Source organism: Pseudomonas sp. UW4, from assembly GCF_000316175.1.
GTDB lineage: Bacteria > Pseudomonadota > Gammaproteobacteria > Pseudomonadales > Pseudomonadaceae > Aquipseudomonas > Aquipseudomonas laurylsulfatiphila.
Genome location: NC_019670.1, coordinates 1710342 through 1768012, shown reverse-complemented (window position 1 = coordinate 1768012; position 57671 = coordinate 1710342). Strand labels below are relative to the sequence as shown.

Annotated in this window: 46 protein-coding genes and 2 pseudogenes (2 of these 48 cut by a window edge); 24 read left to right on the top strand and 24 right to left on the bottom strand. The window is 60.0% G+C overall.

Annotated elements, in window-relative coordinates:
* Window positions 1-838, top strand: the 3' portion of a protein-coding gene (rhtA, locus tag PPUTUW4_RS07760) for a threonine/homoserine exporter RhtA (RefSeq protein ID WP_015094118.1). It extends 50 nt beyond the left edge of the window; the window shows 838 of its 888 coding nt (coding positions 51-888); the start codon falls outside the window, past its left edge; it ends in the stop codon at window positions 836-838.
* Window positions 839-1013: 175 nt separating this feature from the next.
* Window positions 1014-1295 carry a hypothetical protein gene (locus tag PPUTUW4_RS07755; protein WP_015094117.1) on the top strand — a complete coding sequence of 94 codons (282 nt, stop codon included), beginning with the start codon at window positions 1014-1016 and terminating at the stop codon, window positions 1293-1295.
* A gap of 14 nt (window positions 1296-1309) precedes the next feature.
* On the opposite strand, the gene PPUTUW4_RS07750 is transcribed toward PPUTUW4_RS07755, so the two are convergent.
* The gene (locus tag PPUTUW4_RS07750; RefSeq protein WP_015094116.1) at window positions 1310-1870 is read right to left on the bottom strand and encodes a TetR/AcrR family transcriptional regulator; all 561 of its coding nucleotides are present in this window, start codon (window positions 1868-1870) and stop codon (window positions 1310-1312) included.
* A gap of 92 nt (window positions 1871-1962) precedes the next feature.
* Here PPUTUW4_RS07750 and PPUTUW4_RS07745 point away from each other — a divergent pair, with 92 nt between their 5' ends.
* Window positions 1963-2691: an SDR family oxidoreductase gene (locus tag PPUTUW4_RS07745; protein WP_015094115.1), complete on the top strand. Its 729-nt coding sequence runs from the start codon at window positions 1963-1965 to the stop codon at window positions 2689-2691.
* A 36-nt stretch (window positions 2692-2727) separates the two neighbouring features.
* Window positions 2728-3318 (top strand): 2-hydroxychromene-2-carboxylate isomerase, encoded by a 591-nt coding sequence (locus tag PPUTUW4_RS07740; protein ID WP_015094114.1) that lies wholly within the window; start codon window positions 2728-2730, stop codon window positions 3316-3318.
* Here PPUTUW4_RS07740 and PPUTUW4_RS07735 read toward each other — a convergent pair.
* Window positions 3315-4313: a zinc-dependent alcohol dehydrogenase family protein gene (locus tag PPUTUW4_RS07735; protein ID WP_015094113.1), complete on the bottom strand. Its 999-nt coding sequence runs from the start codon at window positions 4311-4313 to the stop codon at window positions 3315-3317. The two genes, PPUTUW4_RS07740 and PPUTUW4_RS07735, sit on opposite strands and share 4 nt — an antisense overlap.
* 104 nt (window positions 4314-4417) lie before the next feature.
* Here PPUTUW4_RS07735 and PPUTUW4_RS07730 point away from each other — a divergent pair, with 104 nt between their 5' ends.
* Window positions 4418-5338 (top strand): LysR family transcriptional regulator, encoded by a 921-nt coding sequence (locus PPUTUW4_RS07730; protein ID WP_177325096.1) that lies wholly within the window; start codon window positions 4418-4420, stop codon window positions 5336-5338.
* Here the strand turns inward: PPUTUW4_RS07730 and PPUTUW4_RS07725 are convergent.
* The 4 genes from PPUTUW4_RS07725 to PPUTUW4_RS07710 all read right to left on the bottom strand — a co-directional run bounded on the left by PPUTUW4_RS07725 (window position 5331) and on the right by PPUTUW4_RS07710 (window position 9554).
* Window positions 5331-7139, bottom strand: a complete 1809-nt coding sequence (locus PPUTUW4_RS07725) for an aminopeptidase P family protein (protein ID WP_015094111.1) — start codon at window positions 7137-7139, stop codon at window positions 5331-5333. The genes PPUTUW4_RS07730 and PPUTUW4_RS07725 overlap by 8 nt on opposite strands.
* A 65-nt stretch (window positions 7140-7204) precedes the next feature.
* Window positions 7205-8362, bottom strand: coding sequence for an aminotransferase class V-fold PLP-dependent enzyme (locus PPUTUW4_RS07720; protein WP_015094110.1), 1158 nt, complete (start codon window positions 8360-8362; stop codon window positions 7205-7207).
* A 206-nt stretch (window positions 8363-8568) separates the two neighbouring features.
* Window positions 8569-9183, bottom strand: a complete 615-nt coding sequence (locus tag PPUTUW4_RS07715; RefSeq protein ID WP_015094109.1) for a LysE family translocator — start codon at window positions 9181-9183, stop codon at window positions 8569-8571.
* A gap of 101 nt (window positions 9184-9284) precedes the next feature.
* Entirely contained in the window at window positions 9285-9554 is a 270-nt protein-coding gene (locus tag PPUTUW4_RS07710; protein WP_015094108.1) for a lipoprotein, read from the bottom strand.
* A gap of 263 nt (window positions 9555-9817) precedes the next feature.
* Here PPUTUW4_RS07710 and PPUTUW4_RS07705 point away from each other — a divergent pair, with 263 nt between their 5' ends.
* The 9 genes from PPUTUW4_RS07705 (at window position 9818) to PPUTUW4_RS07665 (ending at window position 16743) form a co-directional block, all read left to right on the top strand.
* The gene (locus PPUTUW4_RS07705) at window positions 9818-10276 is read left to right on the top strand and encodes a VOC family protein (RefSeq protein ID WP_015094107.1); all 459 of its coding nucleotides are present in this window, start codon (window positions 9818-9820) and stop codon (window positions 10274-10276) included.
* A 239-nt stretch (window positions 10277-10515) separates the two neighbouring features.
* On the top strand, window positions 10516-11718 hold the full coding sequence (locus PPUTUW4_RS07700) for a PepSY domain-containing protein (protein ID WP_015094106.1): 1203 nt from the start codon (window positions 10516-10518) through the stop codon (window positions 11716-11718).
* Window positions 11715-12257, top strand: a complete 543-nt coding sequence (locus PPUTUW4_RS07695; RefSeq protein ID WP_015094105.1) for a hypothetical protein — start codon at window positions 11715-11717, stop codon at window positions 12255-12257. Before PPUTUW4_RS07700 ends, PPUTUW4_RS07695 begins: the two co-directional genes overlap by 4 nt.
* The gene (locus PPUTUW4_RS07690) at window positions 12254-12568 is read left to right on the top strand and encodes a hypothetical protein (RefSeq protein WP_015094104.1); all 315 of its coding nucleotides are present in this window, start codon (window positions 12254-12256) and stop codon (window positions 12566-12568) included. Before PPUTUW4_RS07695 ends, PPUTUW4_RS07690 begins: the two co-directional genes overlap by 4 nt.
* Window positions 12565-13137, top strand: a complete 573-nt coding sequence (locus PPUTUW4_RS07685) for a DUF6162 family protein (protein WP_015094103.1) — start codon at window positions 12565-12567, stop codon at window positions 13135-13137. Before PPUTUW4_RS07690 ends, PPUTUW4_RS07685 begins: the two co-directional genes overlap by 4 nt.
* Window positions 13138-13172: 35 nt before the next feature.
* Window positions 13173-14099, top strand: coding sequence for a metal ABC transporter substrate-binding protein (locus tag PPUTUW4_RS07680; RefSeq protein ID WP_015094102.1), 927 nt, complete (start codon window positions 13173-13175; stop codon window positions 14097-14099).
* Window positions 14096-14941: a metal ABC transporter ATP-binding protein gene (locus tag PPUTUW4_RS07675; protein WP_015094101.1), complete on the top strand. Its 846-nt coding sequence runs from the start codon at window positions 14096-14098 to the stop codon at window positions 14939-14941. The genes PPUTUW4_RS07680 and PPUTUW4_RS07675 overlap by 4 nt, the downstream gene beginning before the upstream one ends.
* Window positions 14941-15840, top strand: a complete 900-nt coding sequence (locus tag PPUTUW4_RS07670; protein WP_015094100.1) for a metal ABC transporter permease — start codon at window positions 14941-14943, stop codon at window positions 15838-15840. Before PPUTUW4_RS07675 ends, PPUTUW4_RS07670 begins: the two co-directional genes overlap by 1 nt.
* On the top strand, window positions 15841-16743 hold the full coding sequence (locus PPUTUW4_RS07665; RefSeq protein WP_015094099.1) for a zinc ABC transporter substrate-binding protein: 903 nt from the start codon (window positions 15841-15843) through the stop codon (window positions 16741-16743). It abuts the gene before it with no gap.
* Between the two features lie 176 nt (window positions 16744-16919).
* Here PPUTUW4_RS07665 and PPUTUW4_RS07660 read toward each other — a convergent pair whose 3' ends face one another.
* The 5 genes from PPUTUW4_RS07660 to PPUTUW4_RS07640 all read right to left on the bottom strand — a co-directional run bounded on the left by PPUTUW4_RS07660 (window position 16920) and on the right by PPUTUW4_RS07640 (window position 22078).
* Complete coding sequence (locus PPUTUW4_RS07660; protein WP_015094098.1) at window positions 16920-17147, bottom strand: MbtH family protein; 228 nt, start codon at window positions 17145-17147, stop codon at window positions 16920-16922.
* Between the two features lie 81 nt (window positions 17148-17228).
* Complete coding sequence (locus PPUTUW4_RS07655; RefSeq protein WP_015094097.1) at window positions 17229-18629, bottom strand: aspartate aminotransferase family protein; 1401 nt, start codon at window positions 18627-18629, stop codon at window positions 17229-17231.
* 142 nt (window positions 18630-18771) lie between these two features.
* Window positions 18772-19908: an IS3 family transposase gene (locus PPUTUW4_RS07650; RefSeq protein ID WP_015094096.1), complete on the bottom strand. Its 1137-nt coding sequence runs from the start codon at window positions 19906-19908 to the stop codon at window positions 18772-18774.
* 167 nt (window positions 19909-20075) lie between these two features.
* Entirely contained in the window at window positions 20076-21401 is a 1326-nt protein-coding gene (locus tag PPUTUW4_RS07645; protein WP_015094095.1) for an ATP-binding protein, read from the bottom strand.
* Complete coding sequence (locus tag PPUTUW4_RS07640; RefSeq protein ID WP_015094094.1) at window positions 21398-22078, bottom strand: response regulator; 681 nt, start codon at window positions 22076-22078, stop codon at window positions 21398-21400. Before PPUTUW4_RS07640 ends, PPUTUW4_RS07645 begins: the two co-directional genes overlap by 4 nt.
* A gap of 251 nt (window positions 22079-22329) precedes the next feature.
* Between PPUTUW4_RS07640 and PPUTUW4_RS07635 the strand changes: the two genes are divergently transcribed.
* From PPUTUW4_RS07635 to dsbG, 4 genes are all read left to right on the top strand, one after another.
* The gene (locus PPUTUW4_RS07635; protein ID WP_227698113.1) at window positions 22330-23103 is read left to right on the top strand and encodes a hypothetical protein; all 774 of its coding nucleotides are present in this window, start codon (window positions 22330-22332) and stop codon (window positions 23101-23103) included.
* A 95-nt stretch (window positions 23104-23198) separates the two neighbouring features.
* Entirely contained in the window at window positions 23199-24935 is a 1737-nt protein-coding gene (dsbD, locus tag PPUTUW4_RS07630) for a protein-disulfide reductase DsbD (RefSeq protein WP_015094092.1), read from the top strand.
* The gene (locus PPUTUW4_RS07625) at window positions 24935-25789 is read left to right on the top strand and encodes a TlpA disulfide reductase family protein (RefSeq protein WP_015094091.1); all 855 of its coding nucleotides are present in this window, start codon (window positions 24935-24937) and stop codon (window positions 25787-25789) included. Before dsbD ends, PPUTUW4_RS07625 begins: the two co-directional genes overlap by 1 nt.
* Window positions 25765-26532: a thiol:disulfide interchange protein DsbG gene (dsbG, locus tag PPUTUW4_RS07620; RefSeq protein WP_015094090.1), complete on the top strand. Its 768-nt coding sequence runs from the start codon at window positions 25765-25767 to the stop codon at window positions 26530-26532. Before PPUTUW4_RS07625 ends, dsbG begins: the two co-directional genes overlap by 25 nt.
* A gap of 62 nt (window positions 26533-26594) precedes the next feature.
* Here the strand turns inward: dsbG and PPUTUW4_RS07615 are convergent, their stop codons facing one another.
* From PPUTUW4_RS07615 to PPUTUW4_RS27875, 7 genes and pseudogenes are all read right to left on the bottom strand, one after another.
* Entirely contained in the window at window positions 26595-27413 is an 819-nt protein-coding gene (locus PPUTUW4_RS07615) for an alpha/beta fold hydrolase (protein ID WP_015094089.1), read from the bottom strand.
* Between the two features lie 270 nt (window positions 27414-27683).
* Entirely contained in the window at window positions 27684-28421 is a 738-nt protein-coding gene (locus tag PPUTUW4_RS07610; RefSeq protein ID WP_015094088.1) for a hypothetical protein, read from the bottom strand.
* A gap of 59 nt (window positions 28422-28480) precedes the next feature.
* Window positions 28481-29701 (bottom strand): hypothetical protein, encoded by a 1221-nt coding sequence (locus PPUTUW4_RS07605; RefSeq protein WP_041474803.1) that lies wholly within the window; start codon window positions 29699-29701, stop codon window positions 28481-28483.
* Window positions 29702-29751: 50 nt separating this feature from the next.
* Entirely contained in the window at window positions 29752-32274 is a 2523-nt protein-coding gene (locus tag PPUTUW4_RS07600; RefSeq protein ID WP_015094086.1) for a TcfC E-set like domain-containing protein, read from the bottom strand.
* 104 nt (window positions 32275-32378) lie between these two features.
* Window positions 32379-32873, bottom strand: coding sequence for a CS1 type fimbrial major subunit (locus PPUTUW4_RS07595; protein WP_015094085.1), 495 nt, complete (start codon window positions 32871-32873; stop codon window positions 32379-32381).
* A 452-nt stretch (window positions 32874-33325) separates the two neighbouring features.
* Window positions 33326-33619, bottom strand: a pseudogene (locus PPUTUW4_RS27880) (hypothetical protein); the annotation flags it as partial.
* A gap of 47 nt (window positions 33620-33666) precedes the next feature.
* The gene (locus tag PPUTUW4_RS27875) at window positions 33667-34539 is read right to left on the bottom strand and encodes a fibronectin type III domain-containing protein (protein WP_015094083.1); all 873 of its coding nucleotides are present in this window, start codon (window positions 34537-34539) and stop codon (window positions 33667-33669) included.
* A 399-nt stretch (window positions 34540-34938) separates the two neighbouring features.
* Here PPUTUW4_RS27875 and PPUTUW4_RS30550 point away from each other — a divergent pair, with 399 nt between their 5' ends.
* Complete coding sequence (locus PPUTUW4_RS30550) at window positions 34939-35136, top strand: hypothetical protein (protein WP_275450458.1); 198 nt, start codon at window positions 34939-34941, stop codon at window positions 35134-35136.
* On the opposite strand, the gene PPUTUW4_RS07585 is transcribed toward PPUTUW4_RS30550, so the two are convergent.
* Window positions 35093-35932: a hypothetical protein gene (locus PPUTUW4_RS07585; protein ID WP_015094082.1), complete on the bottom strand. Its 840-nt coding sequence runs from the start codon at window positions 35930-35932 to the stop codon at window positions 35093-35095. The two genes, PPUTUW4_RS30550 and PPUTUW4_RS07585, sit on opposite strands and share 44 nt — an antisense overlap.
* Window positions 35933-36329: 397 nt before the next feature.
* On the opposite strand from PPUTUW4_RS07585, the gene PPUTUW4_RS30545 reads away from it, so the two are divergent.
* Complete coding sequence (locus PPUTUW4_RS30545) at window positions 36330-36674, top strand: LuxR family transcriptional regulator (protein ID WP_083884542.1); 345 nt, start codon at window positions 36330-36332, stop codon at window positions 36672-36674.
* Between the two features lie 422 nt (window positions 36675-37096).
* Here PPUTUW4_RS30545 and PPUTUW4_RS07575 read toward each other — a convergent pair whose 3' ends face one another.
* Window positions 37097-50095 (bottom strand): non-ribosomal peptide synthetase, encoded by a 12999-nt coding sequence (locus PPUTUW4_RS07575; RefSeq protein ID WP_015094081.1) that lies wholly within the window; start codon window positions 50093-50095, stop codon window positions 37097-37099.
* 25 nt (window positions 50096-50120) lie between these two features.
* A pseudogene (locus PPUTUW4_RS30130) lies at window positions 50121-50246 on the bottom strand (outer membrane lipoprotein carrier protein LolA); the annotation flags it as partial.
* 231 nt (window positions 50247-50477) lie between these two features.
* On the opposite strand from PPUTUW4_RS30130, the gene PPUTUW4_RS07570 reads away from it, so the two are divergent.
* On the top strand, window positions 50478-51026 hold the full coding sequence (locus tag PPUTUW4_RS07570) for an RNA polymerase factor sigma-70 (protein ID WP_015094080.1): 549 nt from the start codon (window positions 50478-50480) through the stop codon (window positions 51024-51026).
* A 126-nt stretch (window positions 51027-51152) separates the two neighbouring features.
* Here PPUTUW4_RS07570 and PPUTUW4_RS07565 read toward each other — a convergent pair whose 3' ends face one another.
* The 3 genes from PPUTUW4_RS07565 to PPUTUW4_RS07555 form a co-directional block, all read right to left on the bottom strand.
* The gene (locus PPUTUW4_RS07565) at window positions 51153-52166 is read right to left on the bottom strand and encodes a GNAT family N-acetyltransferase (RefSeq protein ID WP_015094079.1); all 1014 of its coding nucleotides are present in this window, start codon (window positions 52164-52166) and stop codon (window positions 51153-51155) included.
* A 76-nt stretch (window positions 52167-52242) separates the two neighbouring features.
* Window positions 52243-53001 carry an amino acid ABC transporter substrate-binding protein gene (locus PPUTUW4_RS07560; RefSeq protein WP_049810786.1) on the bottom strand — a complete coding sequence of 253 codons (759 nt, stop codon included), beginning with the start codon at window positions 52999-53001 and terminating at the stop codon, window positions 52243-52245.
* A gap of 156 nt (window positions 53002-53157) precedes the next feature.
* Complete coding sequence (locus tag PPUTUW4_RS07555) at window positions 53158-53781, bottom strand: TetR/AcrR family transcriptional regulator (RefSeq protein ID WP_015094077.1); 624 nt, start codon at window positions 53779-53781, stop codon at window positions 53158-53160.
* A gap of 177 nt (window positions 53782-53958) precedes the next feature.
* Between PPUTUW4_RS07555 and PPUTUW4_RS07550 the strand changes: the two genes are divergently transcribed.
* The 3 genes in view from PPUTUW4_RS07550 to atuC are tightly spaced (at most 12 nt apart) and all read left to right on the top strand, a layout consistent with a single transcriptional unit that may run on beyond the window.
* Window positions 53959-55761, top strand: coding sequence for an acyclic terpene utilization AtuA family protein (locus tag PPUTUW4_RS07550; RefSeq protein WP_015094076.1), 1803 nt, complete (start codon window positions 53959-53961; stop codon window positions 55759-55761).
* Window positions 55762-55773: 12 nt separating this feature from the next.
* Window positions 55774-56643: an SDR family oxidoreductase gene (locus PPUTUW4_RS07545; RefSeq protein WP_015094075.1), complete on the top strand. Its 870-nt coding sequence runs from the start codon at window positions 55774-55776 to the stop codon at window positions 56641-56643.
* 3 nt (window positions 56644-56646) lie between these two features.
* On the top strand, window positions 56647-57671 hold the 5' portion of the coding sequence (atuC, locus tag PPUTUW4_RS07540; protein WP_015094074.1) for a geranyl-CoA carboxylase subunit beta. The gene runs 592 nt beyond the window's last position; 1025 of the gene's 1617 nt are visible here — the first part of the coding sequence; the start codon lies at window positions 56647-56649; the stop codon falls past the right edge of the window.

The following is a 57671-nucleotide window of genomic DNA, read 5'->3' as shown; positions in this document are numbered from 1 at the left end:
GCTGCTCATCGCCATGGCGTCGATCCAGTCCGGAGCCTCCCTGGCCAAAAGCATGTTCTCCGTTGTCGGCCCCCAAGGGACGACAACATTACGGCTGATTTTTGCCAGTGTGATCATGATGCTGATACTGCGTCCATGGCGGGCAAAACTCACCGCAAAGTCCCTGCGCACCGTCATCGTCTACGGGATGGCACTGGGCGGCATGAACTTCCTCTTCTATATGTCATTGCAAACCGTACCGCTGGGCATCGCGGTGGCGCTTGAGTTCACCGGCCCATTGGCTGTGGCGATCTACGCCTCGCGCCGCGCGATCGACTTTTTGTGGATCGCCCTGGCCGCCGTTGGCTTGCTGTTACTGATACCGACTGGAGAAGCGAGCGCAGGAATCGATCTGGTAGGCGCCGGTTATGCCCTGGGGGCGGGGGTCTGCTGGGCACTGTACATTCTGTTCGGGCAAAAAGCGGGGGCCGATAATGGCGTGCAAACCGCCGCGTTGGGGGTAATGATCGCTGCGCTCTTCGTAGCCCCTATCGGTATTGTCCATGCTGGCTCCGCTTTGCTGACCCCTTCATTGATCCCCATAGCCCTTGGCGTCGCCGTCTTGTCCACCGCCCTCCCCTACACCTTGGAGATGGTCGCCCTGACCCGTATGCCTGCCAGAACCTTCGGTACGCTGATGAGCATCGAGCCTGCCTTTGGCGCGTTATCAGGCTTGCTGTTCCTTCATGAATACCTCTCGCTGTCGCAGTGGATGGCAATCATGTGCATCATTCTGGCGTCCGTCGGTGCAACCATGACCATGGGCAATGCCACCAGGCCGGCAGTCGCGGCAGATTGATAGCAGATATGACACAGGTCTGGTATTTACCGCTCAATTAGGCCATGTTTAGCCCCGCCCCCCAGAGTCATGCCATGGACAATTTCTGATAGGGATATCGGTACGCTTCAAGCGAAAGCGAACGCGAACGCCGCCAGACCCGGGCACAAGATCCGGGGACGCTTTAAGGACAGTAATGAAACGATTTTTGATACTGATCGCCGTACTTGCAATTGCGGGCTGCGCAGCGACCTCCGAAACACAGATCAAGCACGGCAAGAAAGGGCTACACATCAACTGTTCCGGGCTGTCTTCGTCCTGGGACAAGTGCTACGCCAGCGCTGCCAACTCCTGTGCCCCCAAGGGATACAAGGTCATCGCCAAGTCGGGAGACTCCGTGGAGGAGCCCGGTGATTATCCGTTTGGCCTCAATCCCGCGGGTTATACCAGCCGCAGCATGATTGTCATCTGCAAATAGGCAGGGTCGTCGTGTCAGGCTCCCGAACTTGCGATCTGACGGCCGATTTCCTCGTAGCTGGACTTCAGCACCGTGCGCTGGACATCCGGGCTAGCCAGCATTCGCGCTACAACCAACGCACCAATACATTGCGACAGAATTGCCCACGCCAGGCTGTCGCTTTGCAGGACACCCGCCCAACTTTCCTGAAGGCGACAAATCCAGTGCTCTGCCTGTTGGCGGACACTCACATCGGAACGGGCAATTTCCGCCCCCAATGCCGGTAACGCGCAACCGGTTTCCGGATTCTCGACGTGAGACATGCTCAGGTACAGCTTCAGGCAGCGCTCAAGCTTGTCACGGCCCTGTCCTTCCCCCAGCCGCGCCAGACTTTGACCCAGTTCACGTTCGACAATGGTTGCGAACAACTCGTCTTTCGACGAAAAGTGACTGTAGAAGGCCCCACCACTCAAGCCAATGGCTTTCATCAGGCCGTCCACGCCCACCGTGGAAAAACCGGATTTCTTGGCCGAGAACGCACTGCTTTCCAGCAGCCTTTGCCTGGTTTCCAGCTTGTGACTGGCCGAATAACGCATTGCCCTTCCCCCTGAGTTGCTCACCTTGACGTCTGTCGAATCATAGCATAACGTTCGTTTAGTTAACGATCGTTTACCAAAGGGATCAACCCATGAATAACAAGAAGGTCGTATTGGTCGTCGGTGCAGGTGACTCCACGGGCGGCGCCATTGCCAAGCGGTTTGCCCAGGAAGGGTTTGTCGCCTGCGTCACCCGTCGCAGCGCGGACAAGCTCCAGCCACTGGTGGAGGCCATCAAGGCTGACGGCGGCGAAGCTCACGGGTTTGCCTGTGATGCACGTAAAGAAGAAGACGTGATAGCGCTGGTCGAGCAGATCGAAAGCCAGATCGGCCCCATCGAAGCATTTGTCTTCAACATCGGCGCCAACGTGCCGTGCAGCATTCTCGAAGAAACCGCCCGCAAGTATTTCAAGATCTGGGAAATGGCCTGTTTTTCCGGTTTTCTCAATGCCCGTGAAGTGGCCAAGCGCATGGCCAGGCGCCAGCGCGGCACCATTCTGTTCACCGGCGCCACCGCAGGCATGCGTGGTGCTGCCGGGTTCGCCGCATTTGCGGGTGCCAAGCATGGCATTCGGGCATTGGCGCAAAGCATGGCCCGGGAACTCGGACCGATGAATATTCACGTTGCACATGTCATCGTCGATGGCGCCATCGATACCGATTTCATCCGTGAAAGTTTCCCCGAGAAATACGCTACCAAGGATCAGGATGGCATCCTCAATCCCGAGCATATCGCCGAAAACTATTGGTACCTGCACAGCCAGCCCCGCGATGCCTGGACCTTCGAGCTGGACCTTCGCCCCTGGAGCGAACGCTGGTAATCGCCCACACACAACAATAAGACGAGCGCCTTGAACATGAGCAAAACCGTGGAGTTCTACTTCGACCTCGGCAGCCCCGCCACCTATCTGGCCTATACCCAGCTACCGAAGATTTGCGCACAGACCGATACCCGGCTGGTCTACATTCCGCTCTTGCTGGGCGGAGTATTCAAAGCCACCGGCAATGCTTCTCCGGCGACTATCCCGGCCAAGGGCCGCTACATGTTTCAGGACCTGGACCGCTATGCCAAACGCTACGGCGTGCCCCTGAAGTTCAATCCGCACTTCCCGATCAACACCTTGATGCTCATGCGCGCCGTAACAGGCATGCAGTTGCGCCATCCGGAACGCTTTGCCGCCTTCCTCGACTGCCTGTTCAAGGCCATCTGGGTAGAGGGTCGCAACCTGGACGAACCGGCAACTGTCGCGGCAGTACTCAGCGAAAACGGCTTCCACCCACAGGAAGTACTGGCCCTGACCGCCGATGAAGAAATCAAGACGGCGCTCAAGGACAATACCGAAAAAGCCGTAAAGCGAGGCGTATTCGGAGCCCCGAGCATGTTTGTCGACAACCAGCTGTACTTCGGCCAGGATCGACTGGACTTCGTGCTCGAAGCCCTGAGTTAGACCTCGATGACCAACCGCCCCTTTGCCGCTCCCGACAAGAGCAGTGCATGGGCGGCTTCTGCCGATTCCAGCGTGAACGAGTGCGGGTCAAGCAACGGCACGAGCTTGCCCGCCTCGATCAACCCCGCCGCCTCGCGCAGAATCTCGCCGTGATGCTCGCGCCCCAGGCCCGTCAACAGTGGCAGCAGGGTGAAGACACCGGAGTAAGTCGCCCCGCGAAAGGAAAGCGGTGCCAGGCTGTGCTGGCCCCACCCCAGGCAACTGAGTACATGACCGTGATACACCCGGGCAGCCTTGAATGACGCATCCAGCGTTTCGCCCCCCACTGTGTCATAGACAATGTCGAAGCCCTCACCGGCGGTATGTTCGGCCACATAGTCTTCGATCGAAGACTTGCGGTAATCGATAAAGGTCGCGCCGAACCCTTCGATGATCGATTGTTGCCCGGCCGAGCCCGTGGCAAAAACCTCAGCACCAAAAGCGCGGGCGATTTGTACCGCTACATGTCCGACGCCCCCGGCGCCACCCTGTATCAATACCTTCTGACCGGACCGAACGCGAGCCCGGTCCACCAGACCTTCCCAAGCGGTGATCAGCACCAGTGGCAATCCAGCCGCTTCGCGCATGCTCAGGTTGTGCGGTTTGCGAGCCAACAGGCGGGCATCGACCGCCGCGTACTCGGCCAATGAACCTTGAATACCACCAATACCCGTGGCCATGGCGTACACCTCATCCCCCGGCAGCCAGCCACTGACACCCTCGCCCAGCGACTCTACAATCCCGGCCAGATCCATTCCGACAATCGCCGGCAGTGGTTGCCTCGCATGGGCCGCTTGCCCGGAGCGGATTTTTCCATCCAGTGGATTCACACCGCTGGCCTTGATCCTGACCAATACCTGCCCTGCCTGTGGCACGGGCCGCGCGATGGAAACCAGGCGTAACGGCGCATTGGCCGAGTCGATCATCAGAGCGCGCATGTTCAGTGAGTCAGTCATTTCGCCATCTCCCATCAGAAGTGAATACAGGGTCAATCTTGCCCCGCCCTATTCATGCCGATAAGACGCCATATCGCTATAGTGATCATGCCTGCACAGCATCAATGAGAAATTCCGTGGACACACTCAATGCAATGGCAATATTCGTACGGGTGGTCGAGCGTGGCAGCTTTTCCGCCGTTGCCCGGGAGTTGCAGACCAGTCAGCCGACCATCAGCAAGGTGCTGCAAGCGCTGGAAACCCGATTGGGCGGAAAGCTGATTGCCCGCAGTACCCGCAAGCTATCGCTGACGGACGAAGGTCAGCGCTATTACAACGAATGCCGGATCATCCTCGCTGCCGTGGATGCGGCAGAACACAGCTTCCAGTCCGGCCGGGAAAAGGTGGCCGGTCCTCTGAAAATCGGTTCGTCGGTCAGTTTCGGCCGCTTGCAGATCGCTCCCCGATTGCCGGACTTTCTCAGACGCTACCCTGACGTACAGATAGACCTGCAACTGAACGATCAGAACCAGGATCTGGTCAGTGAAGGGCTGGACGTCACCTTCCGGATCGGCGCCCTGAACGACAGTGGCCTGATCGCTCGCCTTGTAGGTTCGACCCGTCGGGTGACCGTCGCATCACCTGACTACCTCAGGCAATACGGCCAACCGCAAACACCGCAGGAACTGGGCAGGCACAACTGCCTTATGTTCAACCTGCTGAGCAGTCAAAACCTGTGGGTTTACGCAAAAGATGCCCAGCGTCACGAGGTGCGGATCAAAGGCAATGCGCAGAGCAACAATTCCGAGGCGATCCGCGAACTGGTGCTGGGGGGATTGGGGATTGCGCTATCGCCGGTGTGGTTGTTCAGCGAGGATCTGAAAGCCGGAAGAGTGACGGCGATTCTTCAGGACTACACTGCAGAGTCGCTACCGATTCATGCCGTGTCCCCGGCGAATCGTCGCCAATCCGCCAGGGTCAAAGCCTTTGTTGACTACATGAGCCGGGCGCTGGAGACAGCGCCCGAACTGAAAGCAATCAAATAGCCGCGGTACGCGTGTTCAGCCACTCAAGGGCCGCACCCTCGACCAATGGGCTCAGGCGTTCGCGCACTTCGGCGTGGTAGGCATTGAACCACTGCTTTTCATCTTCGGTCAGCAGCGTGGTTTCCAGGCAACGGGTGTCGATCGGGCACAGGGTCAGCGTTTCGAACTTCAGGAATTCACCGAATTCGCTTTTGCCTGCCTCACGGTTCATCGCCAGGTTTTCGATCCGCACGCCCCAACGGCCCGGACGATAGGTGCCCGGTTCAATGGACGTGATCATGCCCGGTTGCATCGCCGTTTGCGGGGCAGGTGCAGCCTGATAGGCGATGACTTGCGGACCTTCGTGGACGTTGAGGAAGTAACCGACACCATGACCGGTGCCATGACCATAGTCGACACTTTCCGCCCAGATCGGCGCACGAGCGATGGCATCGAGCAGCGGCGACAGAATGCCTTTCGGGAACTGCGCGCGGGACAAGGCAATCACGCCCTTGAGCACGCGGGTGCAATCGCGTTTTTGCTCATCGGTCGGGGTGCCCACTGCAACCATCCGCGTGATGTCGGTGGTGCCGCCCAGGTACTGGCCTCCGGAGTCGATCAACAGCAGACCATCCCCTTCGATGACCGCGTGTTCCTCTTCGGTGGCGTGGTAGTGCGGCATCGCGCCATTGGCGTTGTAGGCGGCAATGGTATTGAAGCTCAGCGACACATAATCCGGACGGCGCTCACGGGCGGCGGTGAGTTTTTCGTCGATGGTCAGTTCGGTGATGCGCTCACGGCCCAGCGCCGAGTCCAGCCAGGCGAAGAATTCGCACAGTGCTGCGCCGTCCTGCTCCATGGCCTGACGGATGTGTTCGGCATCGGCCAGGCTTTTTTGCGATTTGGCCAGGGTGGTCGGGTTCAGGCCCTCGATCAGCTTCACCCCACTGTCGAGGTTGTCCAGCAACCCCGCCGTGACCCGCGCCGGGTCGACTTGCAGGCTCGCGCCGCTCGGCACGGCGCGCAGTGCGACAGCGACTTCGCTGTAGTCGCGCAAGGTCACGCCGTCCTGCTCAAGGATGGCGCGCAGTTCGGCACTGACCTTGCTCAGGGCGACAAACAGCGTGGCCTGTTGCTGATTGATCAAGGCGAAGGAAACGAATACCGGGTTGAACGACACGTCGCCGCCACGCAGGTTGAACAGCCAGGCGATGTCATCGAGGGTGGCGATGAAATGCCAGTCGGCGCCACGGGCCTGAAGGGTTTCACGCAGTTTTGCGAGTTTTTCGCCACGGCTGACGGTCGCTTGTGGAGGCAGGTGCTGATAAATCGGTTCGTTCGGCAGGCTTGGGCGGTCGCTCCAGACTCCGCCAAGCAGGTCGATGTCGGTGCGCAGGCGGGCGCCACGCTCTTCAAGTTTAGCGCCCAGGGTCCGCGCCGACGCCACGGCCATGACCGCGCCATCGACCGCGACAACGCCACCCTCGGGGGTTTGCTCGGCCAGCCACTCCAGTGGCCCGGGTTGGCCCGGTTGCAGCTTGACCAGGTCAATGCCGCTGCCCTTGAGTTCCTTGGTCGCCTGCTCCCAGTAACGGCTGTCAGCCCAGACGCCGGCAAAATCCGGGGTCACTATCAGGGTGCCGACCGAACCATGGAAACCCGACAACCACTGGCGCCCCTGCCAGTAACCCGGCAGGTACTCGGACAAGTGCGGGTCGGCCGACGGCACCAGCAAGGCGTGAATGCCCTCCCGGCTCATCAGTTCGCGAGTTTGCGCCAGGCGCTGGGGCACCGATCCATTGATCGAAAGCTGCGTATTCATCGTGTCTCCTGCTAACCACTTCATCATTATTGTTGAGTGCCGATCAGCGTCGGCGCTTCGTCGCCCTATTGCCAGAATGCCGGAGCACTGGCGCAGGCTGCCTTGATCAGTTGAACCGCCTGGTCGATATCCTGCTCGGTGGTGAAACGCCCGAGGCTCAAGCGGATGGTGCGGCCGGCCGAGCGGGCATCATGCCCCAGGGCCAGCAGCACATGGGATGGGGTATTGCTCGCGGAATTGCACGCCGAGGTCGCGGAAAAAGCGATCGAGGCCAGCAACGCCGCCGGGTTGAACTCGCCTTGCGCGAAGGTCAGGCTCAGGGTATGGGGAATGCGCCGGGTCGGGCTGCCATTGAGTCGCACGCCGGGAATGCCCTGCAATTGCTCGAGCAAGCGTTCACGCAAACGCACGATGGTGGCTTTCTCTTCATCGAACGCAGCGGCCGCCAGTGCAAAGGCCGAGCCCATGGCCACGATCTGATGAGTCGCCAGGGTGCCGGAACGCAGACCGCCCTCATGCCCGCCGCCATGGATCTGCGCCTGCAATCGTTGCTGGGCACGCGGACCGACATACAACGCACCGATGCCTTTGGGGCCGTACAGTTTATGCGCGGAAAACGACATCAGGTCCACCGGCCACTGCGCGAGGTCGATCGCCACTTTGCCCGCGCCCTGTGCGGCGTCGACATGGAACAACGCCCCGCTTTCACGCACCACCTGACCGATGGCGGGAATATCGTTGAGCGTCCCCAGTTCGTTGTTGACCAGCATCAGCGACACCAGGAAAGTGTCCTCGCGCATGGCTTCGCTGACCGCTTGCGCGGTGATCAGCCCATCGGCATCCGGCACCAGGTACGTCACGGCGACACCGACATCCTGCAGTTGCCTGGCGGTATCGAGAATGGCCTTGTGTTCGATCTGGCTGGTGAGGATATGGCCACCGCCAGTGCCGCGCCCCTGGGCTACGCCTTTGAGGGCAAGGTTGTTCGATTCGGTGGCGCCTGAGGTCCAGACGATCTGTTCAGGTGTCGCGCCGACCAGTTCGGCGACCTGGCGTCGCGCCTGCTCAACCGATTGCCGGGCCTGTTGGCCGAAGACGTGGGAGCTGGAGGCCGGGTTGCCGAAATTGCCGGTAAAGCCCAGACACTCGACCATCACCTTGATGACCCGCTCATCCACCGGCGTGGTGGCGGCGTAATCGAAATACAACGGACGTTTATTCATAAAAGACTCGCAGAGCGTGTTCCGGGATCAGGAAGCTCGTGACTGCAAACGGCAAAGCGCAGCCTTGTGAGCTGCGCGCTGTTTTCAGAACGCTACCAATACCTGATCGGATGCCGTTAAAGAAGGACTACTTCATTTAATAGTGCGTAGGAACGCTCCTGAAAAGTCAGCTTAACAGGCATCGGGCAACCGGTTGAAGCAATGCGTCAGCCAAAGCTTTCGAGTAGCAGCGGATAAAGCGAACCCACGAGCAGCGCGGCCATGCCCCAATTGAACAGGCGCAGCCAGCGGCGATCCTTCAGAACATTGCGCAACAGCGTGCCGCAAGCGGCCCAGACACCGACACTCGGCAGGTTGATAATGGCAAAAACCGCCGCAATCACGATCACATTGGTGAAGTAACCCTGCATCGGCGTGTAGGTGCTGATGGCGCCAATAGCCATGATCCAGGCCTTGGGGTTGACCCACTGGAACGCGGCGGCACCCAGATAGCTGATCGGTTTCGCCTCGCTCTGCTGACCCTCCGACACTGGCCCGGAATGAGCGATTTTCCACGCCAGATACAGCAGATACGCCGCCCCCACGTAACGCAGCACGTTATAGAGCAAAGGGTAAGCCTGGAACACCGCGCCAAGGCCGAAACCGACCGCCACCACCAGTACAAAGAAGCCACAAGTGATGCCGAGCATGTGCGGAATCGTGCGGTTGAAGCCGAAGTTCACCCCCGAAGCCAGCAACATGGTGTTGTTCGGACCGGGTGTGATCGAGGTGACGAGGGCGAACAGGGCAAAGCCCAGCAGCAGGTCGAGTGAGAGCGTCATGGGTGGCAGTCCGTCAGGGTCGGTCAGGTGTTGACCCTATCGCACACCTTGGGCGAAACCCATGGACAGTTACGCGAAACTTGGAGCAGTACAGTTTTGCCTCAGCTTGGACGACCGTGAAGCTGTACAGATCGGCTGGCGTTCATTTCCCCCTGGTTGTCGTAGCTCAACGACTTTTGCGGCTGGCCGAGCAGTTCGGCTTTTTTCGCGTGGTATTCATCGAAGGACAATCCGCGGCGGTTCAGCGCCTCCAGCGCCAGTTCCTTGCTTTCTTCAGCCGTGTAAGGGCGAAGCTCCGGGGAAACATGGCTGGCACATCCGGCGAGTACGGAGACAGCGAGCATCAGCAGAGTGGCGATCATCGGTTTCATTTCTGGCGTCCTGGCGACTGGTTCGAGGCAATGAACACAGGCTACCGGCGCCTCCCGGGTAGCAGAAATCAACGCTTTCAATAGTGGCTATCAGGAAATGGCGATCATTGTCCTTATCAGCGCTGGAGCCTACCTGATGGCACTTGTATGGCGTGGCTGCTCGTCGGGCGCTCGGTGAGGCGAAAGCGGCTGGCCTATATTTAATCGGCTGCACAACGAAGCAAGTACTTTCCATTCACATAACAAGAACAGGGAGATCCATCATGAGTGTCAAACCCATTCCGGAGGGGTATCACAGCATCACCCCCTATCTGGGCATCCACAAAGCTGCCGAAGCCATCGATTTCTACAAGAAAGCCTTCGGCGCCATTGAGGTCATGCGCCTGGCCATGCCCGATGGTGGCATCGGTCACGCCGAACTGCGCATCGGCGATTGCCCGATCATGCTGGGCACACCGTGCGATCAAGGACCGCTGAGCAACCCGGACAATTCGCCGTCCGTGGGTCTGCATTTGTATGTGACCGATGTCGACAAGTCCTACAAACAGGCCATCGATGCCGGTGCCACCGTTGTATCCGAGGTCAAGGATCAGTTTTACGGCGATCGCTCGGGCACCTTGAAGGATCCCTACGGGCACCTGTGGTTCCTGGCGACGCGCAAGGAAGACCTGACTCAGGAGCAGATTGAACAACGGGCGAAGAAAATGTTTCAGCAGGGTTGAATCTTCGATGCCGGAGCGGGCCTCTTCGCGAGCAGGCTCGCTCCCACAGGGGCCCCGACCCACTCTCCTGGTAATGCGAAACATTTACTTTCATTTTCTCTTTCGGGATTTCCTTTGCTCATCCGTCTTACCTAGATGCAGTCCTGTCGCGTAGGCAAAAGCCACGACTGGACCTTCAGGGCGCTCCCCCCTGCGAAGCCCGCAGCCGAGCGGCCTCTCATCCAGGCAAGACCTTCAATATGTCAAAGAAATCCCGCTCAAAAATCTGGTTTCTGGTCCATAGCTGGCTGGCGCTGCCGATCTGGTTTTTCGTGCTGATCGTCTGCGTGACCGGCACCCTGGCGGTGATCAGCCAGGAAATCGTCTGGCTGGCCAACCCGCCCATGCGCGCCAGCCAGCCCTCGGACGATGCACCGCTGCTCAGCTATCAACAGGTCATCGAGGCCATCAACAAGGCCGAACCGCAGACCGTGGTGCAGAGCATCAGTCGGCCCGACGAGTCGCACTTCGCGCTGGATGTCGAAGTCAGCTATCCCGACGGACGCTCGGTGGTGATTTATGTCAATCCATACAGCGGCGTGATCCAGGGCGTCGCGCCGGAGTTCAACTTCCGCGCCTTCACCCGGGCACTGCACGGCTGGTGGCTGGTGCCGTTCACCAACGGCTACAGCTGGGGCTGGTACCTGGTGTCGTTTCTCGGCTTGCCGCTGCTTGCTTCGCTGGTCACCGGGCTGGTGGTCTACAAACGCTTCTGGAAAGGCTTTTTCCGCCCGACCCTGCGGATTCGCCACGGCGCGCGGATTTTCTGGGGCGACTTCCACCGCTTGAGCGGCATCTGGTCGATCTGGTTCATCGCGGTGATTTCCATCACCGGCACCTGGTTCCTGATCCAGGCCTTGCTGTTCGATAACCAGATTTCCATCTCCACGGAAAAGATCATTCCGGCGATGTCCCGCGAAGCGGTGCCGCTGTCGCCCGATGGGTCGCCCCCGCCGCGTATCGACCTTGATCGCGCGATTGAAATCGCCACGCAGAAAATCTCCGGGCTGGAAGCCAGCTTCGTCAGCCTGCCGGGCAATGCCTACAGTCATCTGGATGTCGGGGGACGCGGTTGGTATCCACTGATGTTCCAGACCGCGACCCTCAACCCGTACAACGGCGAAATCGCCGCCTCGCGCCTGATTTCGGACCGTTCGACCCTGGAGTTCGTCACCGAATCCATGCGCCCGCTGCACACCGGCGACTTCGGTGGCCTGTGGATCAAGCTGATCTGGGCGTTCTTCGGCCTGTTGCTGAGCATGATGGTGCTCAGCGGCTTGCTGATCTGGACCAAGCGCACGGCACTGGCGACGGCCAATGCCTTCAAGCGCAGCAACAGGAAACCGCGCAGCGCCACGGCGCAACCGGCCACCCGCAATGAAGCATCGGAGGCCAACCTGTGAGCAAAGACATTGCGGTCTCACCACCCTCGCGCTTGAACCTGTTCTGGCACAAATGGCGCTTTCACCTGAACGTCCTGTTGCTGCTGATTCCACTCGGCTTCATGCCCAAGTACTTCGCGGATGAAGCATTGATGCGTGGCGACAGTGGCCTGGGCGAACGCGAAGTCGGCGAAGTCCAGGTCGGCCCCTGGAGCCTGCGCCTGGCGGAATTGCGCAACGCCGCCCCCACGCTCGACGGCCCGGCCGGCTACATGAAGGGTTTCAACGCGGCACTGTGCGAGGCCTGTATCGGACAGGTCAAGGCCACTTACCTGCGCATCGGCAAACCCCGCAGCCTGCGCGCCGCCGGCGTGATTTTCTTCGGCACGCCGTACCGCATGGGCGCTTCACTGCCCGTCCCGGAAAAGACCACGGCCGACGCCGAGCTGTGGATCACTATGGAAGGCTGGGACGGTGCCATGCATCAGGCATCCATTCCTTTGAGCCAGGCCTCCCCCGCCACCATCGCCTGGCTGAACAAACAAGGAGGTAAACCATGATCAAACTCAAAACCCTGTTGCTGCTCTGCGCCGGTTTCAGCGCCAGCGCCCTGGCCCACAACCCGATGTGCGAATGCAAGGCCATCGACGCCGAGCAGATCAAATGCACCGGCGGCTTTTCCGACGGCAGCGGCGCACCGGGCGTGACCCTCGATGTGATCGGCTACGACGAAACCATTCTGGTGCCTGGCAAACTCGGAGCCGATTCGACCCTGACGTTCAAGAAACCCGGCGCCGAGTTCTACGTGCTGTTCGACGCAGGCCCCGGTCACGTGGTGGAAATCGACCAGGCGGACATCCAGGCGCCATGAATACTTCAACGACCCAGGTCGTGCGCCCGGCGGGTGCCGGCCACGAAACCCTCTACGTCCTGCTGCTGTGCCTGATGATCCTTGCGATCGCAGGTTCGGTGGTGCTCTGGCGCGGGGAATCCCATGAGGTGAGCAGCATCAACAGCCACCAACTGGATGCGCGCCGCGACCTCAGCGCTGCCGAGCAAGGCATCTACGCCGATTTGCGGGTGACGCTGGACGAGATTCATTTGCTGCGCCAGGAACAGCAAACCCTGCCGCCCCCCGAGGCCCTCGCCGACGAGGGTTTTGCCCCGTTTGCCCAGGATGCCAGTTCCGTCAGCCGTGGCAGCCATGCCTGGCAATTGCTCAACGCCAAGGCCTACTTCGGCCAGAGCCAGACGCCGACGGTCGCCGGTTCGTTCCTGATGCGCCTGACCGCCACCGATGACGCTCCGGACATCTGGCTCAACCGCGCCGGCACGCTCACCGCTCCGGTCGACCTCAGCGACAGCGCGCTCGAAAGCGCCGGCTGGCAACAGATCGTCGCGCAATTCGATGCCGGCGTGACCCGCCAGCACCGGCATTGAACCCTCGCCCTCACCCGAGAGAAGACCGCTTTCCCATGCCCATTTCATCTCAACGTTCTATCTTGCGCGTGCTGCTGATCGGCCTGCTGGCCTGCCTGCTGCCATCCTTCGCCAGTGCCGACGCGACCAAGCGCCTGCGCATCGGCATCACCCTGCACCCGTATTACAGCTACGTGGCGAACATCGTCGGTGACAAGGCCGAAGTGGTGCCGCTGATTCCGGCCGGTTTCAACCCGCATGCCTACGAACCCCGCGCCGAAGACATCAAGCGCATCAGCGGGCTGGACGTGATCGTGCTCAACGGCGTAGGCCATGATGATTTCGCCGACCGCATGATCGCCGCCAGCGAAACCCCCAATGTGCCGGTGATCGAAGCCAATGAAAACGTGCCGCTGCTCGCCGCCACCGGTGTTGCCGCCCGCGGTGCCGGCAAAGTGGTGAACCCGCATACCTTCCTGTCCATCAGCGCCTCGATCGCCCAGGTCAACAACATCGCCCGGGAGCTGGGCAAGCTCGATCCGGCCAATGCCAAAACCTACACCGAGAACGCCCGCGCCTACGGCAAGCGCCTGCGCAAGATGCGTGCCGATGCCCTGGCCAAACTGACCCAGGCGCCGAACGCCGAGTTGCGCGTGGCCACGGTACACGCCGCCTACGACTACCTGCTGCGCGAGTTCGGCCTGGAAGTGACCGCCGTGGTCGAGCCGGCCCACGGCATCGAGCCGAGCCCGAGCCAGTTGAAAAAGACCATAGACCAACTGCGTGAGCTGGACGTGAAGGTGATCTTCTCGGAGATGGATTTTCCCTCCACTTACGTCGACACCATCCAGCGCGAATCCGGCGTGAAGCTGTATCCGCTGTCGCATATTTCCTACGGCGAATACACCGCCGACAAGTACGAAAAGGAAATGACCGGAAACCTCAACACCGTGGTGCGGGCGATTCAGGAGTCGGGGGCATGACATCGAAAGAAACCATCCCGGCCGATACAGAGTCCCCTGTGGGAGCGAGCCTGCTCGCGAAGGCGTCCAGTCAGTCAACATCACCGGTGAATGACCCACCGCATTCGCGAGCAAGCCCGCTCCCACAGGTTTCGGGCCCGACCCTGGATTTTACCGACATCAGCCTGACCCTCGGCCGCACGACGATCCTCGACAAGGTGACCTTCCAGGTCCGTCCCGGCAGCGTGCATGCGCTGGTCGGCCCCAACGGCGGCGGCAAGAGTTCGCTGATCAAGACCCTGCTCGGGCAAATGCCGCATCAGGGCCGCTTGAGCCTGCAGTGGTCGGCGGAGCCGGGAACCATTGGCTACGTGCCACAGGCGCTGGAGTTCGACCGGGGTTTGCCGATGACTGTCGACGATTTCATGGCTGCCATGTGCCAGCGTCGCCCGGCCTTTCTCGGTTTGAGCAAACATTACGCGACGGCGATTGGCGAGGCCCTTGAACGGGTCGGCATGCAGGACAAGCGCAAGCGCCGCATGGGTGCGTTGTCCGGCGGCGAACGCCAGCGGGTGTTGCTGGCCCAGGGGCTGATTCCGCCTCCGCAACTGCTGGTACTCGACGAGCCGATGTCGGCCCTCGATGAGGCCGGGATCCAGGTGTTCGAACGTCTGCTCGGCGACTGGCGAGCGGCGGGCATCACCGTGCTGTGGATCGAGCACGACCTGGAAGCGGTCGGGCGCCTGGCCGATCACGTCACCGGCCTCAATCGCCGCGTGCTGTTCGACGCCACGCCGCAACAGGCACTGACGCCGGAGCGCCTGCTGACGCTGTTCTCGACTCACCCACGGAGCCTTGCCTGATGAGTTACGAAGCTTTTCGCCTGATGGTCCAGGGTTGGGCATCGTCGGGTTATCTGCCCGAGGCGCTGGCCTATGGATTTGTGGTCAATGCGCTGCTCGCCGGGCTGCTGATCGGCCCGGTGCTGGGCGGCCTGGGTACGCTGGTGGTGGTCAAGCGCTTCGCGTTTTTCTCCGAAGCCGTCGGCCATGCCGCGTTGACCGGCGTGGCCATCGGCATTTTGCTCGGCGAACCCTACACCGGTCCCTACGGCAGTCTGTTCGGCTACTGCCTGCTGTTCGGCATTCTGCTCAACTACCTGCGCAACCGCACCGGCCTGGCACCGGACACCTTGATCGGCGTGTTCCTCTCGGTGTCGCTCGCCCTGGGCGCCAGCCTGCTGTTGATTCTGGCGGGCAAGATCAACGTGCACATCCTGGAAAACGTGCTGTTCGGTTCGGTGCTGACGGTCAACGGCAATGACCTGCTGGTGCTGACCATCGTCGGTTCGCTGGTGATGGCCCTGGCTTTGCCCTTGTACAACCGCATCATGCTCGCCAGCTTCAATCCGCAACTGGCAGCGGTGCGCGGGGTGGCGGTGAAGGCCCTGGATTATCTGTTCGTGATTCTGGTGACGCTGATCACCGTCGCCGCGGTGAAGGTCATCGGGGCGATTCTGGTCGGCGCGCTGCTGGTGATTCCGGCAGCGGCGGCGCGTTTGCTCAGCCAATCGCTGAAAGGCTTTTTCTGGTGTTCGGTGCTGATCGCCACTGTCAGCACGCTGTGCGGGATTCTCGCGCCGATCGTCTTCGACCTGCCGATTCCATCCGGCGCCGCGATCATCCTCGTGGCCGGTATCGCCTTCGCCCTGGCCGCCATTGCGCGCGGCATCGTCCCCAGCCTGAAAGGGAACCTTGGATAAATGATTTATTCTCTGCGCCAACTGACCCTCACGATTGCCCTGTGCGGGCTGGCCGCTACGACCTTCGCTGCAAACAACGGTAAACCGCTGCGCGTGCTGGCCTCTTTGCCGATCACTTATGGTCTGGGTGAAGTGTTGCTCAAAGGCACCGATGTCAGCCTCGAACGTGCCGCGCCGGCCAATCTGCCCGGCAGCCGCCAGACCGCCTATTTCACCGGCCGAGGTGCTCCGGCGCTGGCCCAACTGGCGAAGGATGCCGATGCGGTGATCGGCCTGCGTTCACTCTGGCCGGATGACCCGCTGTACCCGATCTCCCGTCGCAGCAATATCCGTATCGTCGAAGTCGATGCCGCCCGCCCGGTGGACGGCGCCCTGCCGGGCATCGCCGTGCAGCCGGGCAACAGGGTCGACGGCCTCAACAGCCAGCCGTGGTTTTCCAGTAACAACATGGGCCGCATGGCCGACGTGATGGCGGCGGACCTGGTACGCCTGGCCCCCGAGGCCAAGCCGAAGATCGACGCCAACCTGGCAGCCCTCAAGCAACGCTTGCTCAAGCTCAGTGCTGACAGCGAAGCGCGGCTGGCGACGGCCGATAACCTCAGTGTGATGAGCCTCAGCGATCATTTCGGCTACCTGATCGGTGGGCTCAATCTGGAGTTGGTGGGGCTGGATGCGCGACCGGATGCGCAATGGACGCCGGAAGCGCTCAAGGCGTTGAGCGCGATGCTCAAGGACAATGATGTGGCGGTGGTGTTGCATCACCGGCAGCCTTCGGATGCTGTAAAAGCGGTGATTACCGAATCGGGTAGCCGGTTAGTGGTGTTGAGTACCGATGCAGGGGATCCGGTGGCAGAGCTGGAGGGGAATGTGGATCTGGTCATCAAGGGGCTTAGTGGTGTGTAACCTCAGTAGGACCGCGTTATCGTTCTTCGCGAGCAAGCCCGCTCCCACATTGGAAATGCGGTCCCCTGTGGGAGCGGGCTTGCTCGCGAAGGCGGCCTGACAGACAACACAAAATCCCGATATGAAAAAAGCCCGCTGACCTTACCGGCTCAGCGGGCTCTTTTATGGGCGACGGATCAGTTCGCCACAGCCGCCTGCTCATCCATCTTCTGGCGCAGGCTCAACGGACGCATGTCAGTCCAGGTCTCTTCGATATAGGCCAGGCATTCCTTTTTCAGCCCGCTTTTACCCACGGTGCGCCAGCCCTGTGGTACGGCTTTGTAATCGGGCCAGATCGAGTATTGCTCTTCATGGTTGACCACGACCTGAAAGAGGATGTCCTCGCGGTCGAATACTGAAGTCATGCTGTCTCTCCATCGATGTTGGGCGGGCTGCGCCGTGTGCGCAGCCGTTATGTAGAAGGAACGTTACGCGGCGCGAAAAATTTATAGATCGCGGGTGGCAGCAGCCAGGGCCCGACCGAAAATCCCGGCCACCTGATCGATTTCCGCAGCGCTGATCACCAGTGGCGGCAGGAAGCGCACCACCGCGCCATGGCGGCCACCGAGTTCCAGGATCAAGCCACGCTTGAGGCATTCGCGCTGTACCAGGGGGGCCAGGCGGGCGAACGCCGGCGGGTGACCCTGGGCATCCAGTGCGCCCGTCGGATCGACCAGTTCGACACCGAGCATCAAGCCACGCCCACGAATATCACCCAGTTGCGGGAAGTCCCGTTGCAGAATGCGCAGGTGCTCGGCCAGGCGCTCGCCCATGGCGGCGGCATGCTCACAGACTTTGTGTTCGACCAGATAGCGCATCACTGCTGAACCGGCGGCCATGGCCATCTGGTTGCCACGGAAGGTCCCGGCGTGGGCGCCCGGCAGCCAGGTGTCGAGCCACTCGCGGTAGACCACCACCGCCAGCGGCAGGCTGCCGCCGATGGCCTTGGACATCACCACGACATCGGGAATGATCCCGGCGTGCTCGAAGGCAAACATCTTGCCGGTCCGGGCAAAACCGCTCTGGATTTCATCGACGATCAGTGCGACGCCCGCCTTTTCGGTGATCCGCCGCACACCGCGCAACCAGTCCAGGTCGGCCGGGATCACCCCACCCTCGCCCTGCACCACTTCCACGATCACCGCCGCCGGCAACTGCACACCGGCCTCGGGGTCGTTGAGCAGGTTTTCCAGATAGCTCAGGTTGGCTTTCACCCCTTGCGCACCGCCCAGCCCGAACGGGCAGCGATAATCGTAAGGGTACGGCATGAACTGCACGCCGCTGCCGAGCAAGGCGCCCAGCGGCTTTTTCGGCCCGAGGCTGCCCATCAGGCTCAGCGCGCCCTGGCTCATGCCGTGATACCCGCCCTGGAACGAGATCACGGTGCTGCGGCCAGTGGTGGTACGCACCAGCTTCAGGGCGGCTTCCACGGCATCGGTGCCCGTGGGACCGCAGAACTGGATCTTCGCTTCAGCGGCCAGGGCAGGCGGCAGCAGGCCGAACAGGTCCTGGACGAACTGATCCTTGACCGGGGTGGTCAGGTCCAGGGTGTGCAGCGGCAGTTCATCGGTCAGCACTTGCTGGATGGCCTGGATCACCACCGGGTGGTTGTGCCCCAGGGCCAGGGTCCCGGCACCGGCCAGGCAGTCGATGAACGTGCGGCCTTCGACGTCTTCGACGTAAATACCCTTGGCGCGCTTGAGCGCCAGGGGAATGCGTCGCGGATAGCTGCGGGCGTTTGATTCCTGCTGTCTCTGGCGGGCCAGCAATGGCGATTCATTGAATTGATAAAGCGTCTCAGCGGACGTCGCCGGCTGATCTTCGATAAGGCTGGTAGCGACTGACATCTCTCGACCCCTCAATACGGTTTTCCTGTTCTGGAAACGCATCAGCGGGGTGAGGATTTAGGCGGATGGAGAGAAGATACATCTGATCCTTTGTGGGAGCGGGCTTGAACTGGTCAACTAATTTTGGACACCAGTTACGGTTTCATGCCGCCAGTTTCTCCATAGCTACCGGCGACCGGTAGCCGTTGTAGCTATGGAGCCTGACGTTGTTGTAACGCATCACATAACGCTGCACATCCACCCGCGCCTCATGTTCCGAGCGGTAGCCATCTTCTGGTACCCACTCTGACTTGAGGCTTCCAAAGAAACGCTCCATCGGAGCGTTGTCCCAGCACTCACCTTTGCGACTCATGCTTTGCAGGAGGCCATGTTTGCGCATTTCTTTCCTGAATTTATGACTGGTGTATTGGCAGCCCTGGTCAGAGTGAAACAGCACCTCTTTTGGCCGGCCTCGCAGGTCGACCGCCATCCGCAACGCTTCGCAGGTCAGCGTGGCATCGGAAATCATCGAAAACGACCAGCCCACGATCCTGCGGGCAAACAGATCCAGCACCGCCGCGAAATACATCCAGCGCGTGCCGACTTTGATGTAGGTCACATCGCCGCACCACACTTGGTTAACCGCAGTGACATCAAACTTGCGCTTGAGCACATGCGGCGCCACCAGCGCCTCAACGCCGGAAGATTTGTACTTGTGCCGCCGCCGTTGATGGCTGGCAACACCGGCTTCGCGCATCAAGCTGCGAGCCATATGTCGCCCGACACGATGCCCCTTGGCTTGCAGTTCCTTGGACAGGGTGCGAGACCCTGCGGACGCTCTGGATTCCTTGTGATGCTTGACCAGCACGGCCTTAAGTTTCTCCCGCTCAGGATTCACCTTGCCCTGACGCTGACGCCAGGCGTAAAAGCTGCTGCGGGTGACTGCAAACGCCCGACAGCAATTGTTAACGCCGTACTGCTCGTCCAGCTCATTGATCAGCGAGAATGATCTTTGGAGTCCAAAAGCAGGAGAGCACTGGCCTTTTTTTAGGATTTCAATGTCCAGGTCTCTTTGCCTGAGCAACGCTTTGAGCTGCTGAATCTCCCGCTGATCGGCGGTGATTGCCTTGGCCCCCACCGGGGTCGAACCCAAGCGTTCTTTGCGAACCTGGTCGACCCAACGGCGCAAGGCCGTAGGGCCAATATCCAAACTGGCACAAACATCGGGAACTGACTGGCCCTCGTCCAGCACCATGCTGGCGGCCTTGAGTTTGAACTCACTGGAATAAGATTTACGCATATCCAAACACCTCAGATTTGGGCGCCATCATAGCGCCCGATTGAAGTGTCCAAAATCATTAGGCCAGTTCAGCTTGCTCGCGAAGGCGGCGTTACAGTCGACATTGATGTTGAATGTAATGGCCTCTTCGCGAGCAAGCCCGCTCCCACAGGGTTTTGTGGTGTTTTTCAGGTTGGTTGCAGCGGCATCGTCAGCTCGACCCGCAAGCCGTCCGGTCGGCTATCGAAATGCAGCGTACAACCGCAACGCTGAACGATCGCCTGGACGATCGCCAGCCCCAGGCCGCAACCCGTGCTATGGCCGTTGCGCCAGAAGCGTTGGGTCAAGTGTTGCAAATCCTCTTCGGCAATCCCCGGCCCATGGTCGCGCACCACGAACTGCACACGATTGCCGGTAGTTTCCAGGCTCAACTCCACCGCTTTGTCGGCGGGAGTGTGGCGCAGTGCGTTGTCGAGCAAGTTGCGCAGCGCGGCGATCGACAGCACGGCAGGCATTTGTACTGGCGCAGCGGAGACCTTGCCCGGCGCCTGAAACCTGATGCGCTGGCGATCACCGCTCGCCGCATCCTGGATCGCCAGTTTTGCCACTTGCTCGGCGTTGCACTGCACACCGTCGTCAAACGACAGGCTGCCCTCGACCCGCGCCAGCAACAGCAATTGCTCGAGGGTGCGGTGCATGCGATCCGCCCCTTCTTCGGCGCGCGCCAGGGATTGGTCCCGGGCGCTACCGTCGGTCATGCGCGCCACTTGCAGGTGGGTCTTGATGGCGGTCAGCGGGCTGCGCAACTCGTGGGCCGCGTCACCAGTCAGGCGACGTTCGCGCTCGATGGCCTTGCCGATACGCTGGAGCAACTGGTTCTGGGTTTCCAGCAAGGGTTGCAGCTCGCTGGGCAATGGCTGGATCTGCAAGGGTTCCAGGGAGTCGGCGCTGCGGCGCATCAAGGCGTCGCGCATGCGGTTGAGCGGCGCCAGCCCCTGGCCGATGCCCAGCCAGAGCAGGCACAGGCAACCGAGCAGCGCCACGCCCACCGGTACCGAAGCGGCCAGCAGGATCGACATGTTCAACGCCTCACGCTCAATCTGCCGGTCGGCAGTGGTAATGCGCAGATCGCCCCGGGCCAGTGTGAAACTGCGCCACGGCGCGCCGTCGATCATCTGATCGTGAAAACCCAGCTTCTCGGCCTCCAGAGTCTGCTGCGGATCGGTGTGGCTGCGGGCAAGGATTTCACCGCGCAGCGAGCTGACCTGGCACGCCATGCCACCCGGTATGTTCAGTTGTTCGGCGCTGAAGTGGGTGCCCTCGCCCTTGCTCGGCAGGGGTGGCAGTTGCTCCATCAGGCCGGCGACCATGCGTGCCGACGCCACCAGGCGCTGGTCGAGGGAAAACATCATTTGATTGCGCAAATCGCTGAGCATCCAGGCCGCGGCCAGGGCCCAGATCAGCGCAAACGCGGCGCCGAGCGTCAGGCTCAGGCGCAAACGCAGACTCATCACTTCGATTCTTCTCCGCCATCAGCCGGCCCCAGGCGATAGCCCAGGCCGCGCACGGTCTCGACAATGCCATTGCCGAGCTTGCGCCGCAGGTGATGGATATGAACGTTGAGGGCATTGCTTTCCAGCTCGTCGTTGAAACCGTAGACGCTGTCCTTCAGTTGCTCGGTGGACAGCACCCGGCCACGGTTATGCAACAAGGCTTGCAGCAGCGACTGCTCGCGACGCGAGAGATCCACCGGCTGGCCGGCGAGTTTGGTCTCGCGGCTGCTCGGATCGTAGGTCAGGGCGCCGTGTTCGATCAGGTTGACGCTGCGCCCCGCCACCCGTCGCAACAGCGTGTGCAAGCGCGCAGCGAGTTCGCGCAGGTCGAAGGGTTTGAGCAGGTAATCATCGGCACCGGCTTGCAGGCCATCGACGCGGTCGGTGACCGAATCACGCGCGGTGAGGATCAAAACCGGCAACTCCAGGCCCTGATGACGCAACTGTTGCAGCAGCTTGAGGCCATCTTCGTCCGGCAGCCCAAGGTCGAGCACCATGACATCGAATTCCGCGACCCTGAGCATGGCCCGGGCAGCGGACGCCGTGGCCACGTGCTCCACGGTCAGGCCCTGGGCGGTCAGGCCGGCAACGATGCCGCTGGCGATCAGCTCATCGTCTTCGCAAACCAGTACGTGCATGACAGCTCCATGGGTAAAAACATGAGTCAAGCAGGTGAGGATTAAGGCCCAATTATGACAAGCCATGTGAATCAGGAGAAGCGCCAGGACCACCCGGAGCCGTTGTATCAGCTATTACTTGCCGTCTGAACAAGACTTGAACAACTAATCGTTAACCTGAACATATAAATAACGAAACAAAGCTCACTGAACAGACCTTTTAACAACTGCATAAAATCATGCAACCAGCGGATCACTATCGACACGTGAAAATGGATCTGGACGTACCGCTGAATAACATCAATAAAACTGAAAGGAATCAGACTATGCGTACATTAAAAAACGTGGTCGCCGTAGATTGGCGATCAGGAAAAGACCGTTATTACTTCTTTTTCAAAGATACCGAAACCTACACTCGAATCGATGCTGAATACCGCAACCTTCCAGACGGATACCCCGCATCAGTCAACTCAGGTAATTGGGACAGTTTTCACTCAGACGTCAAAAATCTGAGATTCGGGTTCTCAACCACCAATATTTACAGGTTCGATGGGCAAGAAGCTTTTGACCGGGATTATCTTCTGCTTTTCTATTACAAGGGCGAAACCCCCATGTGCTGCTGGTACGATCAGGATGATGACAAGGTCACTCGCCGTCGACCTGTGGCAGATACTCACTATCGCCCTATTCTTCCGTACTTTGACAGAATTGTGGCGGCCACATGGTGGGAAAGCTTCGGTGTAAACTGGATAGGAAAAAAGTCACCCGTTCGATTCCTTATGAACGACGGGCACACTTTCATGTTTGATATGTACGAGAAGAATGTGCGCCTTGAGCCCATCGATGAGCGCACCTGGCCTGGCTTGGCACCGTACAAGGATCGGATCCTCACCGGCGTACAAAATGACCGAACGCTGGCGGAAAGTCTTTTCCATATCTTCCTGACCGATAATGAATTCATGACCTATACCATTCCCAATGGCGAACTCGTGCACGGCCCCGAGAAGGTCGATGAAAACAGCTGGCCGGGTCTGCTTCGCGACTGAGCCTGGTCAGACCATGGCAAGCGAGCGGCGGTTAATCATCGGTTAATCGCCGCCGCACATTGTGCACCTCACCTGCACTGAGCCAAGGTTTTTCCATGCGTCGACTGTTTTTGTTTTTTGTTCTCTTGATCTCGGGTCTGGCCCAGGCGGGAACAAATCCGTTCGAAACCAAACCTGAATTTCTTCCGGTCGGCAAAGCCTTCATTTTTACTTCCGAACGCCTGGAATCCGGTGAAACCCAGCTGTTCTGGCAGATTGCCGACGGCTATTACCTGTATCAGAAGCGCCTGAAATTCGATGGCCTGCCGGAACAGCACAAACCCGTGCTACCGGAGGGCGAGGCCCACAGCGACGAGTTTTTCGGTGAGCAGCAGGTTTATCGACAAGGCCTGGAACTGAAAATCCCTGCCGGGACCAGTGGCCAGATCAAGGTGGGCTTCCAGGGATGTGCGGATGCCGGTTTGTGCTATCCACCGCAAACCCAGGTCGTAAACCTGGGCGACAGTGCCACAGTCAATTCAGCCACCGAAGCGCCAGACCAGGCCTTGGCCAGCGACCTGCAACAACGGGCGCTGGGCTGGAGCCTGCTGGTGTTCTTCGGTCTGGGCCTGCTGCTGGCCTTCACCCCTTGCTCACTGCCGATGCTGCCGATTCTGGCCGGGCTGATCGTCGGCAGCGGCGCCTCGCCCAAGCGTGGTTTCGCCCTGGCCGGCAGTTACGTGGTCAGCATGGCGCTGGTGTATGCGGCGATGGGTGTCCTGGCCGCCTCCCTGGGGGCGAACCTGCAAGCCTGGTTGCAGAACCCCTGGCTGCTGGGCAGTTTCGCGGTGATTTTCGTGTTGCTGGCGCTGCCGATGTTCGGCTACTTCGAGCTGCAATTGCCGGTGGCCGTGCGGGATCGACTGGAAAACGTTTCGCGTAATCAGCGCGGCGGCAGCCTGATCGGCGCCGGGGTGCTGGGCGCCCTGTCCGGTCTGTTGGTCGGGCCCTGCATGACCGCACCACTGGCCGGCGCGCTGCTGTACATCGCGCAAAGCGGTAACGCGTTGCATGGCGGATTGATTCTGTTCGCCCTGGGCATCGGCATCGGTGTGCCGCTGCTGTTGCTGGTGACCGTTGGCAATCGCTTCATGCCCAAGCCGGGTGCGTGGATGAACCTGGTCAAAGGCATTTTCGGCTTCCTGTTCCTCGCCACGGCGCTGCTGATGTTGCGCCCGGTACTGGATGAGTCGCTGTGGGTCGGCCTGTGCGGGGCGTTGTTGCTGATTGCGGCGTACAGTGCCTGGAAACAGTCGGATGGCTTCGGTCGCACTGCTCACCTGTTCGGTGCCAGCTCGTTGCTGCTCGGCTTGTGGGGCAGTCTGTTGATGATCGGTGCGGCCGGCGGCAGTGATGATCTGCTCAAGCCGTTACAGGTCTTCCGCGCGTCCAGTTCCGCCGTCGCTGCCATGCCGACCGGCCACGACGCCTTCACTACGATCAAGGACCCGAGTGCGCTGCAAAGGGAGTTCGATGTGGCGCAGGCTCAGGGCCAGTGGGTGTTGCTGGATTACTACGCCGACTGGTGTGTGTCGTGCAAGGTCATGGAAAAGCAGGTCTTCGGCAAACCCCATGTGCTTGAAGCCTTGAGCGATGTGCGCTTGCTCCGCCTGGACGTCACCGCCGACAATGCCGCCAGCCGCGAGTTGCTCGGCCGTTACAAAGTGCCTGGACCACCGAGCCTGCTGTGGATTGGCGCTGACGGTGAAGAACGGCGCAGCCAGCGCATCACCGGCGAGGTCGATGCCGACACTTTCCTGCAACGCTGGATCACCACCCGAGACGCCCGTTGATGCTGACCTTCACCCTCGGCACCTTTGCCATCGCGCTCAATCACCTGCTGCTGATCAGCGCGTTGGCGCTGGCCACTTTTGTCGGCTGGCGGGTGGCCAAGCGCGGCGGAGAAAACCCCGAGTCCGCGCTGTTCAGTCTGTTCCTGCTGGGCATGCTGGCGGCCCGGATCGGTTTCGTGGCGGTCTATTGGGCGCACTACCACAATGATCCGTGGCAGATCATCGACCTGCGCGATGGCGGTTTTCTCGCCTGGCCGGGGGTGATTGTCGTGCTGCTCGCCACGCTGTATCGCGGCTGGCGTCGCCCGGGGTTGCGCCGCCCACTGGGCTTTGGCGCGGCCAGCGGCCTGGCGTTCTGGGTGTTGGCAACGTTCTCCCTGTCGATTTATGAACAAGGCACGCGCCTGCCGGAAATCGCCCTGCGCAACGCCGCCGGCGAAACCGTGCAACTGGCCGACTACAAGGGCGGCCCGTTGGTCATCAATCTCTGGGCAACCTGGTGCCCGCCGTGCCGCCGGGAAATGCCGGTGCTGGAAAGCGCCCAGCAACAACGTCCGGACCTGACGTTCCTGTTCGTCAATCAGGCGGAAAGCATGCAAAGCGTCGCGACCTTTCTGGAAACCCAGGGCCTGAGCCTGTCCAACGTGCTGTTCGACGGCGGCGGGCGACTGAGCCAGGCCGTCGGTTCCATGGCATTACCGACTACGCTGTTCTACAGCCCCGAAGGTCGCCTGCTGGGCAGCCATCTGGGTGAGCTGTCAAACGCCAGCCTGGCTCGCGCACTGGAAAACTTCGACACCGTACCCGCCACCTCTTCAAGGAAACTGCCATGCCCCGCCTCCGCCACCTGTTGACCCTGAGCCTCGGTGTCGCCCTGCTGCACCTGCCGTCGGTACAGGCCGAAGAGTTGCCCGATGCGATCAGGAAAATCGAGGCCAAGGGCGCGAAAATCGTCGGCCAATTCGACGCCCCTGACGGCTTGCGCGGGTATGCCGCGCAATACCAGGGCCGCGGCATGGCGCTGTACCTGACACCGGACGGTAAACACGTACTACTGGGCAACCTGTACGACGCCGAGGGCAATGACCTGAGCAGCGCGCCATTGCAGAAACTGGTGTATGCGCCGATGGCCAAGGAAGTCTGGGCCAAGTTCGAAACCAGCAACTGGATCGGTGACGGCAAGAAGGATGCGCCGCGCGTGGTGTACCTGTTCAGTGACCCGAACTGCCCGTACTGCAACATGTTCTGGGAACAGGCCCGGCCGTGGGTCAAGGCCGGCAAGGTGCAGTTGCGCCACATCATGGTGGGCATCATCCGCGAAGACAGCCCCGGGAAATCAGCCGCACTGCTCGCCGCCAAAGACCCGGAAAAAGCCCTGCAGGACCACGAAGCCGCCGGCAAGGGCAGCTCGCTCAAGGCCTTGAAGGAAGTGCCGCCAGCGGTTCAGGCAAAACTTGCGGCCAACATGCAATTGATGGAAGAGCTGGAGCTGCAGGCGACCCCGGCGATTTTCTACATGGATGCCAAAGGTGAGTTGCAACAGCAGCAAGGCGCGCCGTCACCGGACAAACTGGTGAAGATTCTCGGGCCGAAGTAAGCAGGATCAAAAGATCGCAGCCTTCGGCAGCTCCTAAAGGGCTGCGATCTTTTTCGTTAAACCTACTCCGGATTGCGTTCAGCCAAAAACTCCAACAGCGCCTGGCTGACAAACTCCGGATTTTCCAGACTGGAAATATGCCCAGCTTCTGGCACCAGCACACACGGGCAGCCAATCAACTCGGCCATTTCACGGGCTTCCTCCGGCGGACGCGGAATGTCCTGGGCACCGCACATCACCAGTGTGCTGGCACTGTCTAGCTCGCCCAGCCGGTTCATACAGTCATCACGGCCAAAGGTAATGCGCCCCATCGGCACGATGCTTTCACGCAGGCGATCGGTGGGCAAAGCCGCCAGCGCCGCACGGAAGTTCTGGTACAGAGGCGACTGCGGGTCGATGCCGGGGCGAAAGAAGATCGGCACTATGATATCCAGCAGCGCTGGAGTGATGACACCCGCCTCTTCGATCTGCTTCAACAGTGAAAAGTAGTACTGGCGAGTCGGTTCCGGTTCGACGCCGAGGTAGGTGTCCATCAACACCAGGCCATTGAGCCGGTGCGCTGCCGACAGCGCCAGACGCACGCCCCACATGCCGCCGACCGACAGGCCGACCAGGGTGACCCGCTCGATGTCCAGATGATCGAGCAAGACCAGAGCCTGACGCGCAATGTCATCCAGTGAAGTCGTACCGACAGGCAATGGCCCGGATTGGCCGTGTCCCCACAGGTCCAGGGCTATCACACGATACTGTTGCGACAGCGCGGCGATCTGCGGTCCCCACATGGCCTGGTCCCACAGGTAACTACCGGCCAGCAGAACCGTCGGGCCGCTGCCTTGATCGATGTAGTGAAGGGGTTGTCCATCTATTGTTACGTAGGGCATCGACTGTCTCCGCGAATAAAAATGGAGCCGGAAGACTGAGTGGCTGACAGTCCCTCGTCAATCGCTGGAGTGTGTGCGTTTGTGCCCCCGCCTTCGCGAGCGAGCTTGCGAGCCAGAATCACCAAGCCACCGGCAAGGGCGAGTTGCAGTGTCACCGGACAAGTTGTCGAATATTTTCGGGTCAACATGACTAATGCCACATGAATGGGTAATCAGCCCCCGAAAGCAAGCGTGGCCATAGTCAAAATGACAGTGGCCACGCAAACCGAACTATCCCTTCACTTGCACAGGTGTCTTCTTTTCGTCCTCGATCAGGTTATAGCGATAGACTCGACCCGCTTGTTTGTCGAACGCGAAATCATGACCTGGAATCAAGTGAACTTTTCTGGTCGGTTTGCAATCATCTTCGTTCTTCGCCGAACAATCCTTGAAGGAATCGATGACAACTACACTATTGCCATTGTTTTTCACTTGATAACCATTGGCAGTGTTATCGATTTTGGTATCAAAACGGGTATTGCCCGGTCGAACAAAGAACACCATGCCATAACCGGCCATTACGTTAAAACCGGCTGACATTTCCTTTTCATACGTTTCACGCTCAGTGTCCGAGACGGCGAACTTGTCTTCTTTTTCGGGAACAACGGGTAGAAAACGAACGCGAAAATAGCGCTCTTTACTCCGATCGCCGGTATACAGCAGGCGGGTACCCTGAGTTCCTTTGGCCGGTACGATTAGCCTGGCCGGGCTGGCGACCAGGCCGTCACGGGTACTGCCATCAACACTCTTCAAGGGCTCTTCGCGGGAGTTTCCATTCTGCTGATAAAAAATCTCCTTGATCTCGATCTTGACGAACGCCGTTGAAGTACCACCGTTATGAATACGTTTCAGATAGGTACTTTGATCGCCCTTCATAAAGTCATAGAAGCTACCAATTTGCAGGCTGGGGCCGGCGTGCGCGCACAGACTGAAGAAAAACGTGCACAATAACATATAAATGGATTTCATGAGATATAGCCTCGTACTGGGACAACAGCCTGAGTAAGCCTCAGGCTTTGCTACTGCAATTAGATATCGGAATCAAACGTTATATTAACGGTTCCTCGATAACTGCTATCGTCGTGCATTGTTGCAACTGAATCTTGCTGCACTTCAAAATGCAGCAGGCTGGGTTGTCGAGTGGGCAAACCTGCTGGCTTCAGATGCTCCAGGCCGGCACCGCCTATCTTCAGCGGACGCCGTGCTACCGACTGGCCTGCATCGTCCACCCAAGGATTTGGCAGGCTGACACTGATATCGACAGGTACTTCGTGGGTACCGTTGCTTATCAGACAGGTTCCAGCTCCCGGTTGACTGCAGCTGAGATCCATTTTAAACGGCGTAGACGTCAAGATGAAAAACCGCAAGTCACCCAGTATTTTCTCGGGTCGTCTTCCATGGGTGATCCACTCCATCCAGCCGCCCTTGGGTGCCAGGGCAATACTGTCGGCGGGCATTTTGATGTTGACGTCCTGCTTTACCGCCAGGTTCAAATTGAATGTCATTGCACCGTCATTGGGGGTCAAGACACCCATATCGAAATCGCCGCTGGTGGAGTAAGTATACGACCCTTCATATTCGCCACTTATCAACTGCTCCGGTCGAACAGCCCGCAGTTCATAATGTACATCGAGCCGTTGCAAAGTCATTCCGGGAATGTTGTATTTCGGACTCCTTGAGCAAGTGGTGACGTTCTGGGGGGTCAACCAAAATGCCGTAAAATCTGTTCCATTGTCATCAGCCCCCTGGGAAGTATCATTGACTTGCCGGCAGGAACCAGTTGCCTCAGCCCACGAGGGTTGCCAGAGATAGGCGTGAGAATCAAACACAGGAAAATCCGCCGGAAGTCCGACTATTGCTTGCACTGTTCTACTCAAGCGATAACGGGTCCCCACTCCGGCAATGCGAATTTCGATCTCCGCTGTTTCGCCAGGAATCACCGCATGCTGGACAGTAAATCTGCGCCATGTCGCCGGAAAACCAAAAGGGATCACATGATCTTTGGCAATGCCCCCTGACGACGTAAAAGCAATAGAGAAGCTGTTACTTCGAATCCCCTTACTATAGCAATTAGCCGGATATTCCGTGCAATACCCGGTTTGAGGTGTCTGATTGATAATCTCCGCGCTTCCCGGATTAAGCGGATCCGGGCTGATCTCGGCTTGTACCTCCAATTCAGCGGCATTGGCTAAACTTGCAAACCCGCAAAGTGCCGATCCCAGCACCAGACGGTTGATTAACTTGTTCATTTGACTGTCCTGTGTACGCCATGTTCTGACTGCTTTTGTATAAGTGCCCATCAACTGGCCTTCTCAGACTTATAAGCAGCTTCGGCCAAGGTGTCCGGATGACACCGCAGATCCCCTACCATCAGCACATCATTCTCTCGACGCTGGGAGGCTGGATCGAGCCTGAACTGGCATAACAACTGACTGTCGTGCCGCACTTCGAGTGTAGGAGAATTCTCGCTAAGCTCCATGGAAAAGAACCCATCGACTTCGCTGACACCACGACTGGCATGGTTGATGACGTGATGGCCTTTCAACGGTTTTCCACCGGCATCCAACAGACGCCCCATCACGGTCACGGTCTTCAGAATGCGCACCTGGCGATAATCCACCCCTCCCTTGTTCAAGTGATAGGTGGTGCGCGCAGGCTGGATTGCCGCCGCAGGAACATCGGTGCCCTTGAAATCGAAATTCACCGTGCCGTTCTTGTACGCCGAAACGGGAATGAAATTGCGCCCCGGCCGCAACGTGGCGTGGGTACCGGCGAAGTCGTCGGCCCGCAGCTCGATATCATCGAGATCGCTCTCGACATCGACGATCATTCCCGCCTCTCCGGTCGAGGCCTGGCTACTCATTACGAGTTTTTTGCCACTGACCGCCAAAGTACTGTCCAGATTCAAACCGCCGCTGATCTGACCGTTGTAGGAGGAACGTTGCGCATGCATCGAACCGCTGACCTGGTCAGTCTTGAAATCAGCCGTGCCCGCCTGACCTGTCCCGTACACATCCTTGCTGACGGTTGCAGAAACACTTTGCAGGACGTGATCCTCGAGGTCGCGACGATAGGTGACGGACGCATTCGGATCGCGTCCACCGTCACGCGATGTACGTTGACCGACGCTACCGCTCACCTGGTGACCGTCGGAACCCAGTGCCATGCGCAGGCTGATATCGATCCCGCGGTTTCGCTGGTCGGCAGTGCCAACCGTGCCTGGTCGATCGAACACCGCCACGCGCCAGTCGGCGCGGTTGCCGAACAACTGTGCGTTGCGGGTCCAGCTCAGGTCGATGCCCACGCCTTCGGAATAACCCTGACTTTGGGAGACTTGCGCGCTGACCGAGCTCTTGCTGTTCAAGCGCTGACTCACCGATAGCGATGTATTGCTGGTTTGTCCGTTGTAGGTGTTGCGTTGACGGATGTGTGTCCCGTCCGGCAGCACTTCGTAAGTATTACGGGTGTCCAGCCAGCTGCGCTGATGGCGCAACACCAGACTGCCGCCGTTGTAGCGATGCACACCTTGCAACTCCATCCCCGTGCCTTCGCCCTTGGTCTGGGAAAGGCTGGTGTAAAGGGACGTTTTCTCGCCCACCGTCCAGTCGGCAGAGGTGCCCAACTGCATCTGCTCCTTGACCTGACGGGCTGAAAGCCCCAGGACAACTCGCGGATGCAGCAAGAAGTTAAAGGCCGCGCCTGCCGTCAGTTCACCGTCATCGCGCTCCTGCCAATTGCTGAGCAGTTTGCTCTCGCGACCGGCGAACAGGTTGTAGCGCCAGCGATTTTCCGGGTTGCGCCAGTTAGTGGGCTTGTAAATAAGCTCTGAAGTGGTGGTAATCACTTGACCGTCTTCGACCACCCGTACTTCCACTTCGTAGATTCCGCCGGGCAGCGGACGTGTATCGAGCGCCTGCAGACCGCTCGCCACCTGCTGACTGTTGATCAGCACACCGTTGCGATAGATTTCCACCATCGCCTGGCGGTTGGCGGTCACCGTAATGGGATAGAGACTGGGGTTGGCGTTGTCGATCGCCAAGCTGTCGGAACTGCCGTACATCAGGCCCATTACCGTGTCGGGACCTCGCCCGATGGTGCGCACAGACCGAGTCAGACCTTGGGCACTGGGCGTGAAGTACCCGGCACGGATGAAGCTGCCCTCCAGTTCCCGTTGGGTATGCAACTCATGGACAGCATGCTTGATGCCAGTGTCCATCCCTGACATGCGCGACAGTTGAGCATTGAACGTGTTCGTCCAGTTGCCCAGGCTCGCGGTTGCCTCCAGGCCATAACGGCCGGCGATATTCTGCTGCTGACCGCCGCTGATGTTCAGTTGATTGCGCACAATCATACCGTGGCTGCCGCCTTCAGGCTGATCATGAAACTGGCGGATTTGCGGATCGCGCTCGGCGTTCTCCGTCACCAACGACACCATCGAGTCTTCCAGACTGTAGTAAACCGACTGCAATTGCCGAGGGCAGCCACTTTTACAGGCGCCCAACGTCGCGCCCTGCGTCAGGAAAGCGGCCCACTCATCACGCTCGCTCGAAGCAAGGTCACTGTTGCGTGTATCCGTAAAGTTGATCAGCGTCACTCGCTCATCGCGGGTCAACAGGATCATGGCTTCACCCAGGAACTGTCGATCGACTTCGACTCGAACAGCCAATGGAACATCAAAAAAGAATTCATGAAACTCTGCAGGCAAACCTTCAGCCTGCTGGAGCAAACTTACGGACTTGTTCGCAGGCTGGCTTTCACTGGCAAGCGCGCCTGCGCAAAAAATTAGCGCAAGCGCTCCTGCGATAGGAGTCATCGGAAACATTGATCAATATCTCAAGTTAGCGCTTGCACGTGCAAGAAAGAATGCGGCCGACTGCGCCGGCCACATAAAGGACTTACTGTTAGCTGGAACTTATCCAACAATTATCAAGGTGCGTCGAACATCACACGAACGAATCCGGTGTAGTTACCTTCCTTGTAACCGGCGGCAGGTGCGATTGGCTCAATGCTCAGGGGGGCGATGACTTCAGTTTTCGCAGCATCAGCAGCGAAAACTTCTTTTTCGCTGCCATCAGTCAAATCAACGTCATTAAACTTGACGGTCAACTGAATATCATCTTCGCCAGAGGTGATGAACGCCGGGTCCATCAGAGTTGCCTTGATGGCAGGGGCTGTGCCAATGGAAACGTTGCTTTTCACCTTGAAGTTACGGCTGATGCCTTTCAGCGTGGAAGTGTCAATATCCCAGGCCAATTGCTGAGGCTTTTGTACAGTATCGAGGTTGGATGGCTGCACATAGAAGTCGGTGCTCGGAATATCAGCGTAGACTTCAATGGTGTGAGTTTGTGGAACAGCCATGGCAGCCGAGGAAACAAAAGCCAAAGCAAGCACCGGGGCAGAAATTGCAATTTTCTTGAACATTGGAATTACCTTTAAACATCTGATTGATAGTGCGCGCTTCGGCCAAGCGACAAAAGTCAGGCACCGGGTTATTGATCAACACCAACAAATATGATGTTGCGTTTCAACGGCGCGCATCTTCTCGTTTTCCGTAGGACCGGTATGCAAGACCTATCCGAACATTCTGTAGGACAAATCCCTGCACAAAAAACCTTCGCGCGCGACTAATGAAAGAGGCCCGAGTGCCGCTGGCCCGTTGCGCAAGTGTTGTCTGAGAGTGTTTTGAAGCTCTTCAGGGATGTCGGGAAGTGTTCATCAAGGAGGCAGGGCAGTAGATCCCGGGGGCGTACCTGGCTGAAAGAGATCTTTTATGTGAAAGTCCAACGGACGTGCTTACCGGCAATCGAGTATGAGGCGGATTTGCATCCGCCGTCCTCTCACACCACCGGGGGGTGTCAGAAATTTTGTGTTCGGGCATAACGTACGAAACGATGGCTCCGCCGTTCCCACTCGCGGTCGAGTTCGTTGAGCTGGATGTTCGACAGCAGCGGCGAGAGCGGGCCGCCTTGCGGGTGGTACTCGCCGGCCAGCAACCGAGTCTTGAGGATCGGCCAATACTGTTTCAAATAGTCCGCCAACAGGTCGACCGTCATGCCATCGGTACCCGGTGTGCCCTCATCGCTGACCACGCGTTTATACGCACGCTGGTTGCGCTTGCGCGCAACTCGCCATGCCTGGCGCACCCACAAAAAAATCCCGATGCACAGGCATCGGGATTTTTTATACATGCATAGTCAGCGACACAGGGAAACGACTATTTCCTCTGAAGAGAAATACCCTGCGCCGGATACTGAATGGTCGCCCTCTCCGACTCATTACCGGAGTCATCGAAGGCCGTCACTCCAAATACATATCGACGCCCCGGTTGCAATTTGGTAACAGCAAACTCCGTTTCCACTGTCGTCCCCGCTACAATTTCTTCTCCACCCTGCTCAACTTGATAAATTCTATAATTAACCACTGGAGAACTGTCGTACGACGGCTCCCAACTCAATATCAGACCAAGATTACTGGTGCGCAAGTTTGAAGGGACTGTGGGTGCTGTGACGTCTTTAAATTTTACGGTAACACAAAGAGGGTCCGAATAAAGAAATTCCTCATCAACAGTTCGAATGCAATACTGGTGATCACGCCCTTGCATTGGAGTGTTATCCCTATAGGGAGGTTTATCTACTATCTCGAGTAGCACTCCGTCTCGCCGTATTTCAAAACGCGGTTCGCCAGTGTCGACCTTGCCTCCATCCCAAAAGAAGTAAACTTCACTCTCCGTTTGAAAGAAAGGAGTGAAATGATTCGGAGGAGTAGGATTAGCTCCTAATGTGGTGACATTAATTTCTATAGGTGGAACGATCCCCGGACCAAGGGAAATTTTGTACGTTTGGAGAGGAAGCAAATCAGTAACCGTCCAACTTGAACTACCGTACCAAGCAACCCCCAGCTGACGAGTTCCACCTGAAGGCTGATGCAAAAACACAGCAGTACCATTCCCCGGGATAAAAAAATTCACAGTAACCGTGAACTCTCTCCTACCTACACTATCAAGCCTAATTTCACCTTTAGGAGTCTCATTAGCACTAGCATCCCGACCAGGCGACACTAAACCAGAAACAGAAACAGAAGTATTCATGACAACCACCTTATAAATTACCGAATCCGCATTTAATTTTTAACCGCAGCACCATTCAAGCATCAAATCCAGGTAACCAAAACTGACAGATCTACTAGTTGAAAACACTTAAACCATGCACTACAGATTCGTTCCAGCCACCAAAAAATCCGCGCCACCTGTTATTTCTAACAGGTTCCAACCGCCCAGAATCGCGCAATAAAACACCCATGACCTTTTCAGCACCGCCGAAAGCTCGGGAGAACAGCCATGCACATTGCGAGTTCGACACAGTTCCAATCCACAACGCCGCGCGGCGCTCCCCACAACTGTGCGGACACATCACCTATCTAGCCGTAACTGTCCACCAAAGAGCTCGAAATTCTGAAGTGGTGCGCCATGGGCAAGTGATCTTGGGAGATCGCGCAGAATCTTGCGCGGTCTGAGGCGGGGGTGAACTATCACATCGGCAATATCGTGCGAAAATTCGGCGTCAGTTCACGCACAAAAAAAATCCCGATGCACAGTCATCGGGACTTTTTATACAGACATAGTCAGCGACACAGGGAAACGACTATTTCCTCTGAGGAGGAATACCCTGTGCCGGATAGTGAATGACCTCCCTCTCCGACTCATTACCGCTTTCATCGAAGGCCGTCACTCCCATTTCATATGGTTTCCCCGATTGCAGTCCGGTAAACAGATACCACGGTTCCGTTGTCGTCCCCACTGGTTTACCGAGGCCCAGATCAAGGTGATAAGTAACCCTACCGGAACTGTCGTACACTGGGGTCCATCTCACTTTCACCTGAATCTCTTCGACATGCATATTCGTAGGTTTTGTAGGTGCGGTAATATCGTCGAAGGAGACCTCTATACAGAGAGGTTCAGATTCATAAAATTCATCATCAACGGTAGTTACGCAGTAAATATGGTCCCTTCCCTGCTGAGGAGTTGTATCCCAAATGGCAGTATCTTCAACCACTTCGAGCGTAGTCCCGTCTCGTTTTACAAGATAACGAGGCACACCACCATCTACTTCCCCATCATCCCACACCAATATTACTGAATCGGTCGTTTTAAAATGCTCCCGCAAATGTGTTGGTTTTTCCGGAACACCTCTAACTGCCGTCTTTCCGACAACCAAGGTCGGCCTAACCTTCTTCCCATCAGCACTGCGCCCAGTAAGAAAATAAACATATCGGGTATTTGACTTAAGCGAATCGACAGTAAATTTTGTATCGGGCCCTTGATAAATCACTTGACCTGAGTTATCACTCGCAACAAGACTGTATTCCACTAGCTCATCGCGATTCTCCCACGATAGCTCTATAGTATTTCTTGTCACACCTACAACTTTCCAGGAAAGAGGTGACTGGTCGAATTTTAGCTTATTGAAAACTGGCTGATTCATTTACCATCTCCACAAGAAAAATTTTACAACCACAGTGCTTTCTTCATAAAAACACTCCGCACCTGCATTAACCCATAAAAAAAGCCACCCACAAACTAGCAGAACTGCTAGTACTCGATAAAAAAACACCTCCAACCCGCGAAAAACTTCAACTTTTCAAAAACTTAACACTTACCGTCCCATTCGCTTTAACAAACCCAATCGCTGCAACACGCATACACTCCCGAAAAAACGCTATCAACTCAGTCCCCCCTGAACTTGCACTCGCAACCAGCCTGCGAATACAGCCCACCGACCTGTTATTTCTTACAGGTTCCAACGACGCTGAATCGCGCTATAACAGAGTCCTGGAGTTACTCACCGCCGTCCGAGGCGCCCCTACCCCGGGAGACCAGCCATGCACACTGCGAGCCCAATCCAGTTCCAACCCAGTACGCTACCCGCCAAACCCCACAGCTATGTGGATACACCTCATATCCCCCCGATTCTCTCTGCCAAAGAACAGGAAATCCTGAAGTGGTGTGCCATTGGCAAATCGTCCTGGGAGATCGGACGGATCCTCAATTGCTCTGAGGCGGGAGTGAATTATCACTTCTGCAATATTCGTCGAAAATTCCGCGTCAGCTCGCGCTGGCTGGCGTTGATCAAAGCACTGGAAATGGGATTGATCCATTTGGAGGGAGAGACAGAACTTCATCCAACGGTTGTGCAGATAACCCGATTAGCGTCGAAAAGTTTGTAGCGCGCCAATGTGCACAGGATTGACTCGGTAGAGCCCGGTTCGCCACGAACCCGTGGTTGACCCCAGCCAGTTCCTCCACCGGGTTGCACTCGAACATCGCCCGCACTGGCATATTCCATTGCAGGGATTTCTACAGGTTTGACCAGGTTCTCGCAGCCAGGAACTCCAGCAAAGCAGCGGTGACGAGCCCTGAATTTTCCAGATTGGAAACATACCCATCCTCTGCTATCACACGATACTGTTGCGCCAACGCCTGCATGCGGATCCTGCCATGTTGCGGGACGGCACCGAATGGCGGTGACGAGCGGTATGGGGAAGACAGTTGCTCCCACAGGGATTCAGGTGTTCATACATCATGAGTACACCACCGAGCCTGTGGGAGCGGGCTTGCCCGCGATGAAGCCAGTACGGCCGCTGGAGATTTACAACCCCTCCAGCTCCGCCATCAGGTCATTCAAGCGATCCACCTTCTCCTCGGTGATCTCGCTGGCCGCCAATCCGTCGATGTAACCGGCCAACTCCTGCACCGTGCTGCACTCGAACATCGCCCGCAACGGCACGTCACGTTGCAGGGATTTCTGCACCCGTGAGGCGATCTGCGTGGCCAGCAACGAATGCCCGCCCAGTTCGAAGAAGTTGTCGCGAACGCCGACCTTCTCGACCTTCAACACTTCAGCCCAGATGTCCGCCAGGGTCTGCTCCAGGTCATTGCGCGGCGCCTGGTAATCCTGGCTCTGCATCTGGCCGATCTCCAGCGCCGGCAAGGCCTTGCGATCCAGTTTGCCATTGGCGTTCAGCGGCAGCTTGTCCAGCCACAGCCAGTGCAGCGGCACCATGTATTCCGGCAATTCGGCGCGCAGGCGTTGCTTGATCCGCTCCAATCCCTCGGCCGGACTCGACGCCACCTGCGCCGCGACCAGATAGCCCACCAGATGCTTGCCGTTCGCCCCTTCCTGCACACCCACCGCCGCATCGCGGACTTCCGGTTGTTCATGCAGGCGAGCCTCGATTTCACCCAGCTCGATGCGGTAACCACGAATCTTAACCTGATGGTCGATGCGCCCCACGTACTCCAGCACGCCGTCACTGCGACGGCGGGCCAGGTCGCCGGTGCGATACAGGCGCTCGCCGGGCGCGCCGAACGGGTTCGGCACAAACACCGGAGCCGTGCGCAGCGGGTCGCTGACATAACCGCGCCCGACCCCGGTGCCGGCGACACACAGTTCACCCACGGCACCCAGCGGCACCAGTTCCAGTGCGCCATCGAGCACATACAACAGGTTATTGTCGGTCGGCGTACCGATCGGCAAATAGCTGCCGCGGGTCGAGGCCAGGTCGACACGGAAGAACGCCACGTCGTCCGAGCACTCCGCCGGACCGTAGGCATTCACCAGGCCGATCTGCGGATAACGCAGCAACCATTGGTGCGCCAGTTCCGGCGGCATTGCCTCACCGGTCGGCAGCATCCAGCGCAGGCCGTCGAGGCTCATGCGCTCCTGGGCGAGCATGCCCTGGATCAGCGATGGCACGCTTTCCAGCACGGTGATGCCCTGGGCCGCAACATGCGCCAGCAAACCCTGCGGATCGTGGGCGATGGTGTTCGGCACGATGTCCACCCGTGCGCCGAACAGCGGCGCGGCGAGGAACTGCCACACGGAAATGTCGAAGCTTTGCGAGGCGGTCTGGGCGATCACGTCGGCGTCGCTCAGGTCCAGATACGGCACTTTGCTCAGCTGGTTGTTGAGCATGCCGCGCTGCTCGACCATCACGCCTTTGGGCAAACCGGTGGAACCGGAGGTGTAGATCACATAGGCCAGGTTGTCCGCACTGCTGTAGATGCCGGGATTGTCCGCCGACAGCGCAAGGGCCTGGACCTCCTCCCAGACCAGCAGCCGTGGCCGGCTGGCGCAGCCGAACTCGTCAAGCAAGGCCTGCGCCTGTTCACGGCACGCTTGCGTGCACACCAGCAGTGGCGTTCGGCTCAGTTCGATGATCCGGCTCAGACGCTGGCTCGGCAGGCCCGGGTCCAGCGGCAGGTAACCCGCGCCGGCCTTGAAGCTGCCGATGATCATGCCCAGCAGATCGAGACTGCGTTCGGCCAGCAATGCCACCGGTTGATCGCGCCCGACGCCGGCGGCGATCAACGCATGACCGAGACGGTTACTGCGCTGGTTCAGTTCCAGATAACTGTACTGCCGATCAAGACAACTGGCGGCAATCCGCTGCGGGTGTCGGGCGACCTGAGTTTCAAACAATGAAACGTAGCTCTGCTGCAGTGGATATTCGTGTTCGCTCTGGTTGCAGCCATGGAGGAGGAAGTCCTGCTCCTCGGCCCCCAGCAACGGCAGGTCGGCCATGTCGCCATGGAAACCTTCCACCAACGCCAACAGCAAACGCTTGAACTCGCCAAGCATGCGCTCGACCGTGGCTTCATCGAAGTAGCGCTGGTCGTAGGACAGGTGCAAGCCCAGGTCATCCCCCGGATAGCACACGGCCGTCAACGGGAAGTTGGTGTGGGTCCGGCCCGAATCCGAGGTCGCGTTGAGGCTCTGCGCACGGTCCAGCACCGAGACTTCCACCGGGGCGTTTTCGAACACGAACAGGCTGTCGAACAGCGGTTGGCCCTTGGGCAGCTCGCTTTGCTCCTGGATGTTCACCAGCGGCAGGTATTCGTATTCACGCAGTTGCATGTTGCTGTCGAGCAGTCCGCTGAGCCACTGGCGCACGCTGCATCGCTGACCGTCCTCGGGCATCTTCACCCGCAGCGCGATGCTGTTGATGAACAGGCCGACGGTGCGTTGCATCTGCGGCATCTCCACCGGACGCCCGGCCACGGTGACGCCGAACAGCACGTCGCGATCACCGCTCAAGCGCCGCAGCACCAGCGCCCACGCCGCCTGGGCGAAGGTGTTGATGGTCAACTGATGGGCCTGGGCCAGTTCGCGCAATTGCGCACCGTCCCGGGCATCGAGCCGGGTGTAGCGGTCGCCGACGATCATGCCGCCACTGTCGCCGGCATGTTCACGCAGGAACGGCCGGTCGCTCGGGATCGGCGTGGTCCGCTCAAACCCCTGCAGGCTGGTTTTCCACCATTGCCGCGCTTCGTCCAGGCTCTGGCGTTGCAGCCAGCCAATGTAGTCGCGATAACGCGACACAGGCCCAAGCTGCGCTTCCCGGCCTTCGCCGAGGGCGCTGTAGATCTCGAAGAAATCGTTCATCAGCAGCGAACGGCACCAGGCATCGATGAGGATGTGGTGGTTGCTCATCATGAACCAATAGCGCGCCGCGTCCACACGGATCAGGCGCAAGTGGAACGGCGCCTGGTTGAGCAGATCGAACCCCGCCTCGCGTTCGGTCTTGAGCAAGGCTTGCAGCTTCGGCTCTTGCTCGGCTTGGGCGATATCACGCCAGTCGAGGTACTCGATCGGTGTGCTGCCCGGTTTGTGGATCACCTGCAGCATGTCCTCGCCGACGTTCCAGCAGAACGACGCGCGCAACGCTTCGTGGCGGGCGACTACGGCTTGCCAGGCCTGGGCGAAACGCTGCGGATCCAGTTCGCTGTTGATGCGGTAGCGGTCCTGCATGTAGTACAGGCCGGTGCCTGGCTCCAGCAAGGTGTGCAACAGCATGCCTTCCTGCATCGGGGTCAGCGGGTAGACGTCTTCGATAACGGCGGCCGGCACCGGCAACGCATCCAGTTGCGTCTGATTGAGCTGCGCCAGCGGGAAGTCCGACGGCGTCAGGCCGCCGGCGTCGTCGCGCAGGCAATGCTCGATTAGACTGCTCAGCTCACCGAGGTAGGCATCGGCCAACTCGCCGATGGTGGACGGATCGAAGCGTTCGGCGCTGAACGTCCAGCGCAATACCAGTTCACCGCCATACACCTGACTGTCGACGCTCAGCTCGTTGGGCAACGGTGCATGGGCATCGTGGGCCGCGCCGACGGCTTCATCCAGTGGATGGAACAGCGCGTCCGCGCCGAAGCTCTGGTCGAACTGGCCGAGGTAGTTGAAGGTAATCGGTGCCTGCGGCAACGTCGCCATGCTGCGGCGAATCGGCTCATCGGCGAGGTAACGCAGCACGCCATAACCCAGGCCCTTGTGCGGCACGGCACGCAGCTGTTCCTTGATCGCCTTGATCGAGGCCCCCTGCCCGGCGACTTCTTCGATGTTCGACGGCGTCAGGCGCAACGGATAGGCACTGGTGAACCAGCCCACGGTGCGGGTCAGGTCGATGTCGTCGAACAGCGCTTCGCGGCCGTGGCCTTCCAGCTGGATCAGCGCCGATGGCTGACCGCTCCAGCGGCACAAAACGCGGGCCAAAGCAGTCAACAGCAAGTCGTTGACCTGGGTGCGATAGGCACTTGGCGCCTGTTGCAGCAACTGCCGCGTACGCTCGCTGTCAAGACGCACGCTGACGGTTTGCGCATGACGGTTTTGCCGCCCGCCTTCAGGGTGATCGCAGGGTAAATCGGCACTTGGCCCGGCCAGTTGCGCCTGCCACCAGCCCAGCTCTTCGCGCAGGGACTCGCTGCCGGCGTAGGCTTGCAAGCGTGCAGCCCAGTCCTTGAAGGCGCTGGTTTTCGCCGGCAGTTTCACCGACTGACGTGCTTCCAGTTGGCGATACAGGGTTTGCAGGTCATCGAGCAGCACCCGCCACGACACACCGTCCACCACCAGGTGGTGAATGGCGATAAACAAGCGTTGCTGGCCTTCAGGGCCATCGACCAGCAACACGCGCAGTAAGGGTCCCTGTTCAAGGTCGAGACTGCGCTGGGCATCGGCGAACAAGGCCGCGCATTTATCCATGGACGAAACACGCACTTGCCACAACACCGGCGCATCGGAAATCGGCTGGTGCAAGGCCTGCCACTGGCCGGCATCCTTGCCAAAGCGCAGGCGCAAGGCGTCGTGCTGTTCGATCACCGCCAGCAACGCTTGCTCCAGGCGATGAGATTCCAGCACCACCGTCGGTTGCAACAACAGCGCCTGGTTCCAGTGTTGGCGTTGCGCGATGTCGGTGTCGAAGAACCAGTGCTGGATCGGTGTCAGGCGCGACTCGCCCAAGATCAAGCCCTGCTCGGCGCTGATCTGCTCGCTGCGGGTGGCCACGGCGGCGAGGGTCTGCACGGTCTGGTGCTGGAACAGATCGCGAGGGGTGAAGTGAATGCCCTGCTGCCGCGCCCGGCTGACCACCTGGATCGACAGGATCGAGTCACCGCCCAGTTCGAAGAAATTGTCGTTGAGACCGACCTGCTCGACGTTCAGCACGTCGCACCAGATCTGCGCCAGCGTGACTTCGAGCTCGTTGCTTGGCGCCACATAATCTTGGCGATTCAGCTCCGGGTCCGGTGCCGGGAGCGCACGGCGGTCGAGTTTACCGTTGCCGGTCAACGGCATGCTCGCCAGCAGGATCAGGTGCGTGGGCACCATGTAATCCGGCAGTTGCGATTTCAGATGCGCCTTGAGGGCCTCGCGCAACATCGATTGCTGCGCTTCGTCCTGTTCGGCGACATCCGTCACCAGGTAGCCGACCAGTTGCTTGCCGCTCGGTGCGTCAAGCGCCAGCACGACCGCCTCACGGACTGAATCATGGTCCAGCAGGCGGGTTTCGATTTCACCGAGCTCGATGCGGAATCCGCGAATCTTCACTTGATGGTCGATGCGTCCAAGGTATTCCACCAGGCCATCGGCACCCTGGCGCACCAGGTCACCGGTGCGGTAGATACGCCCGCCATCGGCGGCAAACGGATCGGCCACAAAGCGCTCCGCCGTCATGCCCGGGCGCTGGTGATAACCCTGGGCCAGACCCGCGCCACCGACATACAACTCGCCCGTCGCGCCTTGCGGCACCAACGCCAGGTCGGCGTCGAGAATGTAGGCCACGCGGTCGCCGATCACACTGCCGATCGGCACGCTGCCGGCGCCCTCTTCCAGCACTTCGGGAGCAAGGCTGGCCAGCGGCATGACCACGGTCTCGGTCGGGCCGTAGGCGTTGAAGAACCGGCTCGGCTTGAACGCTGCACGAATACGCGCCAGGTGCTCACCGGTCAGCGCCTCGCCGCCGGTGATGATCATGCGCACCGGCAGGGTCTGGTCCTGGGTCGCCAGCCATTGCGCCAACTGGCTGCCGTAGCTGGGCGTGAAACCGAGTACGTTGATCTGATGACGACGGATCAGGCCGCAGATTTCTTCCGCGTCCCATTGCCCTTGCGCGCGCAACACCACGTGCGCGCCGCTGAGCAGCGGCACCAGCAAACGCTCGGTGGCGGCGTCGAAGTTGATCGAATAGAAGTGCAGCTCACAGTCGTCGGGGCGCATGCCGAAACGCTCGATCACCGCGCGGCAATGCATGGCGATTTCACCGTGGGACACCACCACGCCTTTCGGTTTGCCGGTCGAGCCCGAGGTGTAGATCAGGTAGGCGTGATGCTGCGCCAGACTGATCGGCGGCAGCTCGGTGGCCGGGAAATGGGCCAGCGCAGCGGCGTCTTCTTCAAGACACCAGCGGCCGACGGTCGCCGGCAACTCGCCCAGGGCCTTGAACATCGCCGCATCGCTGAGCAGCAAACCGATGCCGCTGTCTTCGATCATGTAGTGCAAGCGGTCCAGCGGGTATTCCGGATCCAGCGGCACATAGGCACCGCCTGCCTTGAGGATCGCCAACAGGCCGACCACCATTTCCAGCGAGCGCTCAAGTGCCAGCCCCACACGAACCTGGGGGCCGACACCACGCTCGCGCAGCATCCAGGCCAGGCGGTTGGCGCGGCTATCGAGTTCGGCGTAGCTCAGGGTCTGCCCGGCGAAGGTCAGGGCCGGCGCGTCCTGGCGCACCAGGGCTTGCTCGGCGAACAGGTGATGGATGCACTGATCCAGCCGATGTTCGCCCGCCTCGACACCGAGGCTGTCGAGCAGTAGCTGTTGCTCGCCGGACGCCAGCAGCGGCAGTTCGCTCAAGCGTTGTTGCGAATCGGCAATCAGCGCCTCCAGCAGGTTGCGCCAATGCCCGGCCATGCGGGCGATGCGCGGTTCGTCGAACAGATCGGTGCTGTAGGTCAGGCAGCAGCCCAGTCGATGATCGAGGTCGGTGACTTCCAGGTTGAGGTCGAACTTGGTCGCGCGGGCATCGTTGGCCAGGTACTCGACCGTCATGCCGGCCAGGGTGCGGCTTTGCTGGAACTCCCAGCGCTGCACGTTGCACATCACCTGGAACAACGGGTTGTAGGCTGCACTGCGCGGCGGTTGCAAGGCCTCCACCAGATGATCGAACGGCAGGTCCTGATGGGACTGGCCTTCGATTACCGTGTGGCGCACCTGCTCGAACAGCTCGCCGACAGACATCTGTCCGTCGAGCTGGCAGCGCAGCACCTGGGTGTTGAGGAATGCGCCGATCAGCCCCTCGCTTTCCGGACGAATGCGGTTGGCCACAGGCGCGCCGATGCGCAGATCGGTCTGGCCGCTATAGCGGTACAGCAGGGTCGCCAGTGCGGCGGTCATGGTCATGAACAGGGTCAGGCCGTGCTGTGCATTGAAGGCACGGACCCGTGCCGCGAGCTCGTCGCTCAGGTCAAAGCGATACAGCTCACCCTGATGGCTTTGTACCGGCGGACGCGGACGGTCAGCCGGCAACTCCAGCAGCGGATGCTCATGGCCCAGTTGCGTGGTCCAGTAATCGAGCTGACGCTGACGTTCGCCCGACTCCAGCCACTGACGCTGCCACATGCTGTAATCCAGGTACTGCACCGGCAACGGCGCGAGCGGCGACTCACGGTCGTCGACAAATGCTTCGTACAGCGCACTGAGTTCCCGGGCAAAGATGTCCATCGCCCAGCCTTCGGTGACGATGTGGTGCAAGGTCAGAACGAAGTAGTGTTCCTGCTCGCCGGTCCTGACCAGGCATGCACGCAACAGCGGTCCGGTCTCCAGATCGAACGGCAGGTGCGCTTCGTCGTCGGCCAGTTGCTGGACCTGCCACTCGCGGCCCTCGGCATCCAGCGCGGAGAAATCCTTCCACGCCATGCGCACGCCGGTCTCCATGTGCACCTGTTGGCGAGCGACGCCGTCAACGCTCGGGAACGTCGTGCGCAGGGTTTCATGGCGCATGATCAAGGCTTGCAGCGCCGCTTCGAAACGCGCGACATCCAGCACGCCGCGCAGCCGCGCCATGCCGCCGACGTTGTAGGCCGGGCTGTCCGGTTCCATCTGCCAGAGGAACCACATGCGCTGCTGGGAATAGGACAGCGGCACCGCCTGACGACGGTCGACTGTTTCAATCGGCGGCTGTTTGTTGGTGCTGCCGCTGGCCTGGATCAAGCGGACCTGTTCGGCAAATGCACCCAGTTCGCTGTGTTCGAACAGCGTCCGCAGCGGCAACTCGACGTCACAGGCCTGGCGGGTGCGGGAGATGATTTGCGTGGCCAGCAGCGAGTGGCCGCCGAGGGCAAAGAAATCATCGCGCAGGCCGACGGGCGTCAGGCCCAGCACTTCGCGCCAGATGCCGGCGATCTGTTGCTCCAGTTCGGTCACGGGCTCGACGTGTTCGCGAACCTGCCACTGCGGTTCCGGCAAGGCGCGACGGTCGAGTTTGCCGCTCGGGCCGAGGGGCATTTGGTCCAGCCGCATCAGCTGAGCCGGGACCATGTATTCCGGCAGCTGCGCCGTCAGCGCCGCTTTCAGGCGAGTCGTTTGCGCATCGACGGACTCAGCAGTGTCGGTGGTGGTGAAGTAACCGACCAGTTGTCCACCCGCCGCCGTTTCGCGCACCAGCACCACCGCTTGGGCGACACCCTCCTGCGCCAGCAGACGGGCTTCGATTTCCTGTGGCTCGACGCGGAAACCGCGCAGCTTGACCTGCTGATCGAGGCGACCGAGATACTCGATCACGCCATCGCCAGCCCAGCGTGCACGATCACCGGTGCGGTACAGACGCGCGCCGTGCTCGCCCAATGGATCGACGACAAAGCGTTCCGCCGTCAGGCCCGGACGGCCCAGATAGCCACGCGCCAGGCCGCTGCCACTGATGCACAACTCACCCGGTACACCGGCCGGAACCGGATTGAGCTCGCTGTCGAGCACGCGGCAGATCACATTGCCCAGTGGCCGGCCAATCGGCGAACGTTCGCCATCGGCGCTGGAACACTGCCAATGGGTGACGTTGATTGCGGTTTCGGTCGGACCGTAGCGGTTGTGCAACTGTACGGCCGGCAGTTGCGCCAGCACGCGGTTGCGCAACTCCGCTGGCAAGGCTTCGCCACCGGAGAATACGCGGCGCAGGCTCGTACATTGCACGCTGAGCGGTTCGTCGATGAACAACGAAAGCAGCGGCGGTACGAAGTGCAGCGTGGTCACGCCGTACGCTTGCACAAGCTGCGCGATGCGCTGGGGATCACGGTGTTCGCCGGGGCCGGCAAGCAACAGGCGACTGCCGGTGATCAGCGGCCAGAAGCACTCCCACACCGACACGTCGAAACTGATCGGCGCCTTTTGCATCAGCACGTCGGTTTCGTTCAACTGATAGGTTTGCTGCATCCATTGCAGGCGCTCGGCCAGCGCCGCGTGGGTGTTGCCGACGCCTTTTGGTTGACCGGTCGATCCCGAGGTGTAAATCACATAGGCGAGGTTGTCGCCCTGCAGATGCAGGCCCGGCGCCTGGCTTGGCCAGCTGTCCAGGTGCAAGGTATCCATGGCGATCACACTGACGCCCTGGCTGGCCGGCAAGCGATCGAGCAAGCAGGTTTGCGTCAGCAGCAGTTCGACACCGCTGTCGCTGAGCATGTAGGACAGGCGCTCGGCCGGGTAGTCCGGATCCAGCGGTACATAAGCACCACCGGCCTTGATGATCGCCAGCAGGCCAATCAGCAGTTGCGGCGAACGCTCGCAGGCAATGGCCACGCAGACGTCCGGGCCGACGCCCTTGTCGCGCAGGTAATGGGCCAGGCGGTTGGCCTGGGTATGCAGTCCGGCGAAGTCCAACTGACCGCCGTCCCACAGCAACGCCGTGCGCTGCGGGGTCCGCCGGGCTTGTTCGTCAAGCCGTTCCGGCAGCCATTGACTGGCCTGTGTGCAGGGTGCAACGGACCAGTTTGCTTGCTGGTTGTGCTCAGGTTCAGTGAGCAGTTGCAGATCGCCGAGGGCCGTTTGCGGACGCTCGCAGACTTCACGCAACAGGTTGGCGTAATGCCCGGACAGGCGCTCGATGGTCGCCGCATCGAACAACTCGCTGGCATAGTCGAAGGACAGACTCAAGCGCCCGTTGCGATCTTCTTCACTGTGCAATTGCAGGTCGAACTTGGCTTGCCGGCTGTGCCACGGCAGCTCTTCGGCCAGCAACCCCGGCAGGCGTTTCAAGGCACTGAGGTCGCGCTGCTGGTGGTTGAACATGACCTGGAACAAACCCTGTTCACGGGCCTGCGGAAAAGCTTCAAGCAACTGCTCGAACGGCAAGTCCTGATGCGCTTGCGCACCCAGCGCTGCCTGACGGGTTTGCCCAAGCAGCTCAGTGAACGGCAGCCGTGAATCCACCTCGGCGCGCAGCACCTGGGTGTTGATGAAAAAGCCGATCAGGCCCTGGGTTTCCAGGCGCGGACGGTTGGCGTTCGGTACGCCGATGCGGATGTCACGCTGACCGCTGTAGCGATGCAACAAGGCCTGGAACGCGGCGAGCAGCAGCATGAAGGAGGTCGATTCGTGGGCCTGGGCGGTCTGGCGAATCGCATCACTGAGGGCCGCACCCAGACGCAGGGTATGGCGGGCGGCGCTGTGCAGTTGTTGTGCGCAGCGCGGATGATCGGTGGCCAGGCTCAGGGTCGGATGCTCATCGCCCAAACGGGCTTTCCAGTAGGCCAGTTGCCGCTCGCCCTCCCCTTGCGCCAGCCATTGGCGCTGCCAGCTGGCGTAATCGGCGTACTGCGTCGGCAATGGCGCCAGGAGCGCTTGCTGGCCTTGGGAGGCCGCCGCATACAGGCGCGAGAACTCGTCGATCAGCACATTCAGCGACCAGCCGTCCGCGATGATGTGATGCATCGTCACCAACAACTGATGGTCTTCGTCGTCGAGGCGCACCAGCGTCACCCACAACAGCGGGCCTTTCTCTAGGTCGAACCGGGTCCGCGCTTCATCCTCGCGGATCTGCAGCGCGCGGGCTTCACGTTCGGCGGCCGGCAAGTCGCTGATGTCGATCATTTGCAGGTTGAACTCAGCACCCGCAGTGACCTGCTGCAGAGCCACGCCATCACGCTCGAAGAACCGCGTGCGCAGGGATTCGTGGCGCTCGATCAACTGCTGGAAACTGGCGCGCAATGCGTTCTCGTCCAGCTCGCCACGCAGGCGCAAGGCACCCGGAATGTTGTAGGCGCTGCTGTGGGGGTCGAGTTGCCAGGTGATCCACAAACGGTTTTGTGCCAGCGATTGCGGCATCGGTTGCTGGCGCGACAGCGCCGTGATCGCGCCCTGGGCCAGGCCACCGTCCTGTTGCTGACGGGCCACGGCATCGGCGAAGGCGCCGAGGGTCGGGGCTTCGAACAGCAGGCGCAGGTTCAACTCCAGCCCCAGCGCTTCACGCAGACGCGCCACCACTTGCGTCGCTGCAATGGAGTTGCCGCCGAGCAGGAAGAAATGATCGTCGGCGCCCACCTGCCCGACCTGCAATTGCTCGCACCAGATACGGCCGATCAGGCTTTGCAGCTCAGAGCCCGACTCGACCTGGCTTGCATTTTCGGTGCTGGCCGACGGGAACAGCGCGTAGCTGTCGAGGCTGCCGTCCGCCAGTCGACTGCGGCACGCCGAGCGTTGCAATTTGCCGCTGGACGTCTTGGGCAGCGCACCCGGATTGAGCAGCACCACCACGCTCGGTGCTTCCTGATACGCCTCGGCGACGGCCTGGCGAATGGCTTTGATCAGGGCCTCGGGCGGCAGGATTTTCTGCACGCTGCGGCTGATTTCGGCGGCGATGCCGATGCCCTCCTGACCATCGACCGTGACGGCAAAGGCGGCAACACGGCCCTTGCGCACCACTTCCACTTCGCGCTCGACGGTCTGTTCGATGTCCTGCGGGTACAGGTTGTGCCCGCGCACGATCAGCATGTCCTTCAGACGGCCGGTGATGAACAGCTCGCCGTTGCGCATGAAACCCAGGTCACCGGTTCGCAACCAGGTCTGGCCGGCGTGCCGGACGAACGTTTTGGCTGACGCCTCGGGGTTGCGCCAATAACCGAGGGCGATGCTCGGCCCGCTGGCCCAGACTTCGCCGACGGCGTTGTCGGCCTGTTCGCTGAGCGAGACCGGGTCGACGATCAGCACGGCGTGAGCCGGCTGGCTGATGCCACAACTCATGATCGGGCTGCCCTCGCCCACTTCCACCCGGTTCTGCGCCAGAGCCTGATCGTCCACCCGCAGGTTGCCGATGCCTTCGCCGCGTGCTGTGCCGGCCACAAACAAGGTGGCTTCGGCCAGACCGTAAGAGGCCATGAAGCTGTCCGCAGTGAAACCGCAGGTCGCGAACTTCTCGGCGAAGCGTTCCAGGGTGTCGAGGCGAATCGGTTCGGAACCGGAATACGCCACGCGCCAGCCACTCAGGTCCAGCCGTTCCAGAGCCGATTCACTGACCCGCTCGCTGCACAGGCGATAGGCAAAATCCGGCCCGCCGCTGATGGTGCCGCCGTATTCGCTGATCGCTTCCAGCCAGCGCAACGGCCGGCCGAGGAAGTACGCCGGTGACATCAACACGCAAGGCACGCCGCTGAAAATCGGCTGCAGCAAGCCGCCGATCAGGCCCATGTCGTGGTACAGCGGCAGCCAGCTGACGATCACGTCGTCGGGGTTGAGGTCGATGCCGAAGCCGTGACGAATCAGCAATTCGTTGGCCACCAGATTGCAGTGGCTGACTTGCACGCCCTTGGGCAGTGCGGTGGAGCCGGAGGTGTATTGCAGGAAGGCGATGTGATCGTCCTGCAAATCCGCCGCGACCCAGCGTTCGGCCAGTGCACCGTCGAGGGTGTCGACACACAGCAACGGCGGCGCCCCTTCGATTTGCTGCAATGCATCGCGCAGCCCGGCGCTGGTCAGCAGCAGGCGCGGTTGAGCATCGCTGATGATCGACAGCAGGCGCTCCTGGTGATGACGGCGCGTCGATTCCGGCGGGTAGGCCGGGACCGCGATCACCCCGGCGTACAGGCAACCGAAAAACGCCGCGACGTAATCCGGGCCGCTGGGGAACAACAACACGGCGCGGTCGCCAACATCCACTTGAGCCTGCAAGGCGCCGGCAATCGTTCGCGCCCGCTGATCCAGCTCGCGATAACTGAGCACCACAGCCTGTTCCGGGGTCTCGGCAAGAAAACGCAGGGCCACCCGATCCGGCGTCAGGGCCGCGCGGCGCTGAAGGGCTTGGACCATTGTGCTGGGGAGTTCGAACGCGTCGGTCATGAGGTTTCCTGCCTGATTTCGGCTTGGTAGGAGCGAGCCTGCTCGCGAAAATCCGGAGAACACCGCGGGGTGTCAGGCGCCCATCGTCATCGTTGACGACCATCGCGAGCGAGCTCGCTCCTACGGGGTGATGAGGGTTGCGCTGTGCAATTCACCAATGAGAACGGATGACGTCTGGAAATAATTAGTCGCCAGGCTGGAACGCAAAGCGGACTGAAGTGAGACAACGTGTCGCAGTTCGCACTCTGCACCTTTGGCGCGCAGTAATTCTTTTTCTCATTTGACAATCATTATCATTAAGCCTAATTTGTCGCTCGATTGTGCAGGACGGCCCCCCGGTTTATCCCCGTCCCACTAACCTTTTGGCAGCAAGGTGATTTCCATGATGGAACCAGTATCCACAAGCAGGTGCGATACACCGCTACTTCAGGCATTCGTCGATAATCGACTGATTCTGGTGAAGATTGCAGCCCGTATTACCGGTTGCCGCTCACGTGCCGAAGATGTTGTGCAGGACGCGTTCTTCCGGTTGCAATCGGCCCCGCCCATCACCAGTTCGATCAAGGCCCAGCTCAGCTACCTGTTCCAGATCGTGCGCAACCTGGCGATCGACCACTACCGCAAGCAGGCGCTGGAGCAGAAGTATTCCGGCCCTGAAGAGGAAGGGCTGAATGTGGTGATCCAGGGTGCGTCACCGGAAACTTCGCACATCAATTTCTCGACGCTGGAGCACATTGCCGATGCGTTGACCGAGTTGCCGAGCCGCACCCGCTACGCCTTCGAGATGTATCGCCTGCACGGCGTACCGCAGAAAGACATCGCCAAGGAACTCGGAGTCTCGCCGACCCTGGTGAACTTCATGATTCGCGATGCGCTGGTGCACTGCCGCAAGGTGTCGGGGAATCGTGGCGATATGGCTACTCGCCAATAAGATCCGAGATCTGCATCGCGCCCATCGCGAGCAAGCTCGCTCCCACAAGTTCAGCGCACACCCTGTGGGAGCGAGCTTGCTCGCGATAGTGGACTCAAGGTCAATACAGGGCTTGAGCCTTACCTCTCAAGCCAGTGCGCACCGATCGAAAAACCGCTCCCGCCCCAATACCATCAAGGCCGCGCGCTTGTGCGGGAAGTCGAACTCCTTATCGCAGTGAAAGCACTGGTTGTGCATGTACCCGATCATCTTCGCGTTATCGGCACGCGGCTCGGCCACCACGCGCTGCGTGCGCGGATCATCGAGAAACAGGTAATGCACCAGCGCCGATAACCAGCTCGCCACCTTGTGCGGACCGCGATGATTTTCCTCACCCACCAGCATATGAATGCCACGGTCGTAATCGCCGGCATCATAGAAGGGTGCGATGCGATCCTCCTTGGCCCAGTAGGCTTCGAAGTAAGCGAACGGCTGATCGTCGAAACACCCGATCAGCGTCAGGGTGTGAGGATCGGCCTCGAGTTTGCTCAGGTATTGGCGATGCTGTTCGAGGCTGCCCTCCTCCTGCCAGAAGCTGGCGACGCGCGGACTGTTCTGCCAACGGTTGAAACGCGCCAGGTCTTGCTCGATTTCCAGGGTACGCAGGGAAACCCAGGCGCCCAGCCGCGCATCGAATCGTCGATACACCTCACCCCGGGGTTTCACCGCTCGCAGCGGATGACGCTTGCCGCCGGTCATGACCATTTGCTGTGGGTAGCTGCCGGTCAGGGAACGCCCCAGCCATGGCTGCGGCAACTGCCAGAACAAGGTGCGCTCGCAGCAATACTGGCCATTGACGGAAGTCGGAATCAGCAAACCACTGAGCACAGCTTCGTGCGGCACGTCTTGCAGTTGCCAGACCTGGCGCTGACAGTCGGGGTTGCGGGCGAACAGCCAGTAACAGGCCGCCCATATCGCTTGCCCTTCGGGGTGACTGAAGTGCTCCAGCAATTGCACGTGCAACTCGGGGCCACGATTGAGCCGCAGGGTGAGCAATGGCTGCCCTTCCAGGCTGAGGCTCAGGTGGCCTTGCGTTTCATCAGCGGCAAGACGACTGCCGGTCGGCAGGCACAGGGCAGTCAGGTCATTCAGATTGGACATGGGGGCGGGCTCACGATAATCGTCGACAGTTCAACGAGGTGACGTCAGCCACGGCGGGAAATTTAGGAAAAGAACGTCAATTGACGACTTGAGGTGGCGGTTCTTTGTGCGGGACCGGCACCACCGCAATCTTGTACGGATCGAAAATCTTCAGCATCTGGCCACCGTCCCGCAAGCCTTGCAACAATTTGCCGAAGACCTCGCCGCTGATGGGGGCCGCCGGGCGCAGGATGGCGTAATGGTGATAGACCTGATCGATACGATCGGACGCCAACAACTTCTCGGCGACTTTCGGATTGCGCAAAAAATAGTCGTTCAGGTAAGAGCGCGTGACCAGGGCGATGTCGGCGCGATCGCGTAACACCATCAGCAGATTGCTGTCATGGGAATAGGTCAGCGTGGCGTTGTAGTTTTTTTGCAGGTACTGGGGCTCGGCATTGAAGTTGGCGAACTCGTAGTGATAACCGCTGAAGAGTGCCAGGCGCTTGCCGCTCAGGTCGGCAAAATAGCTTTGCTGCCGATCAGGCAGGCGTTGCGCGACAAAAATCTCGGCGTCTTCCAGCCCCATGTCGACGGCGGTATGGGGAATGTCTTCCCAACCCCAGGCCGGATTTTCGAAGATGGCCATGTCGACCCGGCCCTGCTTCAAGTCACCGAAACGCCGTGGAATGGACGTGGGCACCAGGACAAACTGATAGTCACTTTGCGCAGCGTTCAGGGCCTCGACCAGCTGCGGCAGCAACCCGGTATCGGCCCCGGATTCCGGGCGCACGGTGTAGGGCGGAAAATGCGCGGCACCAATGCGCACCAGTTGCGCAGCCTGGGATGGCAGCATCGTTAACGCCGCAAGCGTCGCGAGCAAAAGCTGCGAAGCTGTCCGAATTGGCGCCCCCCTCAAAACAAGCTCACTCCCCAATAAAACGGCATCAATGACTTCAAGCTAGGCGTTTTCGTCAAGTTAGCCAGTTTAATGCTGGCCCACACAAGTTTATTACCGGTCTTCCAGCACAAGAATCAACGCTTCATCGGCCAACTGATCAAGACTCATGCTACCGTCGGCACGAAACCAGGTGGTGGTCCAGGACAATGCGCCGGTCAGGAAGCGGCGGGTAATGAACACATCGCCGCGGATAAACCCGGCGGTCTTGGCTTCGCCCAGTACTTGCAGCCAGATGTCTTCGTAGATTTCGCGCAGCGCCAGGACCTTGGCCTGGCCTTCTTCGGACAGCGAGCGCCATTCGTAGACCAGCACGGCCATGGCCTCGCCGCTGCCACCCATGATCGACTGCAATTCACAGCGGATCAGCGCCAGCACCCGTTCGCGCACATTGCCGGCCTCGGCGATGGCCGCACGCATCAACGCGGTGTTGTAGCGGATGGTTTCCTCCATCACGGCGCGCAGGATTTCGTCCTTGCTTTTGAAGTGGTGGAAAATACTCCCGGACTGAATGCCCACGGCGCCGGCCAGATCGCGCACGGTCGTGCGCTCATAGCCTTTATTGCGGAACAGGTGGGCTGCCACTTGCAGCAGCTTGCCACGGGCGCTGTCCGGGTCGGTCAATTGGCCGTCGTCCACCAATTCACGCATGACCCTCAGGGCTTTTTGCTCGTCCACCCGTTCTCTCCTACAGTCGATCAATCAGTAACGCCGATCCCCCCGAAAACAGCGGGGTTGCGCGGGCAATTTAAGCTCATGGATGCAACCAAGCAAGCGCTTGGCAGAAGATAACCCAGTCATTTACAAACCAAGCGCTTGCTTGGTAATGTCGACACACTTGGGTTGGAGGTGGCTATGGAACGGACTGCGCCAAAATCAATTCGCATCGGTTGCGCCAGCGCGTTCTGGGGCGATACCTCGACCGCTGCCGCGCAACTGGTGGAACACGGGCATCTGGACTATCTGGTCTTCGATTACCTGGCCGAGATCACCCTGTCGATCATGGCCGGCGCACGGATGAAAGATCCCCAGGCCGGGTATGCGGGCGACTTCATCGAAGTGCTCGCGCCCTTGCTGCCGCAGCTCGCACAGCACAACATCCGGGTCATCAGCAATGCCGGCGGGGTCAATCCCCAAGCCTGCGCCGCCGCCCTGCAAGCGGCCTGCGACAAGGCCGGGGTGACGTTGAAAATCGCCGTGCTGCTGGGTGACGACCTGCAACCGCAATTCAAGCAGCTGGGCAGCCAAGGCATTCATGAAATGTTCAGCGGTGCACCCCTGCCATCGAGGTGCGTCTCGACCAATGCCTACCTCGGCGCACCCGGCATCGTCGAAGCCCTGCGTCTGGGCGCGGACATCGTGATCACCGGGCGCGTGGTCGACAGTGCGGTAGTCAGCGCCGCGCTGGTGCATGAGTTCGGCTGGTCGTGGCACGACTACGACAAGCTCGCCCAGGCCGCATTGGCCGGGCACATCATCGAATGTGGCGCCCAGTGCACGGGCGGCAACTTCACCGATTGGCGCGACGTGCCCGACTACGAACACATCGGTTTTCCCATCGTCGAAGTCAGCGCCGACAGCCAGTTCATCGTCAGCAAACCACAAGGTACCGGCGGGCTGGTCACGCCACTGACGGTGGGCGAACAGATGCTGTATGAAATCGGCGATCCGCGCGCGTATCTGCTGCCCGACGTGGTGTGCGACTTCACTCAGGTCAAACTGCTGCAACAAGGCAAGAACGCGGTGCAGGTGCACGGCGCCAAAGGCCTGCCGCCGACGGCTCAATACAAGGTCAGCGCCACGTATCCCGATGGTTTTCGCTGTACCGCCAGTTGCCTGATTGCCGGCATCGATGCCGTCGACAAGGCGCGGCGAGTCAGCGCGGCGATCATCGACAAGACCTCGGAAATGTTCAGCCAGCGCGGCTGGGCGCCGTACAGCGAGGTGAATATCGAGTTGCTGGGCAGCGAGGCTACCTATGGCCCTCACGGCCAGCGGCAGGACAGCCGCGAAGTGGTGATCAAACTCGCCGTGCGCCATCCGGACAAGCAGGCCTTGATCGTGTTCTCCCGGGAGATTGCCCAGGCCGCCACCGGCATGGCGCCGGGGCTGACCGGCATTGTCGGTGGCCGGCCGACGGTGTATCCGCTGATCCGACTGTTCTCGTTCCTCATCGACAAAACCGCCTGCACGCTGGACATTGATTTCATGGGCCGGCGCCACCCCTGTGCCCTGCCCGCACTCGATATGCTCGACCCGCTGGACCTGCCAGCCCCGTTCGCCGCGCCGAAACCGACCGGCCAGGCCGACGCCAGCGTGGCCCTGGTCAAGCTGGCGGTCGCCCGCTCCGGCGACAAAGGCAACCACAGCAACATCGGCGTCATGGCGCGCGATGCCGAATTCCTGCCATGGATCGCCGAAGCCCTGACCCCGGAAGTGATCGTCGACTGGATGGGCCATGTTCTCGACCCCATCCACGGGCGGGTCGAACGCTGGTACTTGCCCGCCAGCCACAGCCTGAATTTCCTGCTGGAAAACGCCCTCGGCGGCGGCGGTGTCGCCAGCCTGCGCATCGACCCGCAAGGCAAAGCCTTCGCCCAGCAACTGCTGGAAATCCAGATCCCGGTGCCGCAGCGCATCGCCGACCAGCTCAACTAGAGGATTGTCGCCATGGCCTACGATTCGATTTTCAAAGCCGATTTGTTTGCCGGCCAAAACATCATCGTCACCGGTGGCGGCAGCGGCATCGGCCGCTGCACCGCCCACGAACTGGCGGCCCTCGGCGCCCATGTGCTGCTGGTCGGGCGCAAGGCCGACAAGCTCAAAACCGTTGCGGCCGAGATCGCCGAAGACGGCGGCAAGGCCGACTGGGCCGTTTGCGATATCCGCGAGGAAGAAGCGGTGACGCATCTGGTCAGCGAACTGATTCGCAAGCACGGCCCGATCCATGGCCTGGTCAACAATGCCGGCGGGCAGTACCCGTCGCCCTTGGCCTCGATCAACCAGAAGGGTTTCGAAACCGTGATGCGCACCAATCTGGTGGGCGGCTTCCTGATGGCCCGGGAAGTATTCAACCAATCCATGAGCAAGCACGGCGGCGCCATCGTCAACATGCTCGCCGACATGTGGGGCGGTATGCCCGGCATGGGGCATTCCGGCGCGGCACGCTCGGGCATGGACAACCTGACCAAGACCGCCGCGTACGAATGGGGTCATGCCGGCGTGCGGGTCAACGCCGTGGCGCCGGGCTGGGTTGCCTCCAGCGGCATGGACACCTACGAAGGCGCCTTCAAGGCCGTGATCCCGACCCTGCGCGAACACGTACCGCTCAAGCGCATCGGCACCGAATCGGAAGTCAGCGCGGCGATCGTTTTCCTGCTCAGCCCGGCAGCGGCGTTCGTCAGCGGCAGCACCCTGCGCATCGACGGCGCCGCCAGCCTCGGCGGGCGCGCCTGGCCGATCCATAAAGCGACCAACAGTGAGTCGTACAACGGTTTCCACCGCGCCTACATACCCGATGTGTTGAAGGACAAGGAATAACCCATGCCGGTGATTCAGTCGCAACTCGATCCCCACAGCGAGCCGTTCGCCCGGAACCGTACGGCGATGCTGAGCGCCATCGAACAAGTCCGCGTGCTCGAACAGAACCTGCTGGACAAGGCCGCCGAAGCCAGACCCAGGTTTGAAAAACGCGGTCAGTTATTGCCCCGAGAGCGCCTCAATCTGCTGCTCGACCCCGGCGCGCCGTTTCTCGAACTGGCGAGCCTGGCCGGCTACAAGCTGCACGACGACAAGGACGGCAGCTCTGCCGGTGGCGGCCTGATCGCCGGCATCGGCTATGTGTCTGGCGTGCGCGTGCTGGTGGTGGCGAACAACAGCGCGATCAGGGGCGGGACCATCTCCCCCAGCGGTTTGAAAAAATCCCTGCGCCTGCAACAGATCGCCATGGAAAACAAACTGCCAGTGATCACCCTCGCCGAAAGCGGCGGCGCCAACCTCAATTACGCGGCGGAGATTTTCGTCGAAGGCGCGCGCAGCTTTGCCAATCAGGCGCGGATGTCGGCCATGGGGTTGCCGCAGGTGACTGTGGTGCACGGCTCGGCCACGGCGGGCGGTGCCTATCAGCCGGGGCTGTCGGATTACGTGGTGGTGGTGCGCGGCAAGGCCAAGCTGTTTCTCGCAGGTCCCCCACTGCTCAAGGCCGCCACCGGCGAAGTCGCGACCGATGAAGAACTGGGCGGCGCCGAGATGCACGCACAAATCGCCGGCACCGCCGAATACCTGGCTGAAAACGACGCCGACGGTGTGCGCCAGGTACGCGAGATCGTCAGCCTGCTGCCGTGGAACGAGCAGTTGCCCCCACTCCCCGAACGACGCTGGGAGGAGCCGCTGTACCCCATCGACGAACTGCTCGGCCTGATTCCGGATGACCCGAAAAAACCCTACGACGTACGCGAAATCATCGCCAGGATTGCCGACGCTTCGAACTTTCTCGAGTTCAAGGGCGAGTTCGATCAGCAGACCGTCTGCGGTCACCTGAAAATTCAGGGACGCGCCTGTGGCTTCAT

Coding starts and splice junctions, on each gene's coding strand:
- PPUTUW4_RS07575 (WP_015094081.1), bottom strand. CDS start 50,095: ATGACCGACGCGTTCGAACTCCCCAGCACAATGGTCCAAGCCCTTCAG.
- dsbD (WP_015094092.1), top strand. CDS start 23,199: ATGCGTCGACTGTTTTTGTTTTTTGTTCTCTTGATCTCGGGTCTGGCC.
- PPUTUW4_RS07570 (WP_015094080.1), top strand. CDS start 50,478: ATGATGGAACCAGTATCCACAAGCAGGTGCGATACACCGCTACTTCAG.
- PPUTUW4_RS07655 (WP_015094097.1), bottom strand. CDS start 18,629: ATGTCAGTCGCTACCAGCCTTATCGAAGATCAGCCGGCGACGTCCGCT.
- PPUTUW4_RS07550 (WP_015094076.1), top strand. CDS start 53,959: ATGGAACGGACTGCGCCAAAATCAATTCGCATCGGTTGCGCCAGCGCG.
- PPUTUW4_RS07745 (WP_015094115.1), top strand. CDS start 1,963: ATGAATAACAAGAAGGTCGTATTGGTCGTCGGTGCAGGTGACTCCACG.
- PPUTUW4_RS07615 (WP_015094089.1), bottom strand. CDS start 27,413: ATGCCCTACGTAACAATAGATGGACAACCCCTTCACTACATCGATCAA.
- PPUTUW4_RS27875 (WP_015094083.1), bottom strand. CDS start 34,539: ATGAATACTTCTGTTTCTGTTTCTGGTTTAGTGTCGCCTGGTCGGGAT.
- PPUTUW4_RS30545 (WP_083884542.1), top strand. CDS start 36,330: ATGCACACTGCGAGCCCAATCCAGTTCCAACCCAGTACGCTACCCGCC.
- PPUTUW4_RS07680 (WP_015094102.1), top strand. CDS start 13,173: ATGCCCATTTCATCTCAACGTTCTATCTTGCGCGTGCTGCTGATCGGC.
- PPUTUW4_RS07595 (WP_015094085.1), bottom strand. CDS start 32,873: ATGTTCAAGAAAATTGCAATTTCTGCCCCGGTGCTTGCTTTGGCTTTT.
- PPUTUW4_RS07675 (WP_015094101.1), top strand. CDS start 14,096: ATGACATCGAAAGAAACCATCCCGGCCGATACAGAGTCCCCTGTGGGA.
- PPUTUW4_RS07740 (WP_015094114.1), top strand. CDS start 2,728: ATGAGCAAAACCGTGGAGTTCTACTTCGACCTCGGCAGCCCCGCCACC.
- PPUTUW4_RS07735 (WP_015094113.1), bottom strand. CDS start 4,313: ATGACTGACTCACTGAACATGCGCGCTCTGATGATCGACTCGGCCAAT.
- PPUTUW4_RS07585 (WP_015094082.1), bottom strand. CDS start 35,932: ATGAATCAGCCAGTTTTCAATAAGCTAAAATTCGACCAGTCACCTCTT.
- PPUTUW4_RS07755 (WP_015094117.1), top strand. CDS start 1,014: ATGAAACGATTTTTGATACTGATCGCCGTACTTGCAATTGCGGGCTGC.
- PPUTUW4_RS07750 (WP_015094116.1), bottom strand. CDS start 1,870: ATGCGTTATTCGGCCAGTCACAAGCTGGAAACCAGGCAAAGGCTGCTG.
- PPUTUW4_RS07720 (WP_015094110.1), bottom strand. CDS start 8,362: ATGAATAAACGTCCGTTGTATTTCGATTACGCCGCCACCACGCCGGTG.
- PPUTUW4_RS07710 (WP_015094108.1), bottom strand. CDS start 9,554: ATGAAACCGATGATCGCCACTCTGCTGATGCTCGCTGTCTCCGTACTC.
- PPUTUW4_RS07605 (WP_041474803.1), bottom strand. CDS start 29,701: ATGAACAAGTTAATCAACCGTCTGGTGCTGGGATCGGCACTTTGCGGG.
- PPUTUW4_RS07690 (WP_015094104.1), top strand. CDS start 12,254: ATGATCAAACTCAAAACCCTGTTGCTGCTCTGCGCCGGTTTCAGCGCC.
- PPUTUW4_RS07665 (WP_015094099.1), top strand. CDS start 15,841: ATGATTTATTCTCTGCGCCAACTGACCCTCACGATTGCCCTGTGCGGG.
- PPUTUW4_RS07715 (WP_015094109.1), bottom strand. CDS start 9,183: ATGACGCTCTCACTCGACCTGCTGCTGGGCTTTGCCCTGTTCGCCCTC.
- PPUTUW4_RS07700 (WP_015094106.1), top strand. CDS start 10,516: ATGTCAAAGAAATCCCGCTCAAAAATCTGGTTTCTGGTCCATAGCTGG.
- PPUTUW4_RS07600 (WP_015094086.1), bottom strand. CDS start 32,274: ATGTTTCCGATGACTCCTATCGCAGGAGCGCTTGCGCTAATTTTTTGC.
- PPUTUW4_RS07545 (WP_015094075.1), top strand. CDS start 55,774: ATGGCCTACGATTCGATTTTCAAAGCCGATTTGTTTGCCGGCCAAAAC.
- PPUTUW4_RS07640 (WP_015094094.1), bottom strand. CDS start 22,078: ATGCACGTACTGGTTTGCGAAGACGATGAGCTGATCGCCAGCGGCATC.
- PPUTUW4_RS07660 (WP_015094098.1), bottom strand. CDS start 17,147: ATGACTTCAGTATTCGACCGCGAGGACATCCTCTTTCAGGTCGTGGTC.
- PPUTUW4_RS07560 (WP_049810786.1), bottom strand. CDS start 53,001: ATGCTGCCATCCCAGGCTGCGCAACTGGTGCGCATTGGTGCCGCGCAT.
- PPUTUW4_RS07670 (WP_015094100.1), top strand. CDS start 14,941: ATGAGTTACGAAGCTTTTCGCCTGATGGTCCAGGGTTGGGCATCGTCG.
- PPUTUW4_RS07685 (WP_015094103.1), top strand. CDS start 12,565: ATGAATACTTCAACGACCCAGGTCGTGCGCCCGGCGGGTGCCGGCCAC.
- PPUTUW4_RS07565 (WP_015094079.1), bottom strand. CDS start 52,166: ATGTCCAATCTGAATGACCTGACTGCCCTGTGCCTGCCGACCGGCAGT.
- PPUTUW4_RS07625 (WP_015094091.1), top strand. CDS start 24,935: ATGCTGACCTTCACCCTCGGCACCTTTGCCATCGCGCTCAATCACCTG.
- dsbG (WP_015094090.1), top strand. CDS start 25,765: ATGCCCCGCCTCCGCCACCTGTTGACCCTGAGCCTCGGTGTCGCCCTG.
- PPUTUW4_RS07650 (WP_015094096.1), bottom strand. CDS start 19,908: ATGCGTAAATCTTATTCCAGTGAGTTCAAACTCAAGGCCGCCAGCATG.
- PPUTUW4_RS07730 (WP_177325096.1), top strand. CDS start 4,418: ATGAGAAATTCCGTGGACACACTCAATGCAATGGCAATATTCGTACGG.
- PPUTUW4_RS07725 (WP_015094111.1), bottom strand. CDS start 7,139: ATGAATACGCAGCTTTCGATCAATGGATCGGTGCCCCAGCGCCTGGCG.
- PPUTUW4_RS07635 (WP_227698113.1), top strand. CDS start 22,330: ATGGATCTGGACGTACCGCTGAATAACATCAATAAAACTGAAAGGAAT.
- PPUTUW4_RS07705 (WP_015094107.1), top strand. CDS start 9,818: ATGAGTGTCAAACCCATTCCGGAGGGGTATCACAGCATCACCCCCTAT.
- PPUTUW4_RS07610 (WP_015094088.1), bottom strand. CDS start 28,421: ATGAAATCCATTTATATGTTATTGTGCACGTTTTTCTTCAGTCTGTGC.